56 protein-coding genes and 1 tRNA gene (2 of these 57 only partly in view) are annotated in these 55,650 nt (G+C 65.6%); 26 read left to right on the top strand and 31 right to left on the bottom strand.

The features are described from left to right. The 14 genes from miaB to ACOQOU_RS12575 form a co-directional block, all read right to left on the bottom strand. Positions 1–151, bottom strand: the 5' portion of a protein-coding gene (miaB, locus tag ACOQOU_RS12640) for a tRNA (N6-isopentenyl adenosine(37)-C2)-methylthiotransferase MiaB (RefSeq protein ID WP_306026218.1). 1,250 nt of this gene lie to the left of the window's left edge; the window shows 151 of its 1,401 coding nt (coding positions 1–151); the start codon lies at positions 149–151; its stop codon lies off the left edge, out of view. After that, positions 138–1,016 (bottom strand): lysophospholipid acyltransferase family protein, encoded by an 879-nt coding sequence (locus ACOQOU_RS12635; RefSeq protein ID WP_420578727.1) that lies wholly within the window; start codon positions 1,014–1,016, stop codon positions 138–140. Before ACOQOU_RS12635 ends, miaB begins: the two co-directional genes overlap by 14 nt. Beyond that, positions 985–1,497 carry a ribosomal protein S18-alanine N-acetyltransferase gene (gene rimI, locus ACOQOU_RS12630; RefSeq protein WP_109766802.1) on the bottom strand — a complete coding sequence of 171 codons (513 nt, stop codon included), beginning with the start codon at positions 1,495–1,497 and terminating at the stop codon, positions 985–987. The genes ACOQOU_RS12635 and rimI overlap by 32 nt, the downstream gene beginning before the upstream one ends. Beyond that, on the bottom strand, positions 1,494–2,171 hold the full coding sequence (gene tsaB, locus ACOQOU_RS12625; RefSeq protein WP_109766801.1) for a tRNA (adenosine(37)-N6)-threonylcarbamoyltransferase complex dimerization subunit type 1 TsaB: 678 nt from the start codon (positions 2,169–2,171) through the stop codon (positions 1,494–1,496). The genes rimI and tsaB overlap by 4 nt, the downstream gene beginning before the upstream one ends. A 32-nt stretch (positions 2,172–2,203) precedes the next feature. After that, the gene (locus ACOQOU_RS12620; protein ID WP_306026216.1) at positions 2,204–4,189 is read right to left on the bottom strand and encodes a beta-galactosidase; all 1,986 of its coding nucleotides are present in this window, start codon (positions 4,187–4,189) and stop codon (positions 2,204–2,206) included. 19 nt (positions 4,190–4,208) lie between these two features. Continuing rightward, entirely contained in the window at positions 4,209–5,075 is an 867-nt protein-coding gene (locus ACOQOU_RS12615) for an SMP-30/gluconolactonase/LRE family protein (RefSeq protein WP_306026215.1), read from the bottom strand. Between the two features lie 5 nt (positions 5,076–5,080). Beyond that, entirely contained in the window at positions 5,081–5,713 is a 633-nt protein-coding gene (locus tag ACOQOU_RS12610; protein WP_306026214.1) for a 2-dehydro-3-deoxy-6-phosphogalactonate aldolase, read from the bottom strand. A gap of 7 nt (positions 5,714–5,720) precedes the next feature. Then, complete coding sequence (locus ACOQOU_RS12605) at positions 5,721–6,689, bottom strand: 2-dehydro-3-deoxygalactonokinase (RefSeq protein WP_245412706.1); 969 nt, start codon at positions 6,687–6,689, stop codon at positions 5,721–5,723. Beyond that, positions 6,686–7,453: an SDR family NAD(P)-dependent oxidoreductase gene (locus ACOQOU_RS12600; protein WP_109766797.1), complete on the bottom strand. Its 768-nt coding sequence runs from the start codon at positions 7,451–7,453 to the stop codon at positions 6,686–6,688. The genes ACOQOU_RS12605 and ACOQOU_RS12600 overlap by 4 nt, the downstream gene beginning before the upstream one ends. 16 nt (positions 7,454–7,469) lie before the next feature. Beyond that, positions 7,470–8,846 carry an alpha-glucosidase/alpha-galactosidase gene (locus tag ACOQOU_RS12595; RefSeq protein ID WP_306026213.1) on the bottom strand — a complete coding sequence of 459 codons (1,377 nt, stop codon included), beginning with the start codon at positions 8,844–8,846 and terminating at the stop codon, positions 7,470–7,472. A 6-nt stretch (positions 8,847–8,852) separates the two neighbouring features. Beyond that, positions 8,853–9,704, bottom strand: coding sequence for a carbohydrate ABC transporter permease (locus ACOQOU_RS12590; RefSeq protein ID WP_109766795.1), 852 nt, complete (start codon positions 9,702–9,704; stop codon positions 8,853–8,855). After that, positions 9,704–10,072 carry an MmcQ/YjbR family DNA-binding protein gene (locus tag ACOQOU_RS12585; RefSeq protein WP_109766794.1) on the bottom strand — a complete coding sequence of 123 codons (369 nt, stop codon included), beginning with the start codon at positions 10,070–10,072 and terminating at the stop codon, positions 9,704–9,706. Before ACOQOU_RS12585 ends, ACOQOU_RS12590 begins: the two co-directional genes overlap by 1 nt. Continuing rightward, positions 10,072–11,277, bottom strand: coding sequence for a sugar ABC transporter permease (locus ACOQOU_RS12580; protein WP_346433278.1), 1,206 nt, complete (start codon positions 11,275–11,277; stop codon positions 10,072–10,074). Before ACOQOU_RS12580 ends, ACOQOU_RS12585 begins: the two co-directional genes overlap by 1 nt. 131 nt (positions 11,278–11,408) lie before the next feature. After that, the gene (locus tag ACOQOU_RS12575; RefSeq protein ID WP_306026212.1) at positions 11,409–12,647 is read right to left on the bottom strand and encodes an ABC transporter substrate-binding protein; all 1,239 of its coding nucleotides are present in this window, start codon (positions 12,645–12,647) and stop codon (positions 11,409–11,411) included. A gap of 218 nt (positions 12,648–12,865) precedes the next feature. Here ACOQOU_RS12575 and ACOQOU_RS12570 point away from each other — a divergent pair, with 218 nt between their 5' ends. Further along, the gene (locus tag ACOQOU_RS12570; protein WP_109766860.1) at positions 12,866–13,696 is read left to right on the top strand and encodes an IclR family transcriptional regulator; all 831 of its coding nucleotides are present in this window, start codon (positions 12,866–12,868) and stop codon (positions 13,694–13,696) included. Between the two features lie 31 nt (positions 13,697–13,727). Continuing rightward, the gene (locus ACOQOU_RS12565) at positions 13,728–14,810 is read left to right on the top strand and encodes an ABC transporter ATP-binding protein (protein WP_245412707.1); all 1,083 of its coding nucleotides are present in this window, start codon (positions 13,728–13,730) and stop codon (positions 14,808–14,810) included. A gap of 19 nt (positions 14,811–14,829) precedes the next feature. Here ACOQOU_RS12565 and ptsN read toward each other — a convergent pair whose 3' ends face one another. The 6 genes from ptsN to ACOQOU_RS12535 all read right to left on the bottom strand — a co-directional run bounded on the left by ptsN (position 14,830) and on the right by ACOQOU_RS12535 (position 19,739). Then, positions 14,830–15,294, bottom strand: coding sequence for a PTS IIA-like nitrogen regulatory protein PtsN (gene ptsN / locus ACOQOU_RS12560; RefSeq protein ID WP_306026211.1), 465 nt, complete (start codon positions 15,292–15,294; stop codon positions 14,830–14,832). A 92-nt stretch (positions 15,295–15,386) separates the two neighbouring features. After that, a complete protein-coding gene (gene hpf, locus ACOQOU_RS12555; RefSeq protein WP_109766790.1) occupies positions 15,387–15,962 on the bottom strand; it encodes a ribosome hibernation-promoting factor, HPF/YfiA family in 576 nt (191 codons plus the stop codon). Positions 15,963–16,099: 137 nt separating this feature from the next. After that, positions 16,100–17,593 (bottom strand): RNA polymerase factor sigma-54, encoded by a 1,494-nt coding sequence (rpoN, locus tag ACOQOU_RS12550; protein WP_306026210.1) that lies wholly within the window; start codon positions 17,591–17,593, stop codon positions 16,100–16,102. A gap of 104 nt (positions 17,594–17,697) precedes the next feature. Then, positions 17,698–18,471, bottom strand: coding sequence for an LPS export ABC transporter ATP-binding protein (lptB, locus tag ACOQOU_RS12545; RefSeq protein ID WP_306026237.1), 774 nt, complete (start codon positions 18,469–18,471; stop codon positions 17,698–17,700). A 42-nt stretch (positions 18,472–18,513) separates the two neighbouring features. After that, positions 18,514–19,068, bottom strand: a complete 555-nt coding sequence (locus ACOQOU_RS12540) for an LptA/OstA family protein (protein WP_109766787.1) — start codon at positions 19,066–19,068, stop codon at positions 18,514–18,516. Further along, positions 19,065–19,739: a hypothetical protein gene (locus tag ACOQOU_RS12535; protein WP_120222605.1), complete on the bottom strand. Its 675-nt coding sequence runs from the start codon at positions 19,737–19,739 to the stop codon at positions 19,065–19,067. The genes ACOQOU_RS12540 and ACOQOU_RS12535 overlap by 4 nt, the downstream gene beginning before the upstream one ends. A 181-nt stretch (positions 19,740–19,920) precedes the next feature. Here ACOQOU_RS12535 and sppA point away from each other — a divergent pair, with 181 nt between their 5' ends. The 10 genes from sppA (at position 19,921) to ACOQOU_RS12485 (ending at position 28,671) form a co-directional block, all read left to right on the top strand. Then, a complete protein-coding gene (gene sppA, locus ACOQOU_RS12530; RefSeq protein ID WP_109766785.1) occupies positions 19,921–20,910 on the top strand; it encodes a signal peptide peptidase SppA in 990 nt (329 codons plus the stop codon). Then, positions 20,907–21,191: an integration host factor subunit beta gene (locus ACOQOU_RS12525; protein ID WP_109766784.1), complete on the top strand. Its 285-nt coding sequence runs from the start codon at positions 20,907–20,909 to the stop codon at positions 21,189–21,191. The genes sppA and ACOQOU_RS12525 overlap by 4 nt, the downstream gene beginning before the upstream one ends. Before the next feature lie 35 nt (positions 21,192–21,226). After that, entirely contained in the window at positions 21,227–21,568 is a 342-nt protein-coding gene (locus ACOQOU_RS12520) for a LapA family protein (protein ID WP_306026209.1), read from the top strand. A 6-nt stretch (positions 21,569–21,574) separates the two neighbouring features. Further along, complete coding sequence (locus ACOQOU_RS12515; protein ID WP_306026208.1) at positions 21,575–22,519, top strand: ornithine cyclodeaminase family protein; 945 nt, start codon at positions 21,575–21,577, stop codon at positions 22,517–22,519. Between the two features lie 48 nt (positions 22,520–22,567). Further along, complete coding sequence (locus ACOQOU_RS12510) at positions 22,568–23,656, top strand: class I SAM-dependent methyltransferase (RefSeq protein ID WP_306026207.1); 1,089 nt, start codon at positions 22,568–22,570, stop codon at positions 23,654–23,656. Next, on the top strand, positions 23,653–24,504 hold the full coding sequence (locus ACOQOU_RS12505) for a TrmH family RNA methyltransferase (RefSeq protein WP_420578726.1): 852 nt from the start codon (positions 23,653–23,655) through the stop codon (positions 24,502–24,504). Before ACOQOU_RS12510 ends, ACOQOU_RS12505 begins: the two co-directional genes overlap by 4 nt. After that, positions 24,501–24,977, top strand: coding sequence for a signal peptidase II (gene lspA / locus ACOQOU_RS12500; RefSeq protein ID WP_109766781.1), 477 nt, complete (start codon positions 24,501–24,503; stop codon positions 24,975–24,977). The genes ACOQOU_RS12505 and lspA overlap by 4 nt, the downstream gene beginning before the upstream one ends. 54 nt (positions 24,978–25,031) lie before the next feature. Next, a complete protein-coding gene (locus tag ACOQOU_RS12495; RefSeq protein WP_109766780.1) occupies positions 25,032–26,027 on the top strand; it encodes an MDR family oxidoreductase in 996 nt (331 codons plus the stop codon). 145 nt (positions 26,028–26,172) lie between these two features. Then, on the top strand, positions 26,173–27,729 hold the full coding sequence (locus ACOQOU_RS12490; RefSeq protein ID WP_109766779.1) for an ATP-binding protein: 1,557 nt from the start codon (positions 26,173–26,175) through the stop codon (positions 27,727–27,729). A gap of 102 nt (positions 27,730–27,831) precedes the next feature. After that, on the top strand, positions 27,832–28,671 hold the full coding sequence (locus ACOQOU_RS12485) for a GNAT family N-acetyltransferase (protein WP_306026205.1): 840 nt from the start codon (positions 27,832–27,834) through the stop codon (positions 28,669–28,671). On the opposite strand, the gene ACOQOU_RS12480 is transcribed toward ACOQOU_RS12485, so the two are convergent. Continuing rightward, positions 28,672–30,969, bottom strand: coding sequence for an NADP-dependent malic enzyme (locus tag ACOQOU_RS12480; protein ID WP_306026204.1), 2,298 nt, complete (start codon positions 30,967–30,969; stop codon positions 28,672–28,674). It lies immediately after the preceding gene. A gap of 196 nt (positions 30,970–31,165) precedes the next feature. Here ACOQOU_RS12480 and mutS point away from each other — a divergent pair, with 196 nt between their 5' ends. The 6 genes from mutS to ACOQOU_RS12450 all read left to right on the top strand — a co-directional run bounded on the left by mutS (position 31,166) and on the right by ACOQOU_RS12450 (position 40,563). Continuing rightward, entirely contained in the window at positions 31,166–33,817 is a 2,652-nt protein-coding gene (mutS, locus tag ACOQOU_RS12475; protein WP_306026236.1) for a DNA mismatch repair protein MutS, read from the top strand. A gap of 2 nt (positions 33,818–33,819) precedes the next feature. Further along, positions 33,820–36,636 (top strand): [protein-PII] uridylyltransferase, encoded by a 2,817-nt coding sequence (locus tag ACOQOU_RS12470; protein WP_109766776.1) that lies wholly within the window; start codon positions 33,820–33,822, stop codon positions 36,634–36,636. A gap of 3 nt (positions 36,637–36,639) precedes the next feature. Beyond that, the gene (gene murJ / locus ACOQOU_RS12465) at positions 36,640–38,205 is read left to right on the top strand and encodes a murein biosynthesis integral membrane protein MurJ (RefSeq protein WP_306026203.1); all 1,566 of its coding nucleotides are present in this window, start codon (positions 36,640–36,642) and stop codon (positions 38,203–38,205) included. Between the two features lie 71 nt (positions 38,206–38,276). Beyond that, positions 38,277–39,344, top strand: coding sequence for a tryptophan--tRNA ligase (trpS, locus tag ACOQOU_RS12460; RefSeq protein ID WP_306026202.1), 1,068 nt, complete (start codon positions 38,277–38,279; stop codon positions 39,342–39,344). Between the two features lie 48 nt (positions 39,345–39,392). Beyond that, positions 39,393–39,884 (top strand): universal stress protein, encoded by a 492-nt coding sequence (locus ACOQOU_RS12455; RefSeq protein WP_109766855.1) that lies wholly within the window; start codon positions 39,393–39,395, stop codon positions 39,882–39,884. A gap of 109 nt (positions 39,885–39,993) precedes the next feature. Further along, positions 39,994–40,563: a NifU family protein gene (locus ACOQOU_RS12450; protein WP_109766774.1), complete on the top strand. Its 570-nt coding sequence runs from the start codon at positions 39,994–39,996 to the stop codon at positions 40,561–40,563. Positions 40,564–40,636: 73 nt separating this feature from the next. On the opposite strand, the gene ACOQOU_RS12445 is transcribed toward ACOQOU_RS12450, so the two are convergent. Then, positions 40,637–41,260: a L,D-transpeptidase gene (locus ACOQOU_RS12445; protein WP_109766773.1), complete on the bottom strand. Its 624-nt coding sequence runs from the start codon at positions 41,258–41,260 to the stop codon at positions 40,637–40,639. Positions 41,261–41,446: 186 nt separating this feature from the next. On the opposite strand from ACOQOU_RS12445, the gene ACOQOU_RS12440 reads away from it, so the two are divergent. Beyond that, positions 41,447–41,935 carry an MmcB family DNA repair protein gene (locus ACOQOU_RS12440; protein ID WP_306026201.1) on the top strand — a complete coding sequence of 163 codons (489 nt, stop codon included), beginning with the start codon at positions 41,447–41,449 and terminating at the stop codon, positions 41,933–41,935. Here the strand turns inward: ACOQOU_RS12440 and ACOQOU_RS12435 are convergent, their stop codons facing one another. The 7 genes from ACOQOU_RS12435 to ACOQOU_RS12405 all read right to left on the bottom strand — a co-directional run bounded on the left by ACOQOU_RS12435 (position 41,936) and on the right by ACOQOU_RS12405 (position 50,543). Continuing rightward, complete coding sequence (locus ACOQOU_RS12435; protein ID WP_109766771.1) at positions 41,936–42,508, bottom strand: ActR/PrrA/RegA family redox response regulator transcription factor; 573 nt, start codon at positions 42,506–42,508, stop codon at positions 41,936–41,938. It lies immediately after the preceding gene. A 21-nt stretch (positions 42,509–42,529) separates the two neighbouring features. Continuing rightward, complete coding sequence (locus ACOQOU_RS12430) at positions 42,530–43,852, bottom strand: ActS/PrrB/RegB family redox-sensitive histidine kinase (RefSeq protein WP_109766770.1); 1,323 nt, start codon at positions 43,850–43,852, stop codon at positions 42,530–42,532. Between the two features lie 62 nt (positions 43,853–43,914). Continuing rightward, a complete protein-coding gene (hrpB, locus tag ACOQOU_RS12425) occupies positions 43,915–46,380 on the bottom strand; it encodes an ATP-dependent helicase HrpB (RefSeq protein WP_306026200.1) in 2,466 nt (821 codons plus the stop codon). Then, positions 46,377–47,060, bottom strand: a complete 684-nt coding sequence (locus ACOQOU_RS12420; protein ID WP_306026199.1) for an ATP-binding cassette domain-containing protein — start codon at positions 47,058–47,060, stop codon at positions 46,377–46,379. Before ACOQOU_RS12420 ends, hrpB begins: the two co-directional genes overlap by 4 nt. Before the next feature lie 11 nt (positions 47,061–47,071). After that, complete coding sequence (locus tag ACOQOU_RS12415; RefSeq protein WP_306026198.1) at positions 47,072–48,751, bottom strand: ABC transporter permease; 1,680 nt, start codon at positions 48,749–48,751, stop codon at positions 47,072–47,074. A 21-nt stretch (positions 48,752–48,772) separates the two neighbouring features. Further along, positions 48,773–50,041, bottom strand: a complete 1,269-nt coding sequence (locus tag ACOQOU_RS12410; protein ID WP_420578725.1) for an ABC transporter substrate-binding protein — start codon at positions 50,039–50,041, stop codon at positions 48,773–48,775. An 82-nt stretch (positions 50,042–50,123) separates the two neighbouring features. Then, positions 50,124–50,543, bottom strand: a complete 420-nt coding sequence (locus ACOQOU_RS12405) for an Hsp20 family protein (protein ID WP_109766765.1) — start codon at positions 50,541–50,543, stop codon at positions 50,124–50,126. A 155-nt stretch (positions 50,544–50,698) separates the two neighbouring features. Here ACOQOU_RS12405 and ACOQOU_RS12400 point away from each other — a divergent pair, with 155 nt between their 5' ends. Next, positions 50,699–51,640, top strand: coding sequence for a nucleoside hydrolase (locus ACOQOU_RS12400; RefSeq protein ID WP_306026197.1), 942 nt, complete (start codon positions 50,699–50,701; stop codon positions 51,638–51,640). Positions 51,641–51,646: 6 nt separating this feature from the next. Here ACOQOU_RS12400 and ACOQOU_RS12395 read toward each other — a convergent pair whose 3' ends face one another. Then, the gene (locus ACOQOU_RS12395) at positions 51,647–52,546 is read right to left on the bottom strand and encodes a ribokinase (RefSeq protein WP_109766764.1); all 900 of its coding nucleotides are present in this window, start codon (positions 52,544–52,546) and stop codon (positions 51,647–51,649) included. Between the two features lie 195 nt (positions 52,547–52,741). On the opposite strand from ACOQOU_RS12395, the gene ACOQOU_RS12390 reads away from it, so the two are divergent. From ACOQOU_RS12390 to ACOQOU_RS12370, 5 genes are all read left to right on the top strand, one after another. Then, positions 52,742–52,828, top strand: a tRNA-Leu gene (locus ACOQOU_RS12390). Positions 52,829–53,197: 369 nt separating this feature from the next. Beyond that, the gene (locus tag ACOQOU_RS12385; RefSeq protein ID WP_306026196.1) at positions 53,198–53,641 is read left to right on the top strand and encodes a hypothetical protein; all 444 of its coding nucleotides are present in this window, start codon (positions 53,198–53,200) and stop codon (positions 53,639–53,641) included. An 81-nt stretch (positions 53,642–53,722) separates the two neighbouring features. Then, on the top strand, positions 53,723–54,196 hold the full coding sequence (gene msrB, locus ACOQOU_RS12380; protein ID WP_109766763.1) for a peptide-methionine (R)-S-oxide reductase MsrB: 474 nt from the start codon (positions 53,723–53,725) through the stop codon (positions 54,194–54,196). Next, entirely contained in the window at positions 54,196–54,714 is a 519-nt protein-coding gene (msrA, locus tag ACOQOU_RS12375; RefSeq protein ID WP_306026195.1) for a peptide-methionine (S)-S-oxide reductase MsrA, read from the top strand. Before msrB ends, msrA begins: the two co-directional genes overlap by 1 nt. An 84-nt stretch (positions 54,715–54,798) precedes the next feature. Next, positions 54,799–55,299 (top strand): peptide-methionine (S)-S-oxide reductase, encoded by a 501-nt coding sequence (locus ACOQOU_RS12370; protein WP_306026194.1) that lies wholly within the window; start codon positions 54,799–54,801, stop codon positions 55,297–55,299. Here the strand turns inward: ACOQOU_RS12370 and ACOQOU_RS12365 are convergent. Then, a complete protein-coding gene (locus tag ACOQOU_RS12365; RefSeq protein ID WP_306026193.1) occupies positions 55,283–55,543 on the bottom strand; it encodes a hypothetical protein in 261 nt (86 codons plus the stop codon). The genes ACOQOU_RS12370 and ACOQOU_RS12365 overlap by 17 nt on opposite strands. A 68-nt stretch (positions 55,544–55,611) precedes the next feature. Here ACOQOU_RS12365 and ACOQOU_RS12360 point away from each other — a divergent pair, with 68 nt between their 5' ends. After that, positions 55,612–55,650: the 5' end (the start) of a cation:proton antiporter gene (locus ACOQOU_RS12360; RefSeq protein WP_306026192.1), read on the top strand. Its footprint extends 1,179 nt past the window's final position; 39 of the gene's 1,218 nt are visible here — the first part of the coding sequence; the start codon lies at positions 55,612–55,614; its stop codon lies beyond the right edge, outside the window.

Genomic DNA, 55,650 nt, shown 5'->3' with positions numbered 1-55,650 from the left:
CCGGCGTCGAGGTCTCGACAAAACCGTCCCGCGCCAGCGCATCGGCCATGCGCTGGCTGTCATAGACGTTCATCTGGCAGCCATAGGTCTTGACGAACACCTTGCGGGTGTTGGCGGCCGGATTGTCCGATGCTGGATCAGCTTTCTTCATGCGCCGTCCTTAGCGGGTTTTGCGTGCCAGCGGAAGAAGGGCGCTGGCCCCGCACCAGCGCCGACATCATGCGCCGCACGGCGCGTTCTGTTTCCGTAGCAAGCCGTTTCCGGTTGGTGCCGGGCGTCACCGTGATCGGGTCGCCGAAACCGACATGGATGTCGATGCGGCCTTCGCGCAGAATGCGTGTCAAATGCGGGCCGATGCCGATGTCGCCGGGCCAGGCGGCCAGCGGTCGCGACTGGCGGCCCATCGGGATGCCATCGACGCCGGTGTAGGCAATCGCAACAGGCTGGACCAGCGCGTCATCTCGGCGATCGCTTTCGCCGACGCCCAGCGCGCCGAACAGGGAGGACTTGAACGGATAGACGAAGTTGCCGCACGATGTCGTGCCCTCGGCGAACAAGACGATCGTGTCGCCATCGGCAAGACGCTGCGCGATCGTTTCGGCCTGGGTGCGGGTGGTGGCACGCGCGTTGCGCGACACGAACACCGAGTCCTGGAGCCGCGCCAGAAGACCGAAGACCGGCCAGTCGCGGACATCGTCCTTGGCGATGAAGCTGACCGGCGCGACCGAACCGAGCGCGACGATATCGAGCCAGGAGGCATGGTTGGCGACCAGCAGCACGCCGTGGCCACCGGCGCGTGCCGGGGCGCCATGTATATCGATGCGAAGCCCCATCGCTCGGGCCACCCAACGGTGCCAGGTTTGCGCGGTGGTCTTGCGCAGAGGCCAGCGCCGCCACTGGGCGACAAGGTGCACGGGCAGCAGCACCGCGGTGATCGCCAATGCCAGACAGACGACGAAGACGGCACGCAGGGTCTCCATCGGATTAGCGCGCCTTGCGCGCGGCGGCCACGTCATGGCGCATGACCAGTGCGCGCGTGCGCGCCTTGGCCGCGCCGCGATAATAGTCGGGCCGGTCGCCGACGGTGGCAAAGCCGAGCTTCCGGTAGAGAGCGCCTGCGGCCACGTTCGTCTCTTCGACTTCGAGGAAGACCGAGGCGAGCCGCTCGCGATGGGCATGCGCCAAAACATGCGCCATCAGCCGCGCACCGATGCCATGGCCCTGCCAGTCCGGGCGGACGCCGATGGTGAGGATTTCCGCCTCGTCGGCAGCCGTCCGCAGCAGGACGAAGCCAATCATCGCGCCGCCGCGCGCGGCCGCCTCCCGGGCGATAAAACCGGCGGCGCTGGACGTCCCCAGAAGATCGGCGATCTCGCCGTCGGTCCAAGGGCGGGCAAACAGAGCCCGGTGGATATCGGACGCCTCGACCGCGTCGGTGCGCTGCATCGGCGCGATCGCGATGTCCGCCGCTCCCCAAAGGCCCTGCCACCACTTCATGCGGCATCTTCTCCGTCCGAACGGCGCGGCAAGGCAAACCCGGTCTGCGGCTTGGCGTCGGCCCCGCGCAGGTAAAGCGGCGAAGGGGCATGCTCAAAGAGCCTGGCCGCGCGGGCGACCGCGCCGATCGTGCCCACAGGGCGGTCGACGGTGGTCGGCAGATCCGTCTCCATTCCAGCCGCAGCATCGCCGACCAGCAATGCGCAGTCGGGGCGCAGGTGCTTGTCGGCCTCGTCTTCGGCCATGGCGCGCGCTTCGTCGAGCGCTTCGCCTGCGGCGGAAAAATGCTGCATGAAGATCTGGCCTCGACCGCCGGCGATGAGAACGGCGAACGGTCCTTCGACCCTCGTTTCATTCGTTGCCTGCACGGCCAGGCTTTCCAGCGTCGTCACGCCGGTGACCGGCAGGTTCCGCGCGACGGCGATGCCGCGTGCCGCCGCAACACCGACCCGGATGCCGGTGAACGATCCCGGCCCGATCGTCACCGTCAGCCCGGTCAGATCGCCGAATCCGGCGCCTGCTTCGTCCATGACATCGGCCACGACGCCCATCAGCCGTTCGGCGTGGCCACGGCCGATCTCCTCCTCGCGCGCGGCACGGATCGCGTCTGCCGCCGGGTCATAAAGGCAGGCCGAACAGAAACGCGCAGCGGTATCGAGAACAAGGACACTCATCGCCCTGTGCTATGTCGGCGTACCGGCAGGGGTCAAGCGCGTCGCACAGCCATCACGCCGCGCGGCTCGAGCGGCGTTTCGCCAAGCAGGGCATCGCCCTTTCCGGTCCATGGCGAAACATCGACCGGCTCCGGACCGTAATTGAACAGGTAGCGGATCGCGCCATTGTCGCGGATGCGCACATCGCGATGCAGGTCCAGAGGCGCAATCCCGGCATCGGCAAGCACACGGCGCACGACGCTGTCGGCGAGCCTGGCGTCGGGGCGACCGGCCAGATAGTGGACCCGGCCCTTTACAAGATGTGCAGGATGGCCATCGGCGCAGCGCGCTTGAACGGTCACATCGTCGCCATGGCGGACGAACTCGCGCCAGCCCTCAAACATCGTGCCATTGTCCAGTGCGACCGGCGCGAAGGGCGGACGGCTTTCGACCCGGGTGACAGTCACGCCGGTGAGCGCTCCGAACGGCCCGGGCGGCAGGTTCGGATGAATCTGGAAGTCACGCGTCTTGGATCCGGTACGCGGCCCGACGATCAGATGGGTGTCGCCGCCAGAGAGGGCATTGGCAAGCGCCGCGCTGCCCGCATAGACCGATGGCAGGACGACGAGCTTGCGCCCCTGAACCGCCTGGGGCGTCGGCGGTACCACATCGACGCTGACGCCGGCGCGCCGCAAGGCGCGGTAGAAGCGCAGCGCCATGTCGAGATGGGAAAAATCTGCGCCCTGGGGCTGGATCGCCCATGCCCATGCGCTTTCATAGTCGAAGACCAAGGCAACATCGGCGCGTTCGGGCGCGGCCACGGCGCCGAGCGCGTTCAGTTCGCCGGCCACCTTCTTGCACACATGCCAGCCCTCGTTCCTGTCGCCATTGGGCAGAAGCAGCGCCTCGTGCATCTGCTCCTGGGCGAATGACGGCTGGCGCCAGCGAAAGTACGAGACGATCTCTGCACCGGCGGCGAACGCCTCGAACGCCCAGAGACGCAGCGCGCCGGGTTCGGGTGCCGGATTGAACGGCGCCCAGTTCACCGGTCCGGGCTGCTGCTCCATCACCCACCAGCGGCCTTCGCTCTGGCCGTTTCGCACCTGGCCGCACGCCCGGTAGAGATCGTGGTGGAAGGCCTGAAGGTCCGGATCGCCGACACCGAGATAGCGCAGCTTGACCGCCTCGTCCGACGTGTCGCGATCCAGAAAGCCTAGCGGATAGGAATCCCAGGTGGCGATGTCGAGATCGGCACCAACCGCATAGTGATCGAAGGCGATCTCCGAACCCATGAAATTGTGGCTCACAGCGCGGCCCGGCGAATGGCGGCGGATGATGTCGGCCTGCAGTCTGTTGAACGCGACGACCTGGTCGGACGAATAGCGCCAGAAATCCATGACATGGGCAGGATTCGGCTCGGTCACAGTCAGGTTCGGCAGGTCGATCGCATCGAACGACGAATATTCCTTTGACCAGAAGACGTTGCCCCAGGCGCGGTTCAGCGCATCGGGCGACTGGTATTTCTGCGCCAGCCAGTTGCGAAACCCGTCAAGCGCTGCACGCGAATAGCTCATTACCGTGTCATGGCAGCCATATTCATTGTCGATCTGCCAGGCTTCGAGCGCGTCATGGGTGCCATAGCGGCGCGCCAGCGCCTCGGCGATGCGGGCGCACTCGGCCCGATAGCCCTGATGGGAGAAGCAATAGTGGCGGCGCGAGCCGAAACGGCGCGGATCGCCGCGGTCGTCCAGCGCCACCATGTCGGGCATCGTATCGACCAGCCATTTGGGCGGCGTCGCCGTGGGCGTGCCCAGAACGATGCGCAGCCCCTGCGCGCCCAGCACGTCGAACGCCTCGTCCATCCAGCCGAAATCGTAACGGCCCGGCTCGGGCTCCAGCCGCGACCAGGCGAACTCGCCGATGCGGACATGGCTGATGCCCGCTTCGGCCATCAGCGCGGCGTCGGTTTCCCAGCGCTCGCGCGGCCAGTGTTCGGGATAATAGCAGGTGCCGAGGCGCTGCTTGCGAAGAGTGGTCATGTCAGGGCATCCGGACGGATCAAAGATGCAGGGCCGGCTCAAATCGCGGTTCGATGTCCACGTCAAGCGTCACGATCAGCGTTGCACCGGCATCGGGATCGGCGGTACGGGCGGCGGCGTCCATGTTCTCCCATGCCGAGGTCACCGCAAGGCGGTTGCCGCCGACAAAGGCAGGGCAGCTCGGCTGCGTGACCGGCAGGTCGATCGTCGTGGTGCGGGTGCCGTCCGGCGCATAGCAATCGAGCGCCGACGCACCCCAACGGGCGTTCCAGATGTTGCCGCCGCCGTCACAGACCGCGCCATCGAGGCCACCCGTGCCGCCTGAATGATCGAAGAAGAGTTGGGGCTCACCGGTTGGCGCGCCGGTCGCCGGATCGGTCGCCACCCGCATCAGCTTTCCGGTCGGCGTGTCGGTGAACCAGGCCGTCGTTCCGTCGGGCGAAAAGCAGATCGCATTGGGGATGGTGATGTTGTCGAACAGCAGGTCGACCGAACCCGCGAACCAGCGATAGATGGCGCCGGAACCGGGCTCGGCGCCCTTGCCCATCGTGCCGAGCCAGAAAGCGCCGGACGGATGGATGCGCGCATCGTTGGAGCGCGTTTGCGGGTTGTCCGCCTCGATCGCGGCGCACCGCGTCAGGTCGGTGCCGTCCCACAGCAACAGGCCGGTTTCGGTGAAGATCACGTCGCGGCCGTCCGCCGCCACGCCCATGGCGCTCGCCATCTCTGGCAGGTCGAGAACGGTCTCCGTTCCCGTGGCAAAGTCGTGCGCGTATCGCTTTTTCTCCACAATATCGAACCAGAACAGCGTGTCGCGCCGGTCGCAAAAGAACGGGCCTTCGCCGAGGTGGCAGTGCGTGCGTGACAGAAAGTCGATTGCGGCCATGGTCCCTACCCGAAAACCGCGTCATAGGCGGCGATGGCGGCTCTTGCCCGTTTGCCGACTTCGTCCGCATCAAGACCGGGCGCATAGAGCGACGAGCCGAGGCCGAATGTGCGCACGCCGACTTTGCCGTAGGCCGCGAAATCGTCGTGCGACACGCCGCCGACCGCGCCGATGAGCGTATCGCCGGGCAAAACGGCGGAGATCGCCTTGATGCCCGACGGGCCGAGAACGCTGGCGGGAAAGAACTTGAGCGCCGACGCGCCAAGACGAACGGCGGCCAGCGCCTCGCTCGGCGTGAAGACGCCGGGCATGGTGACCAGCCCGCGTTCGGCGGCGCGGCCCATTACGCCGGCATCGATGTTCGGCGAGACCAGAAGCCGGCCGCCGGCACCGGCCAACCGGTCGACATCGGACGGCGTTAACACCGTGCCGGCGCCGATCAGCGCCTTGTCGCCGAAACGCGCCGCGATCGTTTCGATCGAGACGAACGGATCGGGCGAATTGAGCGGCACCTCGATCGCTTCGAAGCCCGCCTCGACCAGCGCCGCAGCGATGCCAACCGCTTCGTCGGGCTTCAAGCCTCGCAGGATCCCGACAAGCCCGCGCCGCAAGCCTGGCCATTGTTTCGATATGGTCATTGCACGCTCACGGGTTTGCCGCCGTCGCAGGGGGCGCGGTGGCGAACATGTCGGGCCAGACGCGAACGGCGGCCGCGAACAGGCCGGCGCGCGCCAGTTCCTCGCCGTCGAAGACATCGGTTGCGATGCCGACCAGATCGAGCGCCCGAGCGTACAGCGCGCCCAGCGTGCCGCCGCCGACCAGCGTCAGCCGCTCGGGCTTGCCGAACCGGGCGAGCGCGCCGGCAATGTCCTGGCCGATGATCGTGCCCGACAGGCTGGCCGAGGCGTGGGCCGCATCGGCGCCATGCAAAAGGGCGCGCGAGCGGATCGCAAACAGCCGCATGAGCATCCTTGCGGGTTCGTCGATGGCGGCGCGCACGGCCTTGTCGAACGAAGCGCCATCCAACCCGGCATCGCCCGAAAGCGAGTGACGCAGGACCGAGCCGCGCGACAGGGCCGCGAACAGATCGCCGGTCAGCGCCGTCGCAAAGCCGGAAACCTGGGTGGCTCCTTCGTCCATCAGGACCCATTTGGCATGGGTTCCAGGCATGCAGACGAGCCCCTCAGCACCGTTGCCCGCCATTCGCCCCAGGCCCAGAAGCTGGGTTTCCTCGCTGCGCATCACATCGGGCGTTTCGACGCTGCGGTCGGCGATGCCCGGCAGGATGCGCACTTCGCGCGGCGTGCCGGACACGGGCAGCGCGCGTTCGATGATCGTTTCGAGCCGGGCCGGCACTTCGACATAGGGCGCTTCCTGCCAGCCCTGCCGGCTGCCGACCATGCCGCACATCATCACGGGCACCTTCGGGCCGGCGCCCAGTTCGGCAAGATGATGCTCCAGGATACCTTCGAAGGCGCGCGGCTCGGTTGCGCCCATGCCCTCGCCGCTGCGCGCTTCGCCAAGCACGGTTCCGGCGCCATCGACGGCCCAGAGCCGGAGACGGGAGGTTCCCCAATCGACCAGAACGGCCGCGATGGCGGGATTGGCGATCAAAGCAGGCCACCATCGGCGATCAGGGTCTGCGCCGAGATGGCGCTGGCCGCACTCGATGCCAGAAACAGGCACGGCCCGACCATCTCGTGCGGCTGCAATGCGTGTTTGAGGCTTTGCCGCCCGAGCATTTCGTTGAGCGAATCGTCCGTCACCCAAAGCTGTTTCTGGCGATCGGTCATCACCCAGCCGGGCGCAATCGCGTTGACGCGGATCTTGTGCGGCCCGAGCTTGCCCGCCAGACCCTTGGTCAGGCCGATAATGCCGGCCTTGGATGCGGTGTAGGCCGGCATGTCGCCAATGTTCAGCATGAAGGATGTGGAGGTGAAATTGACGATCGCGCCGCCGCCCGACGCCTTCATGCCTTCAGTAACGGCCTGGGCGGTGAAGAAGGCGTGGCGCAGATTGATCGCCGTGTTCCTGTCCCAATAGTCGGCATCGACCGCATCGATCTCGTGGCGGTCGTCCCAGGCGGCGTTGTTGACGAGGACCGTCACCAGACCATGGTCGCGGGCGGCTTCGGCCACTGCGGCCCGGATTGCTTCAACATCGGTCAGATCGGCCTTGAGGTAGAGCGGGGCATGGCCGTAGCGCGCCCCAAGGTCGTGGGCCAGCGCCTTGCTGGCTTCTTCGGCAATGTCGATGAAGGCGACCTGCGCCCCTTGCGCGACGAAGCCTTCGGTGAGCGCGGCGCCGATGCCCGACCCGCCACCGGTGATCAGGACGGACGCCCCTTTCAGGTCCGGATAGATCGGAAAATCGGCCATTGTCTTCTGGTTACTCCTATTGGGCTGCGACACGCATCGCGTCGCCATGCAGCCAGTCGGGCAGCCAGGCGCCGTGCGCCTCGATCAGCCGGTCGACGGCAGTCCATATCTGGTCGAGATCGAGTTCGGCGCCCGTATGCGGGTCCATCATCGCGGCGTGATAGACATGCTCGCGCCTTTCTTCAACGAGCGCCCGCACCGTCAGTTCCTGAACGTTCACATTGGACCGCATCAACGCCGTGAGCTGCGGCGGCAGGGCGCCGACGCGCGTCGGCTGGACGCCGTTGGCGTCGACCAAGCACGGTACCTCGACCGCGCAGCCATCGGGAAGACCGTCGATCAGCCGGTGGTTGGGCACATTGCCGTAAATGACCGACGGTTCGCCGCTCCACACCGAATTGATGATGTCGGAGGCATATTCATGGCTCGGCTCGACGCCGATCGTCTCGGCGGAGCGGTATTCCTCATACTGCGCGGCCCAGGCGCTCTGCTGTTCGACGCAGCGCTTGGGATATTCGTCCAGCGGAATCCGGAACCGCTCGATCAGGTCCGGCCGGTCGCGCTTGATGAACCAGGGCACATATTCGGCAAAGTGCTCGGAGCTCTCGGTGACGAAATAGCCGAGCCGCTTCATCATCTCATAGCGCACAAGATTGGGGCAGCGCGGATTGTGATCGGGCTCCAGCGGGATGCGGCCCGCCTCGTAGCCGGCGTGCAGATCGGGATAGAGGTCGCGATGGGTGCCATCGTCCATCCGTTCCTCGAACTCGAGGAAAAACGCCACATGGTTGATGCCCGCCGCCCGATAGCGGATGCGCCATGGATCGATGCCCAGATCGCGCGCCAGTTCCTTCACCGTGCCTTGCACGGAATGGCAAAGGCCAACCTGACGAATGTTCGGATAGCGTTCGGCTATCGCCCAGGTGTTGATCGCCATCGGGTTGACATATTGCAGGAGGATCGCGTCGGGGCACAGTTCGGTCATGTCCTGACACAGCGCCCACAGATGCGGCACGGTGCGCAGGCCGCGCATGATGCCGCCCAATCCGAGCGTGTCGGCGATGGTCTGCTTCAGGCCAAGTTGCTCGGGAACCTCGAAGTCGACGACCGTGGCCGGTTCGAACCCGCCGATCTGGAAGGCGACGACAACGAAATCGGCGCCATCGAGCGCGCGGCGGCGATCGGTTGTCGCCTCGACGGTCGCGCTTGCGCCGAGCGTTGCGACCAGCTTCTCGGCGACCAGCCTGGACTGGTCGAGCCGCGTCTGGTCGATGTCCATCAAACGGATCACCGCGCCGGACAGCGCCGGACGGTGCAGAACGTCGCCGATGATGTTCTTCATGAAGATGGTGGACCCGGCGCCGATGAAGGCGATGGTCGGAGACACGCTCATGGAATGCTAGCCCTTGGTTGCGCCAAGCGTCAGCCCGGCGATGAAGTGCTTTTGCATGGCGAAGAACATGATCACCGGCGGCAGGGCGGCCAGAAGCGAGGCCGCGGAGATCAGTTGCCATTGCTGGACGAATTCGCCGTTGAGCGTGCGCACGCCCACGGTGATCGGCAGGTTCGCATCGTCCTGCAGCATCACCGTCGCCCAGAAGAAGTCGTTCCAGATGAAGGTGAAGATCAGCACCGACAGCGCGGCGATGGCCGGTTTCACCAGCGGCAGGACCAGGTGCCAGAAGATCTTGAACTCGTCGACGCCCTCGATCCGCGCGGCCTCGATCAATTCGAACGGCAGCGCCTTGATGAAGTTGCGCATGAACAGCGTGCAGAAGCCCGTCTGGAACGCGGCATGGAAGATGACGAGACCGGGGATGGTGTTCATCATTTCGAGCCGCACCGACAGGTCGACGACCGGAAGCATGAGGATCTGGAACGGCACGAAATTGCCGGCGACGAAGACGAAGAAGAGCGGCAGCGCCCAGCGGAACCGGTAGACCGCCAGCGCATAGCCTGTCAGGCAGGCCAGCGACACGGAAAGGATCACCGTCGGGATGGTGATGATCAGCGTGTTGAGCATGTAGCGCAGCGCGTTGGGCTGGGCGAGCACCTGGCCATAATTGTCGAACATCACGAATTCGCTGGGGATGCCGAACATGTTGCCGGTGTTGATGTCGATCGCCGGGCGGATCGAGGTCAGGAAGATCGCCAGCAGCGGCAGGAGCCAGACGAACAAAGCGACCGGCAGCGCCGCCTTGTAAGCGAACTGCGCGACCGGAGTGGCTTTTTCGATGGGGCGCGGGAACATCAGACCGCCTCCGCTCTGCTGCGCTCGGGCAGCGCCTTGCGGACCTTGGCGGGCAGCTTGGCCCGGACGATATCATAGGACTGCTCGATACGCTGTTTCAGTTCGCCGCCATCGGCGTCCTCGGGCAACAGCACCCAGCTCTTGTGAAAATAGGGTGCATGCGCGGCAAAGCCGACCGATTTCAGCATTTCGGCGGTTTCGATATCCGCGCATTTGACCGCGACGCCCGGCGTCATCGCGCCGATGCAGGCATACATCTTGCCACCGACCTTATAGGCGTCGTGGCCCCCGCCCCAGGGGTCGGACACCTCCGATCCAGGAAGGCGCTCGCAGATTGCGGCGACACGGGCGCGAAAGGTGTCCGACATCAGCGCGCCTCCCTTTCGTCCTGCCACATGCGCCACAGGAAGTAGCTGATATAGACCAGCATGATGGCGAACAGGACGACGGCAATGGCCGAACCGTAGCCGTAGCGACCGACGCCCTCACCGACCGCCTGGTCGTACATGTAGTAGGCCAGCACGTTTGTGGAGCCAAAGGGCCCCCCTTGCGTCATCGTGGCGATCATGTCGAACGAGCGCAGCGCACCGATCACGGTGACGACCACGGCAAGGAAGGTCGCCGGCGCGAGTTGAGGCAGAATCACGTGGCGCAGCATCTTCCAGCCCTTGGCGCCATCGAGCCGGCCGGCCTCGATCTGGTCGGGAGATACGTTGTTCAGCCCGGTCAGGTAAAGGATCATGCAATAGGCGATCTGCGGCCACAGGCCGGCGGCGATGATGCCGTAGGTCGCGACATCGGGGTTGCCGAGGATGTTGGGCGGATCGACCGAGCAGACCGTCGTCGGGTTGCCCATGATGTTCGTGGTCTCCTCGCAGAAGAACCAGCCCCAGATCTCTCCGACGAGCCCGAACTCGGGATTGTAGGCCCAGGTGAAGATCAGCCCGACCACGACCTGTGAGATGACGAAGGGGAAGAAGAAGAGCGACTTGTAGATGCGGATGCCGGTGACTGTCTGGTTCAGAAACAGGGCGATGCCCAGCCCGATCGGCACGGCCAGCATATAGAGGACCAGCCACAACAGGTTGTTCCACAGCGAGGTGTAGAAGTTGGGGTCCTCGAGCAGCCTTTGATAGTTCTGGAGACCGACCCATTCGCCGGTCCACACGCCGTTGATGTCGCGCAGTCCGTCCCAGCGGGTGAACGAGTAGGAAAAGGACTGGAAGATCGGCAGGATGACGTAGACGGCAAAGAAGATGAGGCCGATCGAGACGAACATCCATGGCGCAAGCCGGATCCGGTTGCGCTTGTAGTAGGCGGTCGAGGTGACCAGCGTGAAGCCCGAGACGATGACGGCCAGCAGCAGCGCGAAACGGGCAAAGAAAGCGGGTACGCGTGCGTCGCTGCGCTGGCCATAGCCGAGCCAGTTCTGGATAACGCCGGGATCGACGACAAAGAAGAGAAGCCAGGCCGCGATGACGAGCACCACGCCCGATACGGCCACGCGGACAGTTTCGGTCTCGTAACGGCTGGCTCGAAGGCCGCCCGCGCTGGCTGTTGCCGCGCTCGCCATGGGTGCTCCTCCCCGAAAGCGCCGGGACGAATTTGCGTCGCCTGTTCCCGCTCTGGAATGCCGCGACCAAATGCCTGCCGGCGGATGATCCGGCCAGACCCGAATAGGTCTGGCCGGTTTTCGCTGTTGGCTTAGTAGACTTCGCCCTGAACGCGATCGAGTTCGGTCAGCACTTCGTCGAGCGTGCTCGGGTCGAGCATGAAGCGCTGGAAGCCCTCCATGCCGGCCTGGGCCATCGCCGCCGGCGCATCGCGGTCATAGAACTGGGCCAGGCCCGATGCGGTCGACAGCGTCTCCATCCCCTCGACGATGAACTTGTCGTCCTCATTGATCGCGGCGGCCGAGTTGGGCGGAAGCTGGCCGATTGCCTTGTTCCATTCCGCCTGCACTTCGGGCGAAGCGACAAAGGCGAGGAACTTCTTGGCGTTCTCCACATTGGTGGCGTTCGCCGGGATGAAGAAGGCGTCCGCCGGCGCTTCTTCGGCACGCGGCAGTCCGGGCGTGATTTCCGGGAACTGGAAGAAGTCGATCTGCTCGTCGGTCAGGCCCGCGTCCTTCATGCCGGCGACGGCGAAGTTGCCCATGACATACATGGCGGCGTCACCATTGGCGAACGGGGCCAGCGCTTCCTGCCAGCTCATCGTCGCGTGGTTGTCGACGAACGAGCAGCGCTCCAGCATCGTCTCCCAGTTGGCGAAGGTCGCGCGGATGCGATCGTCGGTGTATTTGATCTCGCCGGCGGTCAGCGCGTTATGCACCTCATAGCCGTTGGTGCGCAGGTTCAGATAATCGAACACGCCGGCTGCCGTCCAAAGGAACTTGGTGCCGATGGTGAACGGCGTGACGCCGTTTTCCTTCATCACGTCGCACGCAGCCAGCATCTCGTCCCAGGTCGTCGGCTCGGACAGGCCCAGCTTGTCGAAGATGTCTTTGCGGTAATAGACGCCCCACTGATAATAGGAATAGGGCACGCCCCACTGCTTGCCGTCGCGCGACATGGTCGGCTTGATGGCTTCGAAATGCTGCGACAGGTTGGGGTCGGACGCCCACAGGTCGGAAATGTCCATGAACAGGCCGGCGTCGACGAAGGGCGCCATGCGGTTGCCCGGATACCAGGTGATGACGTCGGGCGCATCGTTCTGAAGCGCGCTGCGGATGGTGTTCTTGTGCGCCTCGCGGTCGCCATTGTTGGCGGTCACCTCGATGTCGGGGTTGGCGGCGCGGAAAGCCTCGACCGCAGCCTCGAATGCGGCCTTCGGCGCCGGATTCAGGTCATCGAAGGTGATGACGAGTTCACTGGCGGAGGCCGAGCCCGCCATCATCGTTGTTGCCAAGACGCCGAACGCGGCGCCCTTGAGAATGGATTTCATTCCGATTTTCCTCCCGAATGCGGATGGCGCCTCTCCGCCACCCAAACGCGCGCCGAACGGTTGATCCGGGACGGCGCAAATGCGGTTCTTTCAGACAAACGACGCCGCACAAGTTGTTCCATATAGTGGAACGTCGTTTGACTATCTTGAATTATTGAGCTAAGGTCGATAAGGAGTCAAGAGCCGGACGGTCTCCCATGCCGTCCGCCGGGGAGGACATGGACACCTGGATCGAACAGGACAGGACCGACCGGAAATCGGATGCCGATCGCGCGCGGACGGTGCCGGATACCGGCACGCTGGGCAAGGCGGTTGCCGTGCTCGACGTGGTGGCTCGCGCCGAGCGGCCGATGCGCTTTCGCGATCTGCGCGAGGCAATCGGTCAGCCGCCCGGCACGCTGCACCGGCAGGTCTCCAACCTGATCTCGGAGGGCCTTTTGCAGGTCAATCCCGACCATTCATACGGGCTGGGGCTGCGCCTTTTGCAGTTCGCCGCGCGGGCATGGTCGGGCAATCGGTTTCGAGAGATCGCCGAACCACACCTGGCCGCGCTGCACGAAAAGACCGGCGAAACGGTCCATCTGGGCGTCCTGAGCGATCTCGAGGTGATCTATCTGGACAAGGTGGAATCGCGCCAGGCGGTGCGGATGCACAGCCAGATCGGCAATGCTTCGCCCTGCTATTGCACCGGCGTCGGCAAGGCGGCGCTGTCGGCGCTGCCGCCCGAAGACGCATGGGCGCGCATCGCGCGGGTCGATTTTCGCCGGCACACGGAGCACACGCTGACCGATGCGGCCGTGCTGGGCGAGGAACTGGCTGACATCAGGGCCGCCGGGATCGCCTTTGACCGGGAAGAACATGAGACCGGCATACACTGCGTCGCCGCGCCGATCCGGTCGCATGACCGGTCTTTCGTCGGCGGCATCTCGGTGACGGCGCCGAGTTACCGCATCGCGATGGCGCAACTGGAACGATGGGCGGACGATGTGCGCGCGGCGGCGGCGGCCATCAATGCCGATATCGAAATCAGGCTGGGACCGCGCGCGTAGCGGACACCGGCCGGTAGCGGGGGAGCTTCCATTGGCAGACGTCCAACTGAGGGATCTGAAGAAGTCGTTCGGCAGCGTGGACGTCATCCACGGTGTCGATCTGTCCATCGAATCGGGCGAGTTCGCGGTGTTCGTCGGCCCGTCCGGCTGCGGCAAGTCGACACTGCTGAGGTTGGTCGCCGGCCTGGAAGAGGCATCGGGCGGCACGGTGGCGATCGGCAGTGAGGACGTGACCCGGGTCGAGCCCGCCGACCGCGGCGTGGCGATGGTGTTCCAGTCCTATGCGCTTTATCCGCACATGACGGTCGAGGAGAATATGGGGTTCGGCCTGAAGATGACCGGCGCCAATCCGGAGATGGTCCGCGAGAGGGTGCACAAGGCCGCCGAAATCCTGCATCTGGAACAGCTCTTGCAGCGCAAGCCCAAGCAATTGTCCGGCGGCCAGCGCCAGCGCGTGGCCATCGGCCGGGCGATCGTACGCGAGCCGAAAGTGTTCTTGTTCGACGAACCGCTGTCGAACCTGGACGCGGAACTGCGCGTGAAGATGCGGCTCGAGATCGCCAAGCTTCACAATGACCTGGGCGCGACGATGATCTATGTCACCCACGATCAGGTCGAAGCGATGACGCTCGCCGACAAGATCGTCGTGCTCCGCGCCGGCCGGATCGAACAGGCGGGCGCGCCGCTCGATCTTTATTCGGACCCCGACAATCTGTTCGTTGCCGGCTTTATCGGTTCGCCGAAAATGAACTTCCTGCGCGGAACCGTCACCGCATCGGGCAATGGCACCGCCACCATCGCCCTTAACGACTTTGACGGCACGAGCGCTTCGGTGCCGATGAGCGGGACGCTGAAGCGGGACACACCGGTTCTGATGGGCATCCGGCCGGAGCATTTTTCGACCGATGGCAGCGCGTCGCTGGAAACCCGCATCGAGGTGATCGAGGATCTGGGCGGTGTGTCCTATGGCTATTCGGGCGCCGACACGGACGAGCCGCTGACGATCGCGCTGGGCGAGAACCACGGGATCAAGCCCGGTCAGGCGATCACCGCGCGCTTCGACCCGGACCGGGCAATGCTGTTCGAGCCCGACAGCGAACGCCGGATCCGCTAGGACCGCCCCACGGGGCCGCTCAGGCGGCGTTGGAGGCCGGCCCTTCCACCAGATGATGATAGAGCGCCTGCGGATCGCTGGTCGCCCGCAAAAGGGCAACGCGACCGGGATCGCGCATCAGGCGCGCCACGCGCGACAGCGCCTTGAGATGGTCGGCACCGGCATTTTCCGGCGCCAACAGCAGAAAGACCAGATCGACGGGCTGCTCGTCCAGCGCATCGAAATCGATCGGCTCGTGCAGCCGCGCAAACACGCCGGCGATCCGGTCGAAGCCGGGAAACTTGGCGTGCGGAATGGCGATGCCGTTCCCCACGCCCGTCGATCCAAGCTTTTCGCGCTGCAGGACAGTATCGAAAATCTCGCGTGCCGACAGGCCGGTCAGTTCGGCGGCATGTTCTGAGACGGCTTGCAGCAATTGCTTCTTCGAACTGGCGCGCAGATCGCCGATCACGGCGTTTTCCGCGAGAATATCGCCCAGATCCATCGTTATTCCCTCTTGGGTCGGCGGCCTTGGTCTCCGGGACGGATCGAAGCAAACCGCGGCGCGGGCATCTGGTCCCGCGCGGTTGCCGATCCCTACTTCAACGATCCCGGATCGATCCAGCCGATATGTCCATCGGGGCGGCGGTACACAAGGTTGACGTCGCCGCTCCCAGCATTGCGGAACACATAGACCGGCGTGTCCTGAAGGTCCAGTTGCAAAACCGCCGAAGAGACCGGCATGGTGGACAAACTCATCTTGGTCTCGGCGATGACGAGCGGCGCGTAGTCGTCGGGAAGCTCTTCATCCTCGTCCTGGGGCAGCGCCTCGAGCACGCGGTAGGCATATTCCTCGACCCGCGTGGCCGCACCGTTGGCATGGTGGGACTTCAACCGGCGCTTGTAGCGGCGCAGGCGCTTTTCGATCCGCTCGGCGGCGGCGTCGAAGGAGGCCTGCGGGTCCTGAGCCTCGCCGGTTGCCTGGAGGACCGTGCCCGAATCGAGGTGCAGCGTGCAGTCGGTGGTGAATCGGGATCGCGACTTTTCGACCACCACATGGCCCGAGGCGCGTCCGCCGAAATACTTGTCGATCGCCTCGTCGATCCGGTCCTCGATGCGTGTGCGGAACGCATCGCCGATCTCCATGTGTTTTCCCGAAACGCGCAGACTCATGGTCCTACCTCTTCTTGTTGTGCCCCGTCGTGCGGCCGGGGATTGGCCGCGGCTCTTTGTGGCCTCGCCGCCAGATTGGTGCAATCGGGGTGGATTGTGAAGGGCAATCACCGCGAAACCGGTGGCCAAATGCCCGGTCACGTTCCGGCAAGCACAAGAGCGCGCTTTTCGCGCCGGCGTTGGACGGAGGATGCAATGTTCATCGATTCCCGGTACTTGGCGACCGTCCGCCGCGCGATGTCGATGCCGTCCGCCCGCAGCTGGACCACCAGCGCATCATCGGACAGCACCTTCTCGGGACGTTCGGCCTCTATGAGATCGCGGATGCGCTGACGCACGCTTTCGGTCGCATGGTCGCGATCACCGCCATCGGTCGCCGAGATCGCGCCGGAGAAGAAAAATCGCAATTCGTAAAGGCCGCGCGGCGTCATCATGAACTTGTTGGCGACGACGCGGCTGACGGTCGACTCATGCATGGCGATTTCGTCGGCGACCATCTTCATCGTCAGCGGCTTGAGGGCGCTGACACCTTCGGTCAGAAACCCGTCCTGCTGGCGCACGATCTCGGTTGCGACCTTGAGCACCGTGGTGGCGCGCTGGTCGAGGCTGCGCTCGAGCCAGTGCGCATCCTGAAGACATTGCGTCATGAACGACTTTTCCGCGCCGTCCAGCGCGCCGGCGGTCACGGTCGCATAATAGTCACGATCAACCAGAACGCGCGGCAGCGCATCGCGGTTGAGTTCGATCTGCCACGCTCCGTCGGCGCCCTTCCGCACCTCGACATCGTGCACGACCGCCTGGACGGGGCTGTGTTCGAAAGCAAGGCCGGGGCGCGGATCGAGGGTTCGTATCTCCGCCAGCATGTCCACGAGATCGGCCTGATCGACGCCGCACAGACGCGACAGAGCCTTGAAATCACGCCGCGCCAGCAATTCGAGATTTTCGAGAAGTGCCCGCATCGCCGGGTCCAGCCGGTCGCGGCGCGCGCACTGCAACGCCAGGCATTCGGGCAGGTCGCGCGCAAACAGTCCGGCCGGATCGAAGGTCTGCACCATGCCCAGCACGCGATCGATCGCCTCACGCGGCACTACCAGCCGCGTGGCGATGGCGTCGAGATCGGCCTCGATATATCCGCGCGCGTCCAGATGATCGGCGAGGTCGATGGCGATCGCCCTGTCGGTCTGGCCGCGCACGGTCATGGCGATCTGGTCGCGCACATGTTCGCGCAGGCCCGGCGGGCGGTCGGCGAACTCCTCCACCGGCCAATCGGTGTCCGGCACGCCCATCGATGGCAGTCCGGGCTGACGCTCCCGATGCGCCCCTTTTCGGGCGGAGGCCGAGCCATCGGTCCGGCCCGGATCGTCGGGAAAGACGTTTTCCAGCGAGGTATCGAGTCGGTCGGCCATGCCGGCCGCATCCACCGGCAGGGCGGGTTCGGGCATCTCGGCCGCCGGCTGCGCCGTGCCCGCCTCGTCGGCGCGTTCGAGCAGCGGGTTGCGCTCGATCTGGTCGTCGATGAACCGTTCGAGCTCCATGTGCGAGAATTGCAGCAGACGGATCGACTGCAGCAATTGCGGCGTCATCGCCATCGTCTGGGCTTGACGCAGATGGAGCCGGGCGGTCAGCGCCATGGAAGATTTCGTCCCGCTTGGTTATGGCCGGCCCGATTGGCCCGACACTTGCATAGCGTCATTAAAGCGGGTTTTGCCCGGCGTGGCCAGCCGCACGGGTGGGATCAAAGGCTAAACTGGTCGCCAAGGTAAAGACGGCGCACGTCCGGATTGGCGATGATCTCGTCGGGACGGCCATGTGTCAGCACGCTGCCGGCATGGATGATATAGGCGCGGTCGATCAGGCCCAGCGTTTCGCGGACGTTGTGATCGGTGATCAGAACACCGATGCCGCGCTTGGTCAGATGGCGCACCAGGCCCTGAATGTCTGAAACGGCGATCGGGTCGACGCCCGCGAACGGCTCGTCCAGCAGCATGAAGGCCGGATCGGAGGCCAGCGCGCGAGCGATCTCGCACCGCCGGCGCTCGCCGCCCGACAGCGCAATCGAGGGCGCCTTGCGCAGATGGGCGATCGAGAATTCGTCGAGCAGCGCATCGAGCTTGCGCGCGCGTTCGGCGGCATCCTTCACCACGACTTCCAGGATCGCCATGATGTTCTGCTCGACCGAAAGGCCGCGGAAGATCGATGCTTCCTGCGGCAGATAGCCGATGCCCAGGCGCGCGCGCTGATACATAGGCATCGCCGTCACGTCATGGCCGTCGAGTAGAATCTGGCCGCTGTCGACGGGCACGAGCCCCGTGACCATGTAAAAGCAGGTCGTCTTGCCCGCCCCGTTGGGGCCCAGAAGGCCGACCGCTTCACCGGCCCGAAGCGCCATCGAGGCGCCATCGACCACCTTGCGGCCGCGATAGCTCTTGGTCAGTCCGCGCGCGACGAGCGTTCCGCCGAGGTTCTGGCCGCCCTTGGCGGCTGTGCCGGACCTACGCTGTTTGAACAGGGACAACACGGGGGCGCATCTCGTCGGGTTCCGGGGACCGGGTCAGCGGCTTTGCGGCTGGATCAGGATGGTCGGACGCGACCCCTGGTCACGGCATCCTTCGAGCCGGGAGCGATTGGCGCGCATGTCGACGGTCAAGAGGCACCCGGTCGCGACGTTCCCGTCCTCCGACAGCGTCACCCGCTTGCCCGACAGGATCAGGACCTCGGATGCCATGTCGTAGGTGCCGGTCTCGCCGGTGGCGACCTGCGTCGCGGTCTGGATGTTGACGCCGCCGCTCGCCTCCAATCGGTCGATCTGCGCGCCGCCCGTTGCCAGCGAACCGTCGCCGCCGCGCGCATAGCGGATGACCAGTTTGCCCGTCCGCAAAACCGTATCGCCCTGAACCACCCGGACATTGCCTTCGAAAACCGCCATGCCCTCGTCCTCGAGCACCTCGAGCCGATCGCCATCGACCTGCACGGGTTCGTCACCGGACAGCGAGAAGTCGCCACCGCCGACCTGGGCATGGGCATGGGCCGTGACCAGGATAGGGGCGCATAGGGCCGCCAGCAGCGCGAAAGCTCGGGCGTTGCGCCCCCAATTCTGCCTGTTCATTGCTGTGTATCCGTTTGTACCCTGGCGGTGATGGCGGTCGGCTCTATCATGACGTTGACGTTGTTTTCAAACACCAGCCTTTTGCCGTGGCCCTCAACCGTCAGCCGGTCGGCGATGATCCGCATGCCGGGCTGCTCGATCTCAACCGTGTCGCGCACGACCAGATCGCCAGTGGCAAGATCGACCTCCGCATCGGAAAAAATGGCCCTGACGCCGCCGGTCGTTTCGAGCAGGGCGCGTTCTCCCAGAACGAGACTGTTATCGGCAGGATTGAAGACACCGTTTTCGGCACTGAGAAAGGCGGTCGTGCCGTCTTCCAACTCGACATCGGCGCGCAGCTCCTGAAGTGTCAACGGATCGGCGCCGATCTCCTGGGTCGCGGACCGGGCCGAGACGCTGTAGGCGCGCTGATCGGGCGTAAAGCCGTCAAGACGCGGTTCGGCGATCACCAGCTTGCCGTCGACGATGGCGCTTGACGCCAGATCCACATCGATGCCCGGCAGGGCGATGCGCGATATTGCCATGACGCCGGCAACCCCGACAAGGGCGACGGCCGCGACCGCCGGGACCAGCCAGCGCAACAGCCGCACGCGCCTTGAATGGCTGGCGGCACGCGCGAACCGCCGGCCGCTGCCGGGCGATGTCGGCTCTTTGCGCGCTTCAAGCCCCATGCCCAAATCCTTCACCCATGCCCAAGTCCTTCATCCGCAGCTGGCGCGGTGAGTCGTCACAGCCTGTCGCACATTGCTTTCGGGAGGCTGGAATCCCGGTCGGGATCGATTAAGTTTCCAATGTGGTCGTTTTTGGATGTCCCGGCGGCCCGTCGCCACACGCCGAGCGGAGAGAGAACCCATGGAACCGTTGCGGGCCGACGATATCATAGACCGGCAGCGGATGCGCCGGAAACTCTCCTTCTGGCGCGCGATCACCATCATCGTGATCGTTGCCGGCCTGATCGCGCTGACCGCTTCATTCAGCGGCGACCGTTTCGGCCCGCAAACCCGGTCCCATGTGGCACGGATCGCCATCGAAGGCACGATCACGGGCGACGACCGCCTGCTGGCATTGATCGAGCGGGTGCGCAGGAGCGAACAGGCCAAGGCCGTGATCATCGCCATCGATTCGCCTGGCGGCACCACCGCTGGCAGCGAAGCGGTCCATGATGCGGTCCGCAAGCTGGCCGCCGAAAAGCCGGTCGTCGCCCAGATCGACACGCTTGCCGCATCCGGCGGCTATATGGTGGCGGTCGCCGCCGACCGCATCGTCGCCCGCCAGTCGTCAATCGTCGGGTCGATCGGCGTGATCGTGCAATATCCGAACTTCACCGGTCTTCTGGAGAACTGGGGCGTCGACGTAAGGGCGATCAAATCGACGCCGCTCAAGGCCGAACCGTCCTTTTTCGGCGAACCGCCCGAGGGCGCCGAGGAAATGCTGCGCGCGCTCGTCATGGACAGTTTCGACTGGTTCAAGGAACTGGTCGCCGAGCGGCGCGGCTTCGACCAGGCGACGATCGACCGGCTCGCCGACGGGTCGGTCTATTCGGGCCGGGTGAGCCTTGCCAACGGGCTGGTCGATGAACTGGGCGGCGAGGACGCAGCCCGCGCCTGGCTGACCGCACAAGGCATCGACGAGGACCTGAAGATCGTTCGTTGGGAGCCACGCCGCGAGGATTCGGGCCTATTTGGCCTCGGCATCGCGGCCGAATTCGTCGCCGGCCGGATCGGGCTTTCCAACCCGGCCTCATCGGTCACAAAGGCCCTGAACCAAAGGCTTTTCCTTGACGGGCTGATCTCGCTTTGGCACGCTGACGCCTTGCTGACCTCGCCGACGGCAGAGCCATGATCAAATCCGAACTCGTCCAAATCATCGCCAACCGCAACCCGCATCTCTACCAGCGGGATGTCGAGAACATCGTCAATGCGGTGCTCGACGAGATCGGCGACACGCTGGCCGAAGGCAACCGGGTGGAACTGCGCGGCTTCGGCGCCTTTTCGGTCAAGAACCGCCCGGCCCGCGAGGGGCGCAATCCGCGTACCGGCGAAAAGGTGATGGTCGAGGAGAAGTGGGTGCCCTTCTTCAAGACGGGCAAGGAATTGCGGAACCGCCTGAACGGCGGTAAGTAAAGCGCACCGCAACGCAAACCGTTCGAGCCGCCTTCATGCGCCGCATCTTCAACGTCCTGATCCTGATCCCGCTCGCCATCGTCCTGATCGCGCTGATGGTTGCCAACAGGACATCGGTGCCGCTGTCGATCGACGTGTTCAATCCGGGCAATCCCGCGCTGACCTATCAGGCGCCGCTGTTCGTCTGGCTGTTCGTGGCGGCTGCGATCGGCGTGGTTGCCGGCGGTTTCGGCGCCTGGCTGGCCCAGGGCAAACACCGCAAGCAGGAACGGACCTACAAGCGCGAGGCCCGGCAATTGCGCCACGAGGTCGAAAAGACCAAGCGGACCAATGGCGACAAATCGGCGACCGGCACCTCGCTCGTGCTGCAGCGCTGATCATCCATGAAGATCATTTCGGCCGATGACGTCGATGCTGCGCTGGACTTTCCGGCGCTGACCGACACGCTTGCGGACGCGTTCAGGGGCGGCGTCCACGCTCCGCCCCGTCACCACCACACCATCGCCAACGCGGACAGTGCCGACCAGACCCTGCTGCTGATGCCGGCCTGGAACGACCGCCACATGGCCGTCAAGCTGGTCGTGGTGACACCGGACAATGGCGCGCGCGCCCTGCCCGCCGTGATGGCCTCCGTCATCCTGATGGACAAAAAGACCGGTGCGCAGATCGCGATGATCGATGGCGCCCGGCTGACCTTGTGGCGAACGGCGGCGGCGTCGGCGCTTGCCGCGCGCCACCTCGCGCCGGCCGAACCCGACACGCTGCTGATGGTCGGCGCCGGTGCGCTGGCGCCGTTTCTGGTCCGGGCGCATCTGAGCGTCCGGCCCTACAGGCACGTTCTGGTCTGGAACCGGACTGTCGCCGGCGCCGAAAGGCTTGCGGAAAGCCTGCGTGCCGACGGTCAAGCGGCGGAGGCCGTCGCCGCCGAAAGCCTCGATGCGGCGGTCGGCAAGGCCGATGTCATCAGTTGCGCGACGCTATCGACCGAGCCGCTGATCAAGGGCGCTCTCCTCTCGCCGGGCACGCATGTCGATCTTGTCGGCGCGTTCACGCCGGCCATGCGCGAAAGCGACGATGAGTGCGTGCAGCGGGCAAGTCTGTTCGTCGACACTTATGCGGGGGCGCTGCACGAGGGCGGCGATCTGGTGCAGCCGATCAATGCCGGGCTGATCGAGCGCAGCCATGTGCGCGCCGAACTCATGGAACTGGTCAATGGCGATCATATGGGCCGCACCGCCGATGACGAGATCACGCTGTTCAAGTCGACCGGCGCATCGCTCGAGGACCTGGCCGCCGCCTCCTTGATCGCAGCGCGCTGCGGCCTTTGAACGGCGTTTTCGCTTCACAAGCCGACCGCGAACAGCCATATGCCTGCCATGAGCAAGAACCGCGCCAGGGATGGCCGCCGCACAAGGTCACAGGCGGCAAAACGCGATGGTGCGCCGCGCGCCAGGTCCGGCGAGCCACGCGGCTTCCGCCCCAAGCCGAAACATGCCGACAGGCCGCCACGGGCGGCTGGCGAAACTCCGGAACCCCGGACACGGCGAAGCGGCGCGCGCCCGGCGGAGACCGTTCCGCTGATCCTCGAGACCGATGCCACCGACGATTACGCCCTTGTCGACACGGGCGACGGGCTCAAGCTCGAACGCTACGGCTCGCTGACGCTGGTGCGCCCCGAACAGCAGGCGATCTGGGGCCGCGCCCTGCCCCCGCCGGACTGGGAAGCGGCAGATGCGGTGTTCACCGGCGACACGGACGAGGAAGGGCTTGGCCGCTGGCGTTTTCCGGCGAAACCGCTGCCGGAAACCTGGCCGATGGCATTCGACGGGGTGCCTTATCTCGGCCGTTTCACATCGTTCCGCCATGTCGGCGTGTTCCCGGAACAGGCAGCGCATTGGCGCGCCATGCGCAATGCGATCGAGGGCGCGGAGCGGCCCCTGCGCGTCCTGAATCTTTTCGGCTATACCGGGGTCGGCTCGCTGGTGGCCGCGGCTGCCGGCGCCCATGTCACCCATGTCGATGCCTCGAAAAAGGCCATCGGCTGGGCGCGCGAGAACCAGGCCCATGCCGGGCTTGAAGACAAGCCGATCCGCTGGATCTGCGAAGACGCGATGAAGTTCGTGGCGCGCGAAGGGCGGCGCAGCAATGCCTATGACATCATCCTGCTCGATCCGCCGGCCTATGGCCGCGGTCCGGCCGGCGAGGTCTGGCAGCTCTTCGATCATCTGCCCGACATGCTCGATGGCTGCCGCGCGATTCTTTCCGATACGCCCCTCATGCTGGTGCTGACGGCCTACGCGATCCGGGCCTCGATGTTCGCCATCCACGAGACGATGATGGAGGCCATGACCGGCTTTGCGCCGGAGGGCCATGTCGAATCCGGCGAACTGGTTCTGCGCGAGACGAGTGCCGGACGCGTCCTGTCCACGTCAATGTTCAGCCGCTGGACGCCGGGACACGCATGATGGCCAGTCCGATCGCGGCCCCGGGACGGGTCAAGGAAGTCACCAGCGCGGCCAATCCGATCATCAAGGACATCCGGCTGCTCGAAAAAAAGCGGCACAGGGAGGAGACCAACAGCTTTATCGCCGAGGGCATGAAGCTGATCATCGAGGCGATGGACGCCGGATGGCGACTGAAAACGCTGATCCATGCCGCATCGGCCAAGGGAAATGAGGCGGTCACAGCGCTGGCGACCCGCGCGGTGGCGGCCGGTGCGGACGTTCTGATCGTGCCGGAACGGCTGCTCGGCCAGATCACGCGGCGCGACAATCCGCAGATGGTCGTTGGGGTCATGCAGCAGCGATTTGCCGATGCGGCATCGATCCGGCCCGGCGCGGACGATCTTTGGATCGCGCTCGACCGGGTGCGCGATCCCGGCAATCTGGGCACGATCATCCGCACCGCCGATGCCGGCGGCGCCAGGGGCGTCATCCTGGTCGGCGAAACGACCGATCCGTTCGCCACCGAAACCGTGCGCGCGACAATGGGTTCGATTTTCGCGGTGCCCGTGGCGCGCATGACAGCCGAGGCATTCAAGGGCTTTGCCGGCGACTGGCCGGGCCAGATTATCGGTACTCATCTGGAAGGCTCGGTCGACTATCGCGTGCCCGACTATGCCAGCGGTCCGATCCTTTTGCTGATGGGCAATGAGCAAGCCGGGCTGCCGGCCGATCTGGCGGATCTGTGCACCACGCTGATCCGCATCCCGCAGGCCGGACGGGCCGATTCGCTCAATCTGGCGGTCGCAACCGGGCTGGCCTTGTACGAGGCACGGCGGCACGCATTCGCGGTTGCCGGGGACCCGTCATGAAACGCATCTCCACCGCTCTCCTGACGGTCGGCGCGATGGTCGCCGTCGACCAGGCGATCAAGATCGGCGTCGAGCAGGCGATGGACTATCACGAGCGGATCGATCTTCTGCCTTTCTTCGCGCTGTTTCTGACCCACAATCCGGGCATCGCCTTTTCGATGCTGTCAGGGTGGGGCGCCGGCCCGCTGATCGTGCTGAGCCTTGCAGTCACCGGTTTCGTGAGCTGGCTGTGGGTGTCGAGCCCGGCGGACCGGATCGTCGCCCATTTCGGCTTTGCGCTGATCATTGGCGGCGCCATCGGCAATCTGATCGACCGCTCGCTTTACGGCTATGTGATCGACTATTTCCTGTTTCACACGCCGGGCTGGTCGTTTGCGATCTTCAACCTGGCGGACGCGGCGATCACCGTCGGCGCGGGCCTGGTGATTCTCGACGAAGTGCTTTTGTGGCGCAGCACCCGCAAAGCCGATTGACCTTGCGGCCAACGCGCTGGCAGGTTGCGCCGAAACAATTGAGGGGAGAGGCCGATGGCCGACGCGTTCAAGGCGATCATGGTGTCGCGCGACGACAACAAGGTTCAGTCGGTCGATGTCGCCGAACTGACCGTCGACGACCTGATGGAAGGCGATGTGGTCGTCGCCGTCGAAGCCACCACGATCAACTACAAGGACGGGCTCGCGATTACCGGCAAATCGCCGGTCGTCCGCCGCTGGCCGATGATCCCCGGCATCGACTTTGCCGGGACCGTTGTCGCCTCCGATCATGCCGACTGGAAGGCGGGCGACAAGGTCATTCTGAATGGCTGGGGCGTCGGCGAGGTGCATTACGGCGCGTATGCGGGCCGGGCGCGCGTCAATGGCGACTGGCTGATCGCGCTGCCCGACGCGCTGACCCCGCATCAGGCGATGGCGATTGGCACGGCGGGCTATACGGCGATGCTGTCGGTGCTTGCACTTGAGGGTGCCGGCATCACGCCCGACCGCGGCCCGGTCGTCGTCACCGGCGCCAATGGCGGCGTCGGCACGGTGGCGATCTCGGTTCTTTCCAAGCTGGGCTATCAGGTCATCGCCTCGACCGGGCGGACCAGCGAATCGGCGTTCCTGGAATCGCTAGGCGCGGCGGAAATCATCGATCGGGCGGAATTGTCCGAACCCGGCCGGCCGCTCGGCAAGGAGCGGTGGGCCGCCGGCATCGATTCGGTCGGTTCGGTGACCCTCGCCAATGTCCTGGCGCAAACGCAGTATGGCGGCGCGGTGGCCGCCTGCGGCCTTGCGCAAGGCATGGACCTGCCGGCGAGCGTCGCGCCCTTCATCCTGCGCGGCGTGTCGCTGCTGGGCATCGATTCGGTGATGGCGCCCAGAGCGTTGCGCGAAAAAGCCTGGAGCCGGCTTGTCGGCGACCTCGACACGGCAAAGCTCGAAAGCCTGTCGACGACGATCGGTTTCGACGCGATCGTCGAGACGGCGACGGCACTGCTCGAGGGCAAGGTGCGCGGCCGCGTGGTCATCGACATGGCCGGCTGACACCCGCTGATCCATACGGGTCGTCAACGCAACCAGTTGATAACCTTCACAGCCTATCGTGCGGGTTCGCGCGGCCATCACGACCGCCGATTGCCGGCCCTCGGACGAAATTGCGGGGTCCGCGACCTGACGGCGGGGCAACGCCATGGACGAGACGAACGCATCGAAATCCCAGTTTCTGGCCATTGTAAGCCATGAGATCCGCACGCCCCTGAACGGCATCGTCGGCATGGGCAAACTGCTGGCCGACACGCCGTTGACCGCCGAGCAGCGCAATTATGTCGAGGCGATCACATCGTCCTCCGAAGCGCTGATGCTGCTGGTCAACGACCTTCTGGAATTCGGCCGCAGTGGCGCCGACACCAGCACGCCGGTCTTCTCGGCCACGGACATGCGCGCGCTGACCAGCGGCGTGATCGAACTGCTGGCCGGCCGCGCGCACGAAAAGGGGCTCGATCTCGGCTATTCGATCGCGCCGGGTGTGCCGGTATCGATGCGCGCCGACGCCAAGGGCCTGCGGCAGATCCTGTTCAACATCGTCGCCAATGCGATCAAGTTCACCGCCGAAGGCGGCATTGCCGTCGAGATCGGCCACGCGCCTTCCTCCGATGGCGGACGGGCGCACGATCTGACCATCACCGTCCGCGACAGCGGGCCCGGCATACCGATCGAAAAGCAGGCGCAAATCTTCGAACCGTTCGAGCAGGCAGATATGAGCCTTGCGCGTCGGCACGATGGCGCGGGGCTTGGCCTTGCCATCGCCAAACGGCTGGTCGACCGGCTCGGCGGCACGATCGCGTTTGAAAGTTCGCCCGACATGGGAACGGAATTCACCGTGCGCGTTCCGGCGGGTATCGAGCCGCAAAAAGGGGCGGAGCCGAGCGACGAGGCGCTATCGGGTCAGCACTTCTGCCTGATGATGCGCGCCGGATGCGAGGCGGACATGCTGGCCGATGCGATCGCGGGGCATGGCGGGTCGGTCGAGCACACGACCGCGCCGGAGCTGGCGCTCGACCGGTTGCACGACATGCCGGGCGCGACGGTGCTGATCGACAGCCGGCTGATGCGCGATCCGGATCGGGCGCTCGGCCTCGCAGACCGGATCGCCGCGCGCGGCGGCCGTCCGGTGGTTCTGATCGAGCCCGAGGAGCGCGGCACGCTGGGCGCGCAGTTCAAGGCCGACGGCCATGCATTCCTGACACGCCCGGTGCGTGGCTCCAGCCTGTTGCGCGTTCTGGAACGTACTCTGGACGGCAAACCCGCCGACGATCTGTCCAATCCGTTGTCCCTTGTGACGCCGGCCGCGCAGCGCCGGCGCCGCTTGCTGCTCGCCGAAGACAATCCGGTCAACGCGCTTCTGGCATGCAGCGTTCTTGAAAAGGCGGGGCACGCTGTCACGCTTGCGGACAACGGCAAGGCCGCGCTCGACCGGATGACCGCGCCGGACGCCGCCTTCGATCTGGTGCTGATGGACGTTCACATGCCTGTGCTCGACGGCGCCGAGGCGATCCGCCTCTTCCGTACGCACGAGGACGCCCATGGCGGCGACACGCGCCTGCCGATCGTCGCGCTGACCGCCGACGACGATCCAGAACTGGAGCGCCTTCTGCTTGCCGTCGGTGCGCAGAAGATCGTGCGCAAGCCGCTGACCGCACAGAACTTGCACGTCCTGTTCGAAACGCTGGACAGCGCAGCGGCCTGAACAGGCATTAACGCGCGCCGAAAATGTGTCATACTGGCGTCACGGGATCGTCTTAGCCGACAACTCACCTTGTCGGATGCAGACCGGATTCGGGTTCGAACGATGACCATCGCAAGCGCAGCGCCAAGCCAGCCGGCCCGCCCGCCCGCCGAACCGGCGGCGTTTCTGGGCGAGATCGGCAAACTGCGTGCACGGCTTGCGACGACCGGTGACGAAATCCGGGCCGCACAAAGGCTGCGCCATGCCGTTTTCTCGGCCGAGTTCGCGGCGCCGGGCGATGAAGACGGGATCGATGCCGACGGCTATGACGCGCTGTGCGACCATCTGATCGTCCTGGACACTGCGATCGCGGGAACCGACACGGACCGGATTATCGGCACCTACAGGCTCCTGCCTCAGCAAAACCTCGCCGGCAGGCCGTTTTATTCGGACAGCGCATTCGACATCGGCGCCCTGCTCGAACGGCATGACGGCCGCCGCTTTCTCGAACTGGGCCGCTCCTGTGTCCTGCCGGACTATCGCTCCAAGCGTACGATCGAACTTCTGTGGCAGGGCATCTGGGCCTATTGCCGGCGCAACGCCATCGATGTGATGTTCGGCTGCGCGTCCTTTGCCGGCCGCGTCCCCGCGCGGCATGCGATGGCGCTGGCATTCCTGCATCATCATGCGCGCGCCACCGGCGACTGGTCGGTGACGGCGCGGGCCGAGACACGTGTCGACATGGATTTCATGCCGGCCGAGGCGATCGACCTGAAGGCGGCGATGCGCGCCCTGCCGCCGCTTATCAAGGGCTATCTTCGGCTCGGCGCCACATTCGGCGAGGGCGCGGTGATCGACCATGCGTTCGCTTCGGTCGATGTGCTCGTCGTCCTGCCGGTCGAACAGATCAGCGCGCGCTATGTCTCCTATTACGGTGCAGATGCGGATCGCTTCGCCGCCTGATCATCCGCCGGCATTGTAGGCGGCGATCGCGGCCATGTTGACGATGTCCGCATCGCGCGCGTTCAGCGAAACGATCTGAACGGACTTGTTGAGCCCGACGAGAAGCGGACCGATCACGGTCGAGCCGCCCAGTTCCTGCAGCATCTTGGTGGCAATCGAGGCCGAGTGAAACGCCGGCATGACGAGGACGTTGGCCGGCGCCGACAGCCGGCAGAACGGATATTGCGCCATCAGTTCGGCGTTGAGCGCGACATCGGCGGCCATCTCGCCGTCATACTCGAAATCGACGCGCCGCTTGTCGAGCATGCGCACGGCATCGCGCACGGAATTGGAGCGTTCGCTCTGCGGCTGGCCGAAGGTCGAATAGGCCAGCATAGCCACGCGCGGTTCATAGCCGAGCTTGCGGGCCATGCCGGCCGCCTCCTCGGCGATGTCGGCCAGTTCCTCGGCGGTCGGCATGTCGTGCACCGCCGTGTCGGCGACCAGAACCGTGCGCCCGCGGCACAGCGCCAGCGAAACGCCGACGACACGGTGGCCGGGACGCACATCGATGACACGCCGCACGTCGCTGAGCGCGGTGGCGTAATTTCGGGTGACACCGGTGACCATGCCGTCGGCATCGCCGAGCGCGACGGCGGTGGCGGCGAAGATGTTGCGGTCGTTATTGACCATCCGCAGGCAGTCGCGGAACAGGTAACCGTCGCGCTGCAGACGCTCGTAGAGATGGTCCGCATAGGCGGCGGCGCGGTTCGACAGGCGCGCATTGACGATCTCGATATCGTCGCGCTCCAGATCGACACCGGCGTTGCGCGCCGCTTCGGCGATCAGGTTCTCGCGGCCCAGAAGGATGGCGGTTCCGAGCCCCTGATTGACGTAGGAGACGGCGGCGCGGACGACCTGCTCTTCCTCCGCCTCGGTGAAGAACATGCGCTTGGGATTGCGGCGGACGCGATCGAAGATGCGCTGGAGCGTGGCGGCGATGGGATCGCGGCGCGCGGACAGTTCGACCGCATAGGAGTCGAAGTCGGCGATGGGCCGGCGCGCGACACCCGATTCCATCGCGGCGCGCGCCACCGCGACCGGGATCGCCGAAATCAGGCGGGGATCGAACGGGACGGGAATGATGTAGCCGGGGCCGAACCGGGGACGCGTGCCGCCATAGGCGATCGCCACGTCGTCGGGCACGTCCTCGCGCGCGAGTTCGGCAATGGCATTGGCCGCGGCGGCCTTCATCGCGTCGTTGATCGTCGTCGCCTGCACATCGAGCGCGCCACGGAAGATGTAGGGAAAACCGAGCACATTGTTGACCTGGTTGGGATAATCGGACCGGCCGGTCGCAATGATCGCATCGTCGCGGATTTCGGCGACCTCTTCGGGCGTGATCTCCGGGTCGGGGTTGGCCATGGCGAAGATGATCGGATTGTCGGCCATCGACCGCACCATGTCGGCGGTCAGCGCGCCCTTGACCGACAATCCGAAGAAGACATCGGCGCCCTCCATCGCATCGGCCAACGTCCGCCGGTCGGTGGCGATCGCGTGGGCGGACTTCCACTGGTTCATGCCGGTGCCCCTGCCTTGGTGGATAACGCCCTTGGTGTCGCACAGGATGACATTGTCGTGCGGCACGCCCATCGCCTTGACCAGCTCGATGCAGGCGATGGCGGCGGCGCCCGCGCCATTGCAGACGATCTTGACGTCGCGCAGATCACGGCCGGTCAGATGCAGCGCGTTGATCAGGCCGGCGGCGGCGATGATCGCGGTGCCGTGCTGATCGTCGTGAAACACCGGGATGTCGAGCGCCTCGCGCAGCCGGTCCTCGATCATGAAGCAGTCCGGCGCGCGAATGTCCTCTAGATTGATGCCGCCAAACGACGGGCCGAGCAGGCGCACGCAATTGACGAACTCGTCCATGTCTTCGGTGTCGACCTCCAGGTCGATCGAATCGACATCGGCAAAGCGCTTGAAGAGGACGGCCTTGCCTTCCATCACCGGTTTTGAGGCGAGCGCGCCGAGATTGCCCAGGCCGAGGATCGCCGTGCCGTTGGAGATGACGGCCACCATGTTGCCCCGCGCGGTATAGTCGAAGGCGGCCTCGGGCCGTTCGGCGATCGCCTTGACGGGGACGGCGACGCCCGGCGAATAGGCCAGCGACAGGTCGCGCTGGGTCGCCATCGGCTTGGTGGGCGTGACTTCGAGCTTGCCCGGCCTTCCGCGCGCGTGAAAATCGAGCGCTTCGCTGTCGCTGATCGCGGGACGCTTTGAAACGGACGGCGCGGCGGGGCGGTGAGGCTTGTTCATGAGGGTCGTCCCTTGCGCGCTGTATTCGGACACTAGTCGGGGAAAAGACCTTCTAATCCCTGTCGCGGCGCCGTGTAAACGCGCATAAGCTCGGACGGAACGAAACGGGTCCCAGGCGATGGATGGCAGGGCGGCACAGCATCGGGAAACCGGCGGCGGAGCGGGCGGCAGCGCCTCGACCGGCGCGCCGACGCCGATGATGGCGCAGTTTCTCGAGATCAAGTCGGCCAATCCGGGGCTGCTCCTTTTCTACCGGATGGGCGACTTCTACGAACTGTTCTTCGAGGACGCGGAGATCGCCTCGCGGGCGCTGGGCATCACGCTGACCAAGCGCGGCAAGCATCTGGGCCAGGACATTCCGATGTGCGGCGTTCCGGTTCATGCCGCCGACGACTATCTGCAGAAGCTGATAGGGCTCGGCCATCGCGTGGCGGTGTGCGAGCAGCTCGAAGACCCGGCCGAAGCCAAGAAACGCGGTTCGAAATCGGTCGTCCGCCGCGATGTGACCCGGCTGGTCACGCCCGCGACGATCACCGAGGACAAGCTGCTGGAGCCGGGCGAGAACGCCTATCTTCTGGCCCTTGCGCGCATCCGGGCCTCGGACCAGATGGCCTACGCCTTCATCGACATTTCGACCGGCGAGTTCCGGCTCGGCGAAACCGCGCCGGCGCGCCTCCTGCCCGATCTCACCCGCATCGCGCCGCGCGAGATCATCGTCCCTGAAGCGCTTTTTCACGATCCCGAGCTCAGGCCGGTCTTCGACCAGTTCGGCCGCGCCGTCAGCGCACATCCCGCCGCCCTGTTCGACAGCGCCACGGCGGGCGACCGGCTCGCGCGATATTTCGGCGTTGCGACGCTGGACGGGTTCGGCGACTTCTCGCGCGCCGAACTGGCCGCCGCATCGGGGGCGCTCGCCTATGTCGAAAAGACACAAGTGTCCGAGCGGCCGGCGCTGCAGCGGCCGCAGCGCGAGACCGGCTCACCCACGCTTTTTATCGATCCGGCGACGCGCACCAATCTCGAACTCGAACGCACGCTGTCGGGCCAGCGCGACGGCAGCCTTTTGAAGGCGATCGACAGGACGGTGACCGGCGCCGGCGCGCGGCTTCTGGCAGCGCGGCTGCGCGCGCCTCTGACCGATGCCGCCGCCATTGCCGAGCGGCTCGATTCCGTGAGCCAGTTCATGGCCGACGATGGGCTGGCCGGCACGCTGCGCGCCCATCTGAAGGCGTTGCCGGACATGGCGCGCGCGCTGTCGCGCCTGTCGCTGAACCGCGGCGGCCCGCGCGATCTGGCCGCCATCCGCGACGGGCTGGCGGTCGCCGCGTCGGTCCACCAGGTGCTGTCGGGAGCCGATCTGGGCGCCGAACTGCACGAAGCGCGTGCCATGCTCGGCGCCGCGCCCGCCGAGGTCGCCGACGCGCTTCAAACGGCGCTCGACGATAACATGCCGCTTCTGGCGCGCGATGGCGGTTTCGTGCGCACAGGCCATCATGACGAGCTCGACGAGATGAGGGCGCTGCGCGACCAGTCGCGGCGCGTCATCGCATCGCTGCAGGCCGATTACGCAGCCGAAACCGGCGTCAAGTCACTGAAGATCAAACACAACAATGTGCTGGGCTATTTTATCGAGGTCACCGCGCTGAACGCGAGCGCTCTCAATGCATCCGACGACGCCAAGGCCCGCTTCATCCACCGCCAGACCATGGCGAACGCGATGCGTTTCACCACCACCGAACTGGCCGATCTTGAAAGCCGCATCGCCAACGCCGCGGGGCGGGCACTCGAGATCGAACTGGCCGTGTTCGAGCAATTGCGCGCGCTCAGCGTCGCCCATGCCGATGCGATCCGCGAGGCGGCGCATGCGCTTGCTGTGATCGACGTCTCGGTGGCGCTTGCCGATTTGGCCGCCTCGGAAGGCTATTGCCGGCCGGTGGTCGATGACAGCCGCACCTTCCGTATCGTCGGCGGGCGCCATCCGGTCGTCGAACAGGCCCTGCGCCGGCAGGCTGCCGATCCGTTCGTCGCCAATGATTGCGACCTTTCGCCCAAGGACGGTGCCGACCATGGCGCGCTGTGGCTTCTGACCGGGCCGAACATGGGCGGCAAGTCGACCTTTCTGCGCCAGAACGCGCTGATCGCGATCCTTGCGCAGACCGGCTCCTTCGTGCCGGCCGGACAGGCCCATATCGGCATTGTCGACCGGCTGTTCAGCCGTGTCGGAGCCTCGGACGATCTGGCGCGCGGGCGATCGACCTTCATGGTCGAGATGGTCGAAACCGCGGCCATCCTCAACCAGGCCGGCGAGAACGCGCTCGTCATCCTCGACGAGATCGGCCGGGGAACGGCGACCTTTGACGGGCTTTCCATCGCCTGGGCGGCGATCGAATATCTACACGAGCACAATCGCTGCCGGACGCTGTTCGCCACTCATTTTCACGAGCTGACAGCGCTTCACGAAAAGCTCGACCGGCTGGCCAACGTCACCATGCGGGTCAAGGAATGGGAAGGCGAGGTGGTGTTCCTGCACGAGGTCGGCCAAGGCGCCGCCGACCGGTCCTATGGCGTGCAGGTGGCGCGGCTTGCCGGCCTGCCCGACGCGGTCGTGATCCGGGCACGACAGGTGCTCGACCAACTCGAGGAGCAGAACCGCGACAAGGGCGCGGCCGCGCTGATCGACGATCTGCCGCTTTTCTCGGCGGCGCCGGCGGCAAAACAGTCCGTGCCAAACGCCGTCCGATCGGCTATCGAGGCGGCGCTTGACGATCTTTCGCCTGACGAGATGACGCCGCGCGCGGCGCTCGAAGCGCTCTATGCGCTCAAGGCGGTCGCAACGAAGAAGGACTGAGATTGGACAAGGCCGTCACCGGAAAGACCGCCCTTCCCGACGCCGCGACCATCGGCGCGGCGCTGGAAGGGTTCGCGCGCGATGCGGGCGGCGACGGCGCGGACACGGGTGTACGCGCCAAGGTGCTCGCCCATCTCAAGCAGGTCCTGGCCGACGGGCGCGCCGAGGCCGAGCGGCGCCTTTTCGAGGACGGCAAGGGCCATGGCTGCGCAAAGCGCCTGTCGGACCTCCAGGATGCGATCATCCGGGCCACCTACGATTTCGCCCTCGCCCATGTGTTCAAGGTCTCGGATCTTTCCCGTGGCGAGCGGATCGCGCTGGCGGCGGTCGGCGGCTATGGCCGCGGCACGCTGGCGCCCGGATCGGACATCGATCTGTTGTTCGTCCTGCCCTACAAGCAGACGCCGCTCGGCGAGCAACTGGCCGAATACATGCTCTACATGCTTTGGGACATGGGGCTGAAAGTCGGCCACGCCACGCGCAACATCGATGACTGCGTGCGGCTGTCCAAGAACGACATCACGATCAGCACCACGATCCTCGAGGCCCGGTTCCTGATCGGAAACGAAACGCTCTTCAAGGAGCTGATGGACCGGTTCGATGGCGAGGTCGTGCAGAAGACCGCCGTCCAGTTCATCCAGGCCAAGCTCGCCGAGCGCGATGCGCGCCACCAGCGGATGGGCGAAGCGCGGTTCGTCGTCGAGCCGAACGTCAAGGACGGAAAAGGCGGATTGCGCGACCTCCACACGCTGTTCTGGATTGCCAAATATGTCTATCGCGTGCGGCGACGTGCGGAACTGGTCAAGCTCGGTGTCTTCACGCGCAAGGACTACAATCTCTTCGTCAAGTGCGAAGACTTCCTCTGGGCGGTGCGCTGCCACTTGCATTTCCTGACCGGCAAGGCCGAGGAACGCCTGTCGTTCGACGTGCAGCGGGACCTCGCCGAGCGGCTCGGCTACCAGTCACACCCCGGGCTCGAGGATGTCGAGCGGTTCATGAAGCACTATTTCCTGATCGCCAAGGATGTGGGCGACCTGACGCGCATCTTCTGCGCGGCGCTGGAAGACCAGGAGATCAAGAACGCGCCGGCGCTGTCCGGCCTCTTGCAGGCGCTGCCCTTCACCGGTCGCTCGCGCAAGATTCGCGGTATCAAGGAGTTCGTCATCGACCGTCAGCGCATCAATGTCGCCGACGAGGAGGTCTTCAAGCGCGATCCGGTGAACCTGATCCGGATGTTCCATCTGGCCGACCGGTACGGGCTCGAATATCATCCGCAGGCGCTGCAACTGGTCCGGCGTTCGCTGAAGCTGATCGACAAGGCACTGCGCACCGACGTCAATGCCAATGCGCTGTTCATCAAGATCCTTTCCTCGAAGAACGATCCGGCGCTCAATCTGCGGCGGATGAACGAGGCGGGCGTGCTCGGCCGTTTCGTCCCCGATTTCGGCAGGATCGTCGCGATGATGCAGTTCAACATGTATCATCACTACACCGTCGACGAACATCTGATCCGTACGATCGGCGTGCTCGCCGACATCGAAAAGGGTACACTCAAGGAAGATCATCCGCTCGCCGCGACGCTGATGCCGGGCCTCAAAGGCGAGCGCACGCTGCTCTATGTGGCACTGTTTCTGCATGATATCGCCAAGGGCCGACCGCAGGATCATTCGACCGCCGGGGCGGAGGTGGCGCGAAAGCTTTGCCCGCGTTTCGGCTTTTCGCCCGAGGACACGGCGACCATCGCCTGGCTGGTGCAGGACCATCTTCTCATGTCGATGACCGCTCAGGCGCGGGACCTGTCGGACCGCAAGACGATCGAGGATTTCGTCGCGCGGGTGCAGACGGTCAAGCGGCTCAAGCTGCTGCTGGTGCTGACCGTTTGCGACATTCGCGGCGTCGGTCCGGGCGTCTGGAACGGCTGGAAGGGCCAGCTGTTGCGCACGCTCTATGCAGAGGCGGAACTGGCACTTACGGGCGGTTTCTCGGAAACCAGCCGCAAGAGCCGCGCCGCCAGCCGCCGGCAAGCGCTCGAGGAACGGCTCGCCGGCTGGACCGAAGCCGATCGCGAGGCGGTTCTGCGCCTGCACTACGACAATTATCTTCTGACCGTCGATCTGGAAGACCAGGAGCGCCATGCCGAGTTCATCCGCGCGGCCAATGCCGAGGGCAAGGCGCTGGCGACCGAAGTCCGCACGGATGCATTTCAGGCGATGACCGAGATCACCGTGCTGGCGCAGGACCACCCGCGCCTGTTGTCGGTCATCGCCGCCGCCTGTTCGAGCGCGGACGCATCGATCGACGGGGCCCACATCTTCACCACATCCGACGGCCGCGCGCTCGATGTCATCCAGATCGAACGCGAATTTGTCGAGGACGAAGACGAGTTGCGGCGCGGCCGCCGGATCGGCGCACTGATCGAGGATGTCCTGCGCGGCAAGGTGAGCCTGCCGGACGTGCAGGCGCACAAGCGACGCCGCAGGGCGCTCAGCGCCTTTCATGTCGAACCCAATGTGAAGATAAACAACACGCTGTCCAACCGGTTTACCGTGATCGAAGTGGAAGGGCTGGACCGCCCGGCGCTCCTGTCGCAACTGACCGGCGCGATCTCCGATCTCAAGCTCGACATCCGTTCCGCGCACATCACGACCTTCGGCGAGAAGGTGATCGACAGTTTCTATGTGACCGATCTGGTCGGCCAGAAGATCGAGGACACGGCGCGCCAGGGCCGCATCCGCAAGGCACTTCTTTCCGTGCTCAAGAACGATCAGCGCGGCGCAACGAAGAAGCAGGCGGGCAAGGCCGCCGTGGCGGCCGAATAGACGATGAGCCTTTTGCGCAATTTCGCCACGGTGGGCGGTGCGACCATGACCAGCCGCGTGCTGGGATTCGTGCGCGACATATTGATGGCGGCCGCTCTTGGTACGGGCCCGGTGGCCGACGCCTTCGTGGTCGCCTTCCGCTTCCCCAACCTGTTTCGTCGGATCTTCGCCGAAGGCGCCTTCAATTCGGCCTTCATTCCGCTCTTTTCGCGGCGGCTGGAAGGCGAGGGCCGCGAGGAAGCGCGGCGGTTCGCACAAGAAGCCATGGCCGGCCTGATTACCGTCCTGGCCATTGTTATCGGCTTTGCCATGATCGCGATGCCGGTCCTGATGTACGGGCTGGCGCCGGGCTTTTCGGCCGATCCTGACAAGTTCGACCTGACGGTGGAACTGACGCGGATCACTTTTCCCTATCTTCTGCTCGTCTCGCTGCTGGCGCTGATTTCGGGCGTGCTGAACGGTCTGGGCCGGTTCGCGGCGGCGGCATTCGCACCGGTCCTGCTGAATGTCGTGCTGATCGCGGTGCTCAGCTACATCGTCTCTTCCGGCCTTGCGGCAACGCGCGATGCGGGGCTGTGGCTGTCGGTCGGCGTCGTCGTCGGTGGCGTTGCGCAGCTGGCCATGGTCGTGATCGCCTTGCGGCGCGAAGGGTTCGCGCTCGGCTTCGTGCGCCCGCGCTGGAACGGCCGCATGAAGAGGCTGGTCACGCTGGGCATTCCCGGCGTCATCGCCGGCGGCGTGACGCAGATCAACATCGTCGTTGGCACGATCATCGCTTCGATGCAGGCGGGCGCCGCCAGCATGCTCTATTATGCCGACCGGCTTTACCAATTGCCGCTCGGCGTCGTCGGCATAGCCATCGGCGTCGTGCTGCTGCCGGAACTGTCGCGAAAGCTGAAGGCTGGCGACATGGGTGCGGCCAAGGCCGTCGAGGCCCGGGCACTGCAGTTTTCCATGATGCTGACCCTGCCCGCTGCGGTGGCTCTGGCCGTGATCCCGCACCAGCTTGTCTCGGTGCTGTTCGAAAGGCTGGCCTTCGACGCCGAAAGCGCACGCGGCACCGCGCTTGCGCTGCAGGCGTTTGCCGTCGGCCTGCCGGCCTTCGTGCTGGTCAAGGTGTTTTCGCCCGGCTTCTTCGCCCGCGAGGACACCAAGACGCCGATGCAGGTCGGGATTGCCGCCATGGCGGTGAATGTGGCAGCCAGCCTGGCGCTGTTTCCATTCGTGGGCCATGTGGGCATCGCGATCGCGACAAGCCTTGCCGGCTGGGTCAATGCCATCGCGCTTTATTGGCTTCTGAACCGGCGCGGCCTCTGGACGATCGATGGGCCGATGACCCGCCTTCTGGCGCTGATTGCGGTCAGCGCCGTGCTGATGGGCCTGTGTGTCTGGGCCTCGGCGGAACTGCTTGCTCCGCAACTGGCGTCCGGCACCCCGCTCGTCCCGCGGGCCGCCGCGCTTGCCATTGTGGTCGGTGCCGGCGTCGTCAGCTTTTTCGGTCTGGCCCATCTGACCGGCGCGGCGCGGCTCGGCGCGCTAAGGGCAATGCTGTTCCGGCGCGGCGTCTGAGCGGTCGACCGGCCCTTGCACGGCGGCAACGGCCATTGCATAAGGCCGGCGCATTCCAAACGGACCGTCCCATGACCAACATCTTCCACGAGCGCGTCTTTTCCGGCGTCCAGCCGACCGGCCATCTGACGCTCGGCAATTATCTGGGCGCGATCCGCAAATTCGTCGCGATGCAGGAGCGGCACGAATGCATCTATTGCGTGGTCGACATGCATGCGATCACCATGCCGCAGAACCCGACCGAACTGATCAATGCGACGCGCTCCGTCGCGGCGGCCTTTCTTGCTGCAGGCATCGATCCGGCGCAGCACATCGTCTTCAATCAGAGCCGCGTGCACGAGCACGCGGAACTGGCGTGGGTCTTCAACTGCGTGGCGCGCATGGGCTGGCTCAACCGGATGACCCAGTTCAAGGAAAAGGCCGGAAAAGACCGCGAGAACGCATCGGTCGGCCTCTTCGCCTATCCGGCGCTGATGGCGGCCGACATCCTGATCTACCGGGCAACCCACGTGCCGGTGGGCGACGACCAGAAGCAGCATCTGGAGCTGACCCGCGATATCGCGCAGAAGTTCAACAACGACTATTCCGACCGTATCGCGGAATTGGGTCTGGGCATCGAAATGCAGATCGGCCGGGAGACCGTGTCGGGCTATTTCCCGCTCACCGAACCGGTGATCGAGGGGCCGGCAACGCGAATCATGAGCCTGCGCGACGGCACCAAGAAGATGTCGAAATCCGATCCCTCGGACCTGTCGCGAATCAATCTGACCGATACGGCCGACGAGATCGCCCGCAAGATCCGGAAGGCCAAGACCGATCCCGAACCGTTGCCGAGCGAAGCGGCGGGCCTGGCAGAACGGCCGGAAGCGGCGAACCTTGTGGGCATCTATGCCGCGCTGGCGGACATGGAGAGCGACGCGGTGCTGGCAGAGTTCGGCGGCAAGGCGTTTTCCGAGTTCAAGCCGGCGCTCGCCGATCTGGCGGTCGAGGTTCTGAGCCCCGTCGCCGGAGAGATGCGGCGGCTGATCGCCGATCCGGGTCATATTGACGGGATTCTGGCCAACGGCGCCGAACGGGCGTCGGCGATCGCCGCGCCGGTCATGGCCGATGTGCGGCGGATCGTCGGTCTGGGCGCCTGAGCCTCTCTCCGCTTGCGGGCCGGCGCGGGCCGTGCCAAAGATTCGTCCATGGTCACCAGACGCCTTTCCGGCGAAGCCGGTCATCGCCGCAAGTTCCTCGCGGTCGTCGACGAAACACCGGAATGCGAGCGCGCCGTGTTCTACGCCGCTCGCCGCGCGGCCAATACCCATGGCGGGCTGATCCTGTTGTTCGTGATCGCGCCCGGCGACTTCCAGCACTGGCTGGGCGTCGAGCAGGTGATGCGAGAAGAGGCGATGGAGCGCGCCGAGCAGGTGATGTCGAAATTCGCCACGCTCGCGCGCGAACAGTGCGGAATCGAGCCCGAGACCGTGATCCGCGAGGGTGTCGGCGTCGAACCCATTCACGAACTGATCGAGGAAGACCAGGACATTGCCATCCTCGTGCTCGCGGCCAGCGCGGCCAAGGAAGGGCCGGGGCCGCTCGTCTCATCGATCGCCGGGCGGGACGCGGCGTTTCCGATCCCCGTCACCGTGGTGCCCGCCAATCTGACCGACGAGGACATTGAAAGCCTGTCGTGACGGACGCATATGTTCATAGCGAGCGCGCCCCTTTCACAGGGGCCTGCTAGCGCTTGATAGGGTGAGCGTTTCACTCTATTTTGGAATTATTCCAAATTGAGGTGATGCCATGTTCATCCAGACCGAAACGACGCCGAACCCGGCCACGCTGAAATTCCTGCCCGGCCAGGTCGTCATGGAGATGGGCACCGCCGATTTCCGCGATGCCGGCGAAGCGGGCGCCAAGTCGCCGCTGGCCGGACGGCTTTTCGATGTCGATGGCGTGACCGGCGTCTTCTTCGGCTATGATTTCGTCACCGTCACCAAGGACGATGCGCATGACTGGATGCACATGAAGCCGGCCGTTCTTGCCGCGATCATGGAGCACTTCATGGCCGGCGCGCCGGTGATGGCCGAACAGAACGGCGCAGCCGACTTTGGCGATGAAGAAGAATTCTTCGAGGCCGGCGACGAGAGCATCGTGGCGACGATCAAGGAATTGATCGAGACGCGCGTGCGACCGGCCGTCGCCCAGGATGGCGGCGACATCACCTTCCGCGGCTTTCGCGACGGCGTCGTCTTTTTGCACATGAAGGGCGCCTGCGCCGGATGTCCATCGTCGACGGCGACCCTCAAGCACGGCATCCAGAACCTGCTGCGGCACTTCATTCCCGAGGTCGAGCAGGTCGAGGCCGTCTGACCGAAGACCGAACCGGCAAAAAAGGCCGGGCGATCGCCCGGCCTTTTCGCGTTCGACTGTCGGCGATGCGGCGTCAGCCCTGGAGGACGACAACCTTCGCGCCGGGCTCGACGCGGTTGTAAAGATCGACAATGTCCTGGTTCATAAGGCGGATGCAGCCCGACGAGACGGCGTTGCCGATCGACCACCATTCCGGCGTGCCGTGCAGACGATAGCCGGTGTCGCGGCCGCCGCGCGTCAGATAAAGCGCGCGCGCGCCCAGCGGATTGGTCAGGCCGGGCTCCATGCCGCCGCGATATTTTGCCAGTTCCGGCTGGCGCCGGATCATCGCCGCCGGCGGTGTCCATGTCGGCCAGCGGCGTTTCCAGCCCACCTTGGCCGTGCCCGACCAGCGGAACCCGTCGCGGCCCACGCCGATGCCGTAGCGCAGCGCCTTGCCGTCTTCCTGGACGAGATAAAGATGCCGGTTCGGCGTGTCGACGATGATCGAGCCGGGCCGATGCCGCGTCTCGTAATCGACGACCTGGCGGCGGAATTCCTCAGGCACTTTCGAAACCGGGATTTTCGGCAGCGTGTATTCGCCGTCCGGCATGCCCGCATAGGCATTGGCGAAGTAGTTCGAATTGGTGGCCGAACAGCCGGCAAGCCCGGTTGCGGCGATCGCGGCGAATCCACCCAGAAAAGCTCGTCTTTGCATGATGTCCCTCAAACCCAACAGCCCCGGGGTTTTTTCGCCCCACATGGTTAATCCAACGTTACATGAAGCTTTGAACCGCGTGCAAGGATGGCCCCCCGTAATCTTGCAGGTCTGTGCGCTTTGGCACACAGTGTCACCGACGCACCACAGTTGACGCAACGTCATAGTCCGCCGTGACGGGATCAAATGCCGCTTGTTTCCGCCGTATCGATTAATCCGCTGGCCGATGGCCGGCAATCGGCGCGGGCGCTCCGCGTGCGGCGCGGCGTTCAGATCCTGCTGCGGGAAATGGGGTTGGCGACGGTTCCGGAAATGACGCTGGCCAGCGGCCGCCGCGCCGATCTTGTCGCTCTGGCTCCCGACGGCGGCATCGTCATCGTCGAGATCAAATCCTCGCCCGAGGACATGATGGCCGATGCCAAATGGCCGGGATATCGGGACTATTGCGACCGTCTGTTCTTTGCAACGCTGCCCGACGTGCCGCAGCATCTTTTTCCCGACGATTGCGGGTTCATCCGCGCCGACGGGCACGGCGCCGCCATCGTTGCCGATGCCCCGGAGCACAGGCTTGCGCCGGCGCGGCGCAAGGCGGTCACGCTGCGGTTCGCGCGGTTCGCCGCCGGGCGGTTGCTGGCGGCGGAATGGGCGTCCGGCGGGCAGACCGCCGGACCGTGATCAGCGCGGCGCGCGCTTGGCGAGGATGCGCTGCAATGTGCGGCGATGCATGTTGAGCCGGCGCGCCGTCTCCGAGACATTGCGGTCGCACATCTCATAGACGCGCTGGATATGCTCCCACCGCACCCGGTCGGCCGACATCGGGTTTTCTGGCGGCGGCGGGGTGCCGTCCGGCGCGACGGTCAGCGCATTGTAGACATCGTCGGCATCGGCGGGCTTGGCCAGATAGTCGATCGCGCCCAGTTTGACGGCATTGACGGCGGTCGCGATGTTGCCATAGCCGGTCAGGACGATCGCGCGGGCCTCGGGCCGCTTGGCGTGCAGCGCCTTGATGACATCGAGACCGTTGCCATCCTCGAGCCGCATGTCGACAACCGCATAGGCGGGCGGCGCGGCTTCAACGCGGGCAAGCCCCTCGGCGACCGATTCGGCCATTTCCACGGCAAAGCCCCGGCTTTCCATCGCGCGGCCGAGCCGGCGCACAAAGGGCGCATCGTCATCGACGAGCAGCAGGCTGGCATCGGGACCCGGTCCCGGCACCACATCGGTGTTGGTGTTTTCCTGTGTCAGCATGATCTCACCTTTCTGTCTCCTCTACGCGGCCGCCGCCTCAATGGATGAGCGCGGCCAGCTGACCGTCACGGCGGCGCCGGCTTCGGGCCGTCCGCCATTTGCAAAGCGCAGCGTCGCGCCGTTGCGTTCGAGCAGTGTCTTGGCGATAAAGATGCCAAGGCCCAGGCCGGGGCCGCCCTTGCGGCTGCGTTGAACGTCGCGGGTTGCACCCAGATCCGGCTCTCCCAGTTTCTCAAGCTGGTCAGCCGGGTATCCGGGTCCGTCGTCGACGATGTCTATGCGCACCTGGCGGTCGGACCAGCGCAGATCGATGCGCACCGTGTGTCGCGCGAAATCGACGGCGTTCTCGACCAGATTGCCCAGCCCGTAGAGAACGGCCGGATTGCGCCGCATCACCGGTTCGGGGCTGCCGTCTCCATCGTGTCCGGTGACGATGCGAACGCCGAACTCGCGATGCGGGGCGGCGAGTTCCTCGATCAGTTCGCGAATCGACATAAGGGAAATGAGGTCCTCGGACGTGTTGAGCGTCGACAGGCGCGACAGAATCTCGCGGCAACGATCGGCCTGCGCGCGCAGCAGCCGCACATCTTCCTTGAGCGGATCTTCCTCGGCGGTCGCGCGGTCCATTTCCTTGGAGACAAGGGAAATGGTGGCCAGAGGCGTGCCCAGCTCATGGGCGGCGGCGGCAGCCAGCCCGTCGAGCGCCGACAGATGATGTTCGCGTTGCAGCACCAGTTCGGTGGCCGACAATGCATCGGCCAGGCTGCGGGCCTCGTCGGCGACGCGGTAGACATAGAAGGCGGTGAAGGCGACCGACGACAGAACCGCCGCCCACATGCCGGCGACGAAGATGAAGGGAATGTCGAGCGGCACGTCCGCATACCAGGGCAGCGGCAGATGCGAGAAGACCAGCACGCTGGCCGAGACGAACACCACCAGTCCCAATGCGGCCGTGTACCGCGCCGGCAGCGTCGCCGCCGAGATGATTACCGGCACGATCAGCAGCACCGAGAACGGGTTTTCCAGCCCGCCGGTGAGGAACAGGAGCGCGGCGAGCTGGCCAATGTCGAAGAAAAGGACGGCGAAGACATGGGCCGGACCAAGCCGCATGTTGGCCGGGAAAACCCATGTCAGGACAAGGTTGAGCGCTGCGGAAACGGCGATCAGCGCGAAACAGGCAACGATGGGAAAGTCGAAGCCCAGCCATGCGGCAACGACGGTGACGGCGACGCTCTGGCCCAGAACCGCAATCCAGCGCGTGTTGGTGAGCGTCGACATACGCAGACGGCGGCGCTCGAACCGCTCGCCTTGCATGACCGGGCTGTCGTCGACCTGTTGATCCATGGGCGCTTATATGGCGCCCAAAAGCCCGAATTGCCAGAAAATCCGATGCTTCTCGCACGCAATCATGATTTGCGTGGTTTGGCCCGTCGGGTCGGCGCGGCATTGGCCGGATCGTCGGGCCAGACATGTTTGGGATAGCGGCCCCGCATCTCGGCACGCACCTCGCCCCAACTGCCGGCCCAGAATGCGGGGAGGTCGACGGTACGCTGGATGGGCCGCCCCGCGGGCGAGAGGAGTTCGACGACCAGCGGAACCGCGCCATCCAGAAGCGCAGGATGCCGGGTCAGCCCGAAAAGTTCCTGGACGCGGATCGCCAGTGCCGGCGCCGAACCATCGGGCGGATAGCGCAGCGCGAGGCGCGAGCCGGTGGGCGCGGTGAAGTGAGACGGTGCGAGCCGGTCGAGGTCTGCGGCGCGGACGGAACCGGCGCGCATCAGAAGCGCATCGATCAGCGGTACGCCGGACAAATCCGTGCGACCCGCCAGGAACGGTGCCAGCCAGTCATCGAGCGTTGCGATGAGCGCATCATCCCCCATGTCCGGCCAGGGGTCACCGGCGCGCGCATGCAGCCAGGCCAGCCGGTCGCGCACCGAACGCGCCTTTTCGGTCCACGGCAGAAGCGGCAGGCCGTAAACGCGCACCGCGTCTGTGAGCGCCTTTGCCGCCGCATCGCCGGCCTCGACCGGGCGCGGCGCCGAAGACAGCGTTATCGCACCCAGACGCCGGACCTGTCGGGCGGATAGCCGGCCCGATCCGGCATCGAACGCCATCTCGACCCGGTCGGCGATCCGGTCCTCCAGCCGGTCCTCGATGTCGGCAAGCGATATGGCCGCCCCGGCCAGAAGCCGCGTCTGTGCCGCCGCACCGGTCGCATCGGCGGCGACGACGAACTCCTCGCGGGCCAGCGGATCGGTCTCTTCGACCACAACACCGCGCCCGCCGGCCATCACGAAACGGCCCGGCTGGCCGGAACGGGCCTTGGCAACCCGGTCGGGGAATGCGTCGAGCAGCATGATGCCGGCGGTTTCGTCCTGTCCACCGCCATCGGGCAAGTCGATCTGTGCGGCGATGCGGTCGGCCAGTTGCCGGGCCTGCCGTGCACGGGCCGATCGATCGTTGTCAAAGGCCTGAAGCCGCCGGTCGAGATCGGTCGACATGCCGGCCAGACCCCGCTCCGTGATCAGAACGGCCAAGCGCGCGCGGCGCCTTGCATCGCCTGAATTCTCCGCCGCCGCCACCATCGCCGCCAACGGCACGGGCAGCGCGATCATGCGCAATTGGTGCCCTTTCGGCGTCAGGTGTCCCTGCCCGTCGATCGCGCCGAGCCCTTCCAGCCGCGACCGCGCCTCGGACAGGGCAGCCTCGGGCGGCGGGTCAAGAAAGCGCAGCGCATGCGGATCGGCGACACCCCAGGCCAGGCAATCGAGCATCAGCCGCGTCAGGTCGGTGCGGGTGATTTCCGGAGGATCGAACGGGACAAGCGCCGCCGTCTGGCCTTCGTGCCAGAGGCGGATCACGATGCCGGGCTGCGTGCGGCCGGCACGACCGGCGCGCTGGTCGGCGGAGGCCCGGCTCTCGCGAACCGTCTCGAGCCGGGTGATGGCCTGTCCCGGCTCGAAGGCCGGCTGGCGGGAAAGTCCCGAATCGATGACGATGCGCACGCCGTCGATCGTCACCGAGCTTTCGGCGATTGCCGTTGCCAGCACGATCTTCCGCCGGCCCTGTTCGGCCGGAAGGATCGCCCGGTCCTGATCGGCGATGTCCATCGCGCCGAACAGGGACGCCAGATAGGCGTCGGACGGCAGGTGCGGTTCGAGGCGCTCGGCGGTGCGGCGAATCTCCGCCTGTCCCGGCAGGAAGGCGAGAATGCTGCCCTCCTCCTCGCGCAACGCGGCGCGGACCGCATCGGCCACTGCGTCCTCGACGCGCTGATCGGGCTTGCGCGGCCGGTAGTGAATATCGACGGGGTAAGTGCGGCCGGCGCTCTCGATCACCGGCGCATCGTCCAGAAGACGCGCGACGCGACCGCCATCGAGCGTCGCGGACATGATGACAATGCGCAGATCCTCGCGCAGGGCGGATTGCACATCGAGCGCCAGCGCCAAAGAGAAATCCGCGTCCAGCGAGCGTTCGTGGAACTCGTCGAATATGACGACCGAGGTTCCCGAAAGCTCCGGATCGTCGAGGATCATGCGCACGAACACGCCCTCGGTGACGATCTCGATCCGCGTCTTCGGGCCGGTCTTGCTGTCCATCCGCATGCGATAACCGACCGTTTCGCCGACACGTTCGCCGAGCAGCGATGCCATCCGCCGTGCTGCCGCACGAGCGGCCAGACGGCGCGGTTCGAGCATGACGATCCTGCCGCCGCCGACCCACGCCTCGCCGAGCAGGGCCAGGGGAACCAGCGTGGTCTTGCCCGCGCCCGGCGGCGCGACGAGAACCGCGTTCGGGCGGTTGGCAAGTTCCGTTTTCAACTCGCCGAGAACCGCGGCAGCCGGCAGGCCGGTTGCGGCAAAGTCGATCATGGTTCGTTGCCGCACGACGCAGCTGGTGCCAGTTCGACCAACGCCCCATGGGCCGCCTCGGCATCGGCGGCATCGTGGGTCACCAGCAGCACCGGCAGTCGGCGCGCCTTGGCCCGTTCGAACACAAGCCGCCGGATCTGATCGCGCAGACCGGCATCGAGCTTGGAAAAGGGCTCGTCGAGCAGCATGAAGGCAGGATCGGAGACAAGCACGCGCGCCAGCGCGACGCGCGCTTTCTGGCCGCCGGACAGCGTGTCGGGATCGCGATCGAAGAATCCGTCGAGACCGACATCGCCCAGCGCGTCGCCGGCGCGCTGCCGCCGCGCCGTACGGCCGGCGACCGAGGGCGGCACGGCGAACACGAGATTGCCGCCGACCGACATGTGCGGGAACAGCAGCGGATCCTGGAACAGAAGACCGGCACGGCGGGTCTGCGGCGGCGCGCCTGTGATGTCGGTCCCGTTGCAGTGCACGCGGCCGCGCGCGGAAAAGACCGGATCGAGAAAGCCGCCGATGAAGGCCAGAAGCGTCGACTTGCCGGAGCCGGAAGGACCCATCACCGTCAGCACGTCGCCCGGCGCGATATCGTGATCGACGCTGACCAGCGTGCGGCTGCCCAGCGCTATCGCGACGTTTTCGAGCCGGAGGCCCGTTGCATGCGTTGCGGATGGATCGGTCATGAAAGCCCTGGTTACAGACCCCTGATCGCGCGGCGATTGCGGAAAAGCAAGGCCGGCACGAGTGTTGCGAGGGCAAAGCCGACAAAGGGCAGAAGCATCTGAAGAAAGGCGTAGACGCCGATGACGCGCCGGTCGCCACCCGATCCAAGCGCCACCGCCTCGGTCGTGATCGTCGGGAACCGGCCCGCGCCGACCAGCAAGGTCGGCAGATACTGGCCGACCGAGACGGCAAAGCCGACCGCGGCCGCCACCAGTACGGCGCGCAGCAACATGGGCATCCGCACACGCCAGAAGATGCGTCTGGAGGGCGCGCCGAGCGCTGCGGCAACCGCCTCATAGCGCCTGTCATAGGCCCGCCATGGCGCGGACAGCGACAGGAAGACGTAAGGCAGGACGAAGACGACATGGACGAGGATGAGCGCCGCCCAGCTGGCGTCGGCATCGCCGGCGATCAGCAGCAATTGCAGGCCGAAGAGAAAGCCGATCTGCGGCACCAGAAGCGGTAGATAGACCAGCGCAAGCGCGCGGTTGCCGCCGGTGCGGCCGGTCTCGTTCTCGCGCTGAAGGCAGGCGAGCGCGATCGCGACCGAGATCGCGGTTGCGGCGAGCGCGATGATGATCGTCGTTGCAAGCGGGCCGGACAGCGCAGGGCCGGTGCGCTGCCAGGTGCGCCATGTCAGGGCGTCGGGCAAGGCGGAGGGAAACTGCCACAGGCCGGAGATCGACCAGAGCGCCAGAACGCCCAGACCGCCGAAGACGAGCAATGCCGATGCCGCCATCATGCCGCCGGCGGCAAGGCGCGCAAAACCGTCGCGGCGAAACCGGCGCCCGGTTTCGCAGATGCCCTCGGCGACCGGGCCGGCGATCCGCTCGAGCGCCACCCAGATCAGAAGCGCCACCGCCGTCACGGCGATCTGCAGACACGCGCCGGCGCATGCCATGAAACGCATCGACAGTTCGGGGTCGTTCATCCAGCCGACAAGGCGCACCGGCAGCGTCTGCGGCGTCGTCGGTCCCAGAATGAACGCAACGTCCACATTGGCGCTGGCATAGGCGATCACCGCGAAGACGGCGAGGCGAATCTGCCGGTAGAGCGGCGGCCAGGCGGTGAACATGAAGCCCATCATGCGGCCATATCCGAGCGACTGGCTGAGCCGCAGCGAACGCAGCGCGGGCACCTGCGGCAGGGCGGCGAGCGTGACCAGAAGCAGGAATGGCACCTCCTTGATGACAAGGCCCGCGATCAGCGCGAAACCGGCCGGATCGTTGACAACCAGCAGATCGGGCGGGCGCTCCCAACCGGTCGCCCAGGGCGAGAACAGGCGGGCCAGATAGCCCGACGGCGCGATCATGAAGGCAAAGCCGAACGCGGCGGCGGCGTGCGGCACGGCCAGAAGCGGCGAAACCAGATGCTGGATCAGGCGGAAGGCGCGCGTGCCGTACCAGGCACAGACGAAGCCGGCGACCATGGCCAGCGAGATGGCGGTGGTCAGAAGACCGATCATCAGCGCCTGCAGGGCAGACCGCCAGAGGCCGGGCTGGCCGAACAGATCGGCAAACGGCCGGGTCGACAGCTGATATCCGCCCAGCGCCGGCAAAAAGCCGAACGCGGGCAGCACCGTGCCCATCAGCCCGCATGCCAGCGGGACCGCGAGAACGAACAGGGCCAGCGGCGGCGCGAAGCGGAGCATGGCGCGCCGGGCCGCCGACGGTCAGTTGCCGACGGCGTAGCGGGCCGACCAGCGCTCTTCCAGACGCGACATCCATGTCGGGTGCGGCTCGTCAAGAGCCGGACCGAGCTCATCCGGAAGCAGCGTGGCGATGCCCAGATCGAGTGCCTCGAACAGTTTGCGTTGCGGGGCCGACAGCTTGTCCATGGCCAGAACGGTGGGATCGCCCCAGACTTCCGGATCCTGCTTGCGGGCCTGTGCTTCCGGCGAGATCAGGAAGTTGGCGACCACCAGAGCGCCGGCCTTGGCGTTGGCATTGAAGGGAATGGCGACGAAATGGGTGTTGGCGAGCGTGCCGCCCGAGAAGGTGAACGAACGCACCGTGTCGGGCAGGAGCTGGTTGGCGATGGCACTCGACGCTTCGGCCGGATTGAAAGCGAAGGTGATGTCGAGTTCGCCGTCGGCCAGAAGCTGGCTCATCGACGGATAATCCTTGGGAAAGGCGCGCGCGCTGCGCCACAGATGCGGGTGCAGCCGGTCGAGATAGTCGAACATGGGCTGCGTGACCGTCTCGAAGCTGGCTTCGTCGACGGGCTTTTGCAGCACCGCCGGGTCGGCGACCGTCTCGATCAGGATCTGCTTGAGAAAGCTCGAGCCGATGAAGTCGGGCGGCTGGGGATAGGAAAAACGGCCGGGATTGGCCTTGGCCCACACCAAAAGGTCGGCGGCATTGTCGGGCAGATCGCCGGCTTCGGTCCGGGCGCTGTCGTAGAAGAAGACCAGCTTGGCCATGCCCCAGGGCGATTCAAGTCCGTCGGTTGGCAGGGTGAAGTCGACCGTGATGGTCGGTTTGTTCTCCACATCCACATAACGCCAATTGGGCAGCTTCGTCGCCCAGTCGGGCGCAAACAGCAGGCCCTGCCGTTTCATCGACGCAAAGTTCTCACCGTTGATCCAGATGAGGTCGATCGAGCCGCCTTCATCGCGGCCGGCGGTCTTTTCCGCGACGACCGTGGTGACCGCGTTGGCCGTGTCCTCGAGCTTGACATGCACCAGCCGGACGCCGTGGCGCTCTTCCAGTTCCTCGCCGACCCAGCCGATATAGGCGTTGATCTGGGTGGAGCCGCCCCAGGCGTTCCAGTAGACGGTCTGGCCGCGCGCTTCTTCGAGCACCGCATTCCAGTCGGCCGGGTCTGGATCGGCCATCGCCGGGCCGGCGGAAAGGGTCAGCGCAAGGGTCAGCGCGGTTACGCGGATCAGGTCGGTCACGGGCTGGCTGTCTCCGGTTTGGCAAGTGGTGCGCGAAAACATCACGTGCCATGCCGGCCGGTCAACACGCGGCTCGTCACCTCCTCTCACATTCCGGTGAACTTGCCGGGCAAGAACGGCGGGCTCAGCCGCGATCGTTGATGGCGATCCGCTTGACGAGGCGCTCCGGCTCGGGGCGCTCGAGATCGATCAGCAGGAGGCCGTTTTCGAGGTCCGCGCCGATGACGCGCATGCCGTCGGCCAGCACGAAGGCGCGCTGGAACTGCCGGGCGGCAATGCCCCTGTGCAGGAACTCGCGGGCCGGATCGTCGGCATCGGCGCGCCGGCCGCGGATGACAAGCTGGCTTTCCTCTGTGGTGATTTCCAGATCGTCCGAGGAAAAGCCCGCGACGGCCAGCGTGATCCGCATGATCGACGCGCCATCATCGCGGCGGATGCGTTCGATGTTGTAGGGCGGGTAGCCGTCGCCCGACTTGGCGACCCGTTCCAGCGATTTTTCGATGGTCTCGAAGCCGACCAGCAGCGGGCTGGAAAAATTGGTCATGGGCACCGCCTTTTCATGTCCTTTGCAAGCGACATTGCCGCGAGCACAAGTTTTGACTTGCATTTGTCGCGCGGCACGGCGAACCCGTCCGGCATCCGCCTTGATGTCTTATGATGTCTGGGCGGGCGATTTTCAAGAATGTCCGGGGGACCGCCATGACCGACACGCGTGCCATCATCATCGATACCGACCCGGGCCAGGACGATGCGATCGCGCTTTTGCTTGCGCTGGCGAGCCCGGAACTCGACGTGCTCGGCGTGACGGCGGTTGCCGGAAATGTGCCGCTCAGCTTGACCGAGAGGAACGCGCGCAAGATCTGCGAGCTGGCCGGAAAGCCGCAGACGCGTGTCTTCGCCGGTGCCGAGAGGCCGCTGACACGCACGTTGGTCACCGCCGAATATGTGCATGGCAAGACGGGGCTCGACGGGCCGGACCTGCCCGAGCCGACGATGCCGCTCGAAAGCCAGTTCGGCCCGGACTTCATCATCGACACCGTCCGCGCCCATCCGGCGGGCCATGTCACGCTGTGTCCGCTGGGGCCGCTGACCAACATCGCGCTGGCGCTGATCAAGGCGCCCGACATCGCGCCGAAGATCCGCGAGATCGTGCTGATGGGCGGCGGCTTCTTCGAGGGCGGCAATGTCACGCCGACAGCCGAATTCAACATCTATGTCGATCCGGAAGCCGCGCACACCGTGTTCACCTCGGGCGTGCCGATCGTGATGGCGCCGCTCGACGTCACCCACAAGGCCCTGACCACCCAGGGCCGGATCGACGCGCTGCGCGCCAAGAAGACACCGGTCTGCGATGCGGCGGCACAGCTGATCGACTTTTTCGAACGGTTCGACGAGGACAAATACGGCACCGATGGCGGACCGCTGCACGATCCGTGCGTGATTGCTTACCTTCTGCGGCCCGATCTGTTCACGGGCCGCGACTGTCATGTGGCCATCGAGACGGGCTCGCCACTGACCTTGGGCATGACTGTGATCGACTGGTGGGGCGTCACCGGCGAGCCAGCCAATGCGCACGTGCTTGGCGATATCGACGCGGCCGGCTTTTTCGACCTGATCACCGAGCGGCTGGCGACGCTCTGAACCCGCTCATGCCTTGAAGGCGTCGACCCGCGCACGATCGGGGATCGAGGGCTGGGCGCCTTCGGTGAGGCAGGCCAGCGCGCCGGCGCGGCAGGCCAGATCGAGCGCTTCGGGCCAGTCCTTGCCTTCGGCGCGCGCGGCAGCCAGATAGCCGCAGAACGTATCGCCGGCGCCGACCGTATCGACCGGCTCGATTGCCGGCGACGCTGCCCGCGCCATCCCGTCGGCGGTCGCGGCAAACGCGCCATCGGCGCCCAGCGTCAGCACGATCGCCGCCTTGAGTTCGGCGGCGAGCCGCGCCATCTGCGCGTCAATCGAATCGTCGGCAAGCCCGATTTCGCCGGTAAGGGCGGCGAATTCGGTTTCGTTGGCAATCACCACGTCCGCATGGCGCGCCAGTTCGGCTGCCGCCGGACGGAAGGGCGCGATGTTCAGATAGGACACGGCGCCGGCCGCACGGGCCGCTTCCAGCGCGCGCGCAACGGCCGTGTCGGGGATTTCCATCTGGAGCAGCAGCGCGTTGCCGGCGGACAGGATCAGATCGTCAGTTCCCTCCAAGACACGGGCGTTGGCGCCCGGCACGACGGCGATCTGGTTTTCGCCCGTCTCCGCATCGACCAGGATCAGTGCGACGCCGGTCGGCTCCTCGGCGAGCCTGCGCACGGCGGACAGGTCCACCGAAGCGCCGTCCAGAAGGGACAGGGCAGCGTCCGCATTGGCGTCATCGCCGGTGCAGCCGGCCATGCGCACCTCGTGGCCGGCGCGGCGGGCGGCCAGTGCCTGGTTGGCGCCCTTGCCGCCGGGCGCCTCGGCATAGCCGACACCGGAGACCGTTTCGCCGGGCGCCGGCAGATGGTCGACGCGGGCGACGAGGTCGAGATTGATTGAACCAGCGATCGTGATCATGGCGTCTCCTCCCCGTCGCATCGGCCGCGACGCTTGCGTCCGGCAACGGCCTTTGCGGGCGGTCGCGGCGGCCCGGCATGCACCAACCGCCCATGGCGTTAGTCGATCGCGGCGTCCCCGGCAAGCATGTGCGAACACGCCCGGACCTTGGTTGACAGCACCGGGTGGACCGCATATGTCACGGCTCGATTTCGTGCCCAGATGGCGGAATTGGTAGACGCGCTGGCTTCAGGTGCCAGTGGCCGCAAGGCCGTGGAGGTTCGAGTCCTCTTCTGGGCACCATTTTCGTCTGCGTGCCGCCAGTACCAGCCAACCCGGCGCGCGGGTTCCGGTTCGAGGCAACTCCTCCCACCTGCACGATTCATTCCGGTCGTCAGGCAACCGATCGAACAATCCGCCCGCCGGCGACGTTCGTGATTGTTCGTCTCACCTGCCCGCTTCCTCACCGCGCCGTTCATGTGTGACCTTACGCTCTGCACGCCGATGGCCGGGCGGCAGGGTGCGCGCCCACGCCATTTGCCTGCCTGCGGCAAAGAATTGGGATGCAAGCGGGCGCAAAGTGCTGGTAAGACGGCCCATGAACGCCGGACGGCGCGGCCACGGTCAAGCCGGGCCGGACCGCACGGCGCGATTGAAGACCAAGGAGCCAAAATGAACAAGTCAGCCGTCAAGGAAACCATGCTCGCGCTGAGCGAAGCCGAACTCGAGCACGCCCGGGAGCATTACGAACAGTTTCTGGCAAGCGCGCGGCTGGACCGCTCCGAGCCAATCGAAACGGACGAGCGGGCGCAGGCGGAAACGGCCAGCGAACTGGCCGAGGCGTTCGAGCAGCCCGTGCACGATTACGAGACCAAGATCGACCGGCTGCGCGCCATCGATTTCAGCCCGAAATCCGAGGTGGGCGAAGGCGCGATCGTTACGGTCGGCGGACGCCATTTCGTCATCGCCGTGTCGACGGCACGGTTCCAGCATGAGGGCGTCGAGCTGATCGGCATTTCGACCCAGGCGCCCATCTACAAGGCGATGGAAGGCAAGAAAGCGGGCGACGATTTCACCTTCAACGGCCGCACTCTGGAGATCGAAGAGGTGGCCTGAGAACGGCGGCTCACGCAGCGGTGACTGGAAGTTGGCGGTGCGCCGCCCCATAACGGGGAGACACGGCAAAGGAGAAGCCAAATGACCGGCGCCAAGACCTATGCGAAATCCGCCGAAGCCATTTCCCGGCTGACCCCGGAACAGTACCGGGTCACGCAGGAGAATGGCACTGAGCGACCGTTCACCGGCGAACTCAACGACAACAAGGCCAAGGGCATCTATGTCGACATCGTGTCCGGCGAGCCGCTTTTCGCGTCCAGCGACAAGTACGAATCCGGCTGCGGCTGGCCGAGCTTCACACGCCCGATCATCGACGAACATGTCGTCGAGACGTTCGACGACAGCCACGGCATGCGCCGCGTGGAGGTTCGCTCGAAGCATGGCGACAGCCATCTCGGCCACGTCTTCAACGATGGCCCGAAGGAAGCGACCGGCTTGCGCTATTGCATCAACTCGGCCTCGCTGCGCTTCATCGCCATCGAGGACATGGAAGACGAAGGCTATGGCGATCTTCTCGGCCTGTTCGGCACAGATACCGACAAGGAGAATGCCTGATGAGCAAGACGCTTGACCGCGCCGTCCTCGCCGGCGGCTGTTTCTGGGGCATGCAGGACCTGATCCGCAAGCTGCCAGGCGTGGCGAAGACGCGCGTCGGCTATACCGGCGGCGACGTGCCGAACGCGACCTATCGCAACCATGGCAGCCATGCCGAGGGCATCGAGATCGAGTTCGATCCGGCGGTGATCAGCTACCGCGATCTTCTGGAGTTCTTCTTCCAGATCCACGATCCGACCACGCTGGACCGTCAGGGCAACGATATCGGCGCGTCCTACCGCTCGGAGATCTTCTATGTCGACGACGCCCAGCGCGAAGAAGCGCTGCGCACGATCGACGATGTGAACGCCTCCGGTCTTTGGCCCGGAAAGGCCGTCACCAAGGTGTCGCCGGTCGGCGATTTCTGGGAGGCCGAGCCGGAGCACCAGGATTATCTGGAGCGCTATCCGAACGGCTACACCTGCCATTTCCCGCGGCCGGGCTGGAAGCTGCCCAGACGCGGCGGTCAGGCCGCCTGACGCGTCCGAAAGAGTGCACGGCATGATACGGCGTCGGCCCAAACGGCCGGCATCGACATTCCGTGTGCGCGAAGGAAAACGGACATGAGCAAGAACCGCATCAGGATCGGCTTTGGCGGCGGCTGCCACTGGTGTACCGAGGCGGTGTTCCAGGCGCTGCGCGGCGTGCACAGCGTCGAGCAGGGTTTCATCCGGTCCGATCCGCCCTTCGACGGCTGGTCGGAGGCGGTGATCGTCACCTTCGATCCGGCCATCATCGATCTTGCCACGCTGACCGAGGTGCATCTGCGGACCCATGCCAGCACGGCGGCGCATTCGATGCGCGGCAAGTATCGCAGCGCGGTCTATGCGTTCGACGATCGGCAGGTGCAGCAGGCGCGCGGTCTGGTCGAGCGGTTCCAGCCGGAGTTCGGCGGTGCATTGGTGACCAGGACCCTGCCGTTCGTTGCTTTCAAGCCGTCCGACACGCGCTTTCACGACTATTACGCCAGCGATCCCGGCCGACCGTTCTGTCAGGCCTATATCGACCCGAAGCTCGCCGTGCTGCGCCGCGAATTCGCGGCCCATGTCACGGTGCCGGCTTAAAGCCCATGACGAAGTCGATCACCCTGGCCTGAGGCATTTCGCACGGCTTGAGCAGCGGCTTGCCCGACGCGAGGAGGTAGAGGTTCAGGCTGACATGATCCTTGCCGCCCAGTTCCTCGGCATAGAGCTTGCGCCGCCTTCCGTCGGCCGACGACGAAACCGACACGCCGTAGCGGCGCCCACCATAATGGCCTTCGCTGTAGCCGGCGGGCAGCGCCAGAAAGCGGTCGAGAAAAGCCTGCATGGCGTGTATCTATTGCAGGGCCGACCGGCCCGCGACAAGGGCCTGCACACCGAAGAGGGCGACATAACATGCTGAGCCCGGCGACCATACTGATCGTGCTGGCCTTT

The organism is Oceaniradius stylonematis (genome assembly GCF_965223445.1).
Lineage (GTDB): Bacteria > Pseudomonadota > Alphaproteobacteria > Rhizobiales > Rhizobiaceae > Roseitalea > Roseitalea stylonematis.
The sequence above is the reverse complement of the archived record's forward strand: the minus strand, read 5'-3'. Positions and strand labels throughout refer to the sequence as shown.

Coding starts and splice junctions, on each gene's coding strand:
- ACOQOU_RS12370 (WP_306026194.1), top strand. CDS start 54,799: ATGAGCAAGAACCGCATCAGGATCGGCTTTGGCGGCGGCTGCCACTGG.
- ACOQOU_RS12420 (WP_306026199.1), bottom strand. CDS start 47,060: ATGACCGATCCATCCGCAACGCATGCAACGGGCCTCCGGCTCGAAAAC.
- ACOQOU_RS12430 (WP_109766770.1), bottom strand. CDS start 43,852: ATGGATCAACAGGTCGACGACAGCCCGGTCATGCAAGGCGAGCGGTTC.
- ACOQOU_RS12635 (WP_420578727.1), bottom strand. CDS start 1,016: ATGACGTGGCCGCCGCGCGCAAGGCGCGCTAATCCGATGGAGACCCTG.
- ACOQOU_RS12595 (WP_306026213.1), bottom strand. CDS start 8,846: ATGAGCGTGTCTCCGACCATCGCCTTCATCGGCGCCGGGTCCACCATC.
- ACOQOU_RS12410 (WP_420578725.1), bottom strand. CDS start 50,041: ATGTTTTCGCGCACCACTTGCCAAACCGGAGACAGCCAGCCCGTGACC.
- trpS (WP_306026202.1), top strand. CDS start 38,277: ATGACCAACATCTTCCACGAGCGCGTCTTTTCCGGCGTCCAGCCGACC.
- msrA (WP_306026195.1), top strand. CDS start 54,196: ATGAGCAAGACGCTTGACCGCGCCGTCCTCGCCGGCGGCTGTTTCTGG.
- hrpB (WP_306026200.1), bottom strand. CDS start 46,380: ATGATCGACTTTGCCGCAACCGGCCTGCCGGCTGCCGCGGTTCTCGGC.
- ACOQOU_RS12495 (WP_109766780.1), top strand. CDS start 25,032: ATGGCCGACGCGTTCAAGGCGATCATGGTGTCGCGCGACGACAACAAG.
- ACOQOU_RS12455 (WP_109766855.1), top strand. CDS start 39,393: ATGGTCACCAGACGCCTTTCCGGCGAAGCCGGTCATCGCCGCAAGTTC.
- ACOQOU_RS12485 (WP_306026205.1), top strand. CDS start 27,832: ATGACCATCGCAAGCGCAGCGCCAAGCCAGCCGGCCCGCCCGCCCGCC.
- ACOQOU_RS12540 (WP_109766787.1), bottom strand. CDS start 19,068: ATGAACAGGCAGAATTGGGGGCGCAACGCCCGAGCTTTCGCGCTGCTG.
- lspA (WP_109766781.1), top strand. CDS start 24,501: ATGAAACGCATCTCCACCGCTCTCCTGACGGTCGGCGCGATGGTCGCC.
- ptsN (WP_306026211.1), bottom strand. CDS start 15,294: ATGGATCTGGGCGATATTCTCGCGGAAAACGCCGTGATCGGCGATCTG.
- hpf (WP_109766790.1), bottom strand. CDS start 15,962: ATGAGTCTGCGCGTTTCGGGAAAACACATGGAGATCGGCGATGCGTTC.
- ACOQOU_RS12615 (WP_306026215.1), bottom strand. CDS start 5,075: ATGGCCGCAATCGACTTTCTGTCACGCACGCACTGCCACCTCGGCGAA.
- ACOQOU_RS12585 (WP_109766794.1), bottom strand. CDS start 10,072: ATGTCGGACACCTTTCGCGCCCGTGTCGCCGCAATCTGCGAGCGCCTT.
- ACOQOU_RS12450 (WP_109766774.1), top strand. CDS start 39,994: ATGTTCATCCAGACCGAAACGACGCCGAACCCGGCCACGCTGAAATTC.
- ACOQOU_RS12445 (WP_109766773.1), bottom strand. CDS start 41,260: ATGCAAAGACGAGCTTTTCTGGGTGGATTCGCCGCGATCGCCGCAACC.
- tsaB (WP_109766801.1), bottom strand. CDS start 2,171: ATGAGTGTCCTTGTTCTCGATACCGCTGCGCGTTTCTGTTCGGCCTGC.
- ACOQOU_RS12405 (WP_109766765.1), bottom strand. CDS start 50,543: ATGACCAATTTTTCCAGCCCGCTGCTGGTCGGCTTCGAGACCATCGAA.
- ACOQOU_RS12570 (WP_109766860.1), top strand. CDS start 12,866: ATGGACACCTGGATCGAACAGGACAGGACCGACCGGAAATCGGATGCC.
- ACOQOU_RS12435 (WP_109766771.1), bottom strand. CDS start 42,508: ATGCTGACACAGGAAAACACCAACACCGATGTGGTGCCGGGACCGGGT.
- ACOQOU_RS12480 (WP_306026204.1), bottom strand. CDS start 30,969: ATGAACAAGCCTCACCGCCCCGCCGCGCCGTCCGTTTCAAAGCGTCCC.
- rpoN (WP_306026210.1), bottom strand. CDS start 17,593: ATGGCGCTGACCGCCCGGCTCCATCTGCGTCAAGCCCAGACGATGGCG.
- ACOQOU_RS12400 (WP_306026197.1), top strand. CDS start 50,699: ATGACCGACACGCGTGCCATCATCATCGATACCGACCCGGGCCAGGAC.
- ACOQOU_RS12535 (WP_120222605.1), bottom strand. CDS start 19,739: ATGGGGCTTGAAGCGCGCAAAGAGCCGACATCGCCCGGCAGCGGCCGG.
- ACOQOU_RS12395 (WP_109766764.1), bottom strand. CDS start 52,546: ATGATCACGATCGCTGGTTCAATCAATCTCGACCTCGTCGCCCGCGTC.
- ACOQOU_RS12415 (WP_306026198.1), bottom strand. CDS start 48,751: ATGCTCCGCTTCGCGCCGCCGCTGGCCCTGTTCGTTCTCGCGGTCCCG.
- ACOQOU_RS12620 (WP_306026216.1), bottom strand. CDS start 4,189: ATGACCACTCTTCGCAAGCAGCGCCTCGGCACCTGCTATTATCCCGAA.
- ACOQOU_RS12365 (WP_306026193.1), bottom strand. CDS start 55,543: ATGCAGGCTTTTCTCGACCGCTTTCTGGCGCTGCCCGCCGGCTACAGC.
- ACOQOU_RS12610 (WP_306026214.1), bottom strand. CDS start 5,713: ATGACCATATCGAAACAATGGCCAGGCTTGCGGCGCGGGCTTGTCGGG.
- rimI (WP_109766802.1), bottom strand. CDS start 1,497: ATGAAGTGGTGGCAGGGCCTTTGGGGAGCGGCGGACATCGCGATCGCG.
- ACOQOU_RS12510 (WP_306026207.1), top strand. CDS start 22,568: ATGAGCAAGAACCGCGCCAGGGATGGCCGCCGCACAAGGTCACAGGCG.
- mutS (WP_306026236.1), top strand. CDS start 31,166: ATGATGGCGCAGTTTCTCGAGATCAAGTCGGCCAATCCGGGGCTGCTC.
- ACOQOU_RS12575 (WP_306026212.1), bottom strand. CDS start 12,647: ATGAAATCCATTCTCAAGGGCGCCGCGTTCGGCGTCTTGGCAACAACG.
- ACOQOU_RS12515 (WP_306026208.1), top strand. CDS start 21,575: ATGAAGATCATTTCGGCCGATGACGTCGATGCTGCGCTGGACTTTCCG.
- sppA (WP_109766785.1), top strand. CDS start 19,921: ATGGAACCGTTGCGGGCCGACGATATCATAGACCGGCAGCGGATGCGC.
- ACOQOU_RS12440 (WP_306026201.1), top strand. CDS start 41,447: ATGCCGCTTGTTTCCGCCGTATCGATTAATCCGCTGGCCGATGGCCGG.
- ACOQOU_RS12520 (WP_306026209.1), top strand. CDS start 21,227: ATGCGCCGCATCTTCAACGTCCTGATCCTGATCCCGCTCGCCATCGTC.
- ACOQOU_RS12490 (WP_109766779.1), top strand. CDS start 26,173: ATGGACGAGACGAACGCATCGAAATCCCAGTTTCTGGCCATTGTAAGC.
- ACOQOU_RS12505 (WP_420578726.1), top strand. CDS start 23,653: ATGATGGCCAGTCCGATCGCGGCCCCGGGACGGGTCAAGGAAGTCACC.
- murJ (WP_306026203.1), top strand. CDS start 36,640: ATGAGCCTTTTGCGCAATTTCGCCACGGTGGGCGGTGCGACCATGACC.
- ACOQOU_RS12590 (WP_109766795.1), bottom strand. CDS start 9,704: ATGTTCCCGCGCCCCATCGAAAAAGCCACTCCGGTCGCGCAGTTCGCT.
- ACOQOU_RS12385 (WP_306026196.1), top strand. CDS start 53,198: ATGAACAAGTCAGCCGTCAAGGAAACCATGCTCGCGCTGAGCGAAGCC.
- msrB (WP_109766763.1), top strand. CDS start 53,723: ATGACCGGCGCCAAGACCTATGCGAAATCCGCCGAAGCCATTTCCCGG.
- ACOQOU_RS12525 (WP_109766784.1), top strand. CDS start 20,907: ATGATCAAATCCGAACTCGTCCAAATCATCGCCAACCGCAACCCGCAT.
- ACOQOU_RS12600 (WP_109766797.1), bottom strand. CDS start 7,453: ATGGCCGATTTTCCGATCTATCCGGACCTGAAAGGGGCGTCCGTCCTG.
- ACOQOU_RS12580 (WP_346433278.1), bottom strand. CDS start 11,277: ATGGCGAGCGCGGCAACAGCCAGCGCGGGCGGCCTTCGAGCCAGCCGT.